The sequence below is a fragment of the Celeribacter sp. genome (genome assembly GCF_048261515.1).
Classification (GTDB): Bacteria; Pseudomonadota; Alphaproteobacteria; order Rhodobacterales; family Rhodobacteraceae; genus Celeribacter.
Window position 1 is genome coordinate 112,958 of sequence record NZ_JBLXFZ010000004.1, and the last position, 53,847, is coordinate 166,804.

The 53,847-nt window shown below is 60.7% G+C and carries 58 protein-coding genes (2 of these 58 only partly in view); 32 read left to right on the forward strand and 26 right to left on the reverse strand.

All coding sequences use genetic code 11. From position 1 onward, the window contains the following. Window positions 1-1,681 carry the 3' portion of an ATP-dependent helicase HrpB gene (hrpB, locus tag ACN0SC_RS09080; protein ID WP_417249354.1) on the forward strand. The gene continues 728 nt to the left of window position 1, outside the view, so only the last 1,681 of its 2,409 coding nucleotides appear in the window; its start codon lies off the left edge, out of view; it ends in the stop codon at window positions 1,679-1,681. Window positions 1,682-1,789: 108 nt separating this feature from the next. Here hrpB and gndA read toward each other — a convergent pair whose 3' ends face one another. After that, window positions 1,790-3,226 (reverse strand): NADP-dependent phosphogluconate dehydrogenase, encoded by a 1,437-nt coding sequence (gene gndA / locus ACN0SC_RS09085; RefSeq protein WP_417249355.1) that lies wholly within the window; start codon window positions 3,224-3,226, stop codon window positions 1,790-1,792. 260 nt (window positions 3,227-3,486) lie between these two features. Here gndA and ACN0SC_RS09090 point away from each other — a divergent pair, with 260 nt between their 5' ends. Together ACN0SC_RS09090 and ACN0SC_RS09095 are read left to right on the forward strand one after the other, a co-directional pair. Further along, window positions 3,487-3,954 carry an NUDIX hydrolase gene (locus ACN0SC_RS09090; RefSeq protein WP_417249356.1) on the forward strand — a complete coding sequence of 156 codons (468 nt, stop codon included), beginning with the start codon at window positions 3,487-3,489 and terminating at the stop codon, window positions 3,952-3,954. Window positions 3,955-4,201: 247 nt separating this feature from the next. Further along, entirely contained in the window at window positions 4,202-5,677 is a 1,476-nt protein-coding gene (locus ACN0SC_RS09095) for an inorganic phosphate transporter (protein ID WP_417249357.1), read from the forward strand. A gap of 86 nt (window positions 5,678-5,763) precedes the next feature. On the opposite strand, the gene argF is transcribed toward ACN0SC_RS09095, so the two are convergent. From argF to ACN0SC_RS09115, 4 genes are all read right to left on the reverse strand, one after another. Beyond that, window positions 5,764-6,690, reverse strand: coding sequence for an ornithine carbamoyltransferase (argF, locus tag ACN0SC_RS09100; RefSeq protein ID WP_417249358.1), 927 nt, complete (start codon window positions 6,688-6,690; stop codon window positions 5,764-5,766). A gap of 72 nt (window positions 6,691-6,762) precedes the next feature. After that, the gene (locus ACN0SC_RS09105) at window positions 6,763-7,944 is read right to left on the reverse strand and encodes an aspartate aminotransferase family protein (protein WP_417249359.1); all 1,182 of its coding nucleotides are present in this window, start codon (window positions 7,942-7,944) and stop codon (window positions 6,763-6,765) included. Between the two features lie 339 nt (window positions 7,945-8,283). Continuing rightward, window positions 8,284-9,153 (reverse strand): trypsin-like serine peptidase, encoded by an 870-nt coding sequence (locus ACN0SC_RS09110; protein WP_417249360.1) that lies wholly within the window; start codon window positions 9,151-9,153, stop codon window positions 8,284-8,286. 69 nt (window positions 9,154-9,222) lie between these two features. After that, the gene (locus ACN0SC_RS09115) at window positions 9,223-10,035 is read right to left on the reverse strand and encodes an ABC transporter permease (RefSeq protein WP_417249361.1); all 813 of its coding nucleotides are present in this window, start codon (window positions 10,033-10,035) and stop codon (window positions 9,223-9,225) included. Window positions 10,036-10,218: 183 nt separating this feature from the next. Here ACN0SC_RS09115 and ACN0SC_RS09120 point away from each other — a divergent pair, with 183 nt between their 5' ends. The 3 genes from ACN0SC_RS09120 (at window position 10,219) to ACN0SC_RS09130 (ending at window position 12,725) form a co-directional block, all read left to right on the forward strand. Then, entirely contained in the window at window positions 10,219-10,812 is a 594-nt protein-coding gene (locus ACN0SC_RS09120) for a GcrA family cell cycle regulator (RefSeq protein WP_417249362.1), read from the forward strand. Window positions 10,813-11,019: 207 nt separating this feature from the next. After that, window positions 11,020-11,967, forward strand: coding sequence for an ABC transporter ATP-binding protein (locus ACN0SC_RS09125; protein WP_417249363.1), 948 nt, complete (start codon window positions 11,020-11,022; stop codon window positions 11,965-11,967). Beyond that, window positions 11,964-12,725 (forward strand): ABC transporter permease, encoded by a 762-nt coding sequence (locus ACN0SC_RS09130; RefSeq protein ID WP_417249364.1) that lies wholly within the window; start codon window positions 11,964-11,966, stop codon window positions 12,723-12,725. The genes ACN0SC_RS09125 and ACN0SC_RS09130 overlap by 4 nt, the downstream gene beginning before the upstream one ends. 31 nt (window positions 12,726-12,756) lie before the next feature. Here ACN0SC_RS09130 and ACN0SC_RS09135 read toward each other — a convergent pair whose 3' ends face one another. Continuing rightward, window positions 12,757-12,954, reverse strand: coding sequence for a hypothetical protein (locus tag ACN0SC_RS09135; protein WP_417249365.1), 198 nt, complete (start codon window positions 12,952-12,954; stop codon window positions 12,757-12,759). On the opposite strand from ACN0SC_RS09135, the gene rimO reads away from it, so the two are divergent. Both rimO and ACN0SC_RS09145 read left to right on the forward strand, forming a co-directional pair. After that, complete coding sequence (gene rimO, locus ACN0SC_RS09140) at window positions 12,955-14,337, forward strand: 30S ribosomal protein S12 methylthiotransferase RimO (protein WP_417249366.1); 1,383 nt, start codon at window positions 12,955-12,957, stop codon at window positions 14,335-14,337. Between the two features lie 1,030 nt (window positions 14,338-15,367). Continuing rightward, window positions 15,368-15,760, forward strand: coding sequence for a rhodanese-like domain-containing protein (locus tag ACN0SC_RS09145; protein WP_417249367.1), 393 nt, complete (start codon window positions 15,368-15,370; stop codon window positions 15,758-15,760). Here the strand turns inward: ACN0SC_RS09145 and ACN0SC_RS09150 are convergent. The 3 genes from ACN0SC_RS09150 to ACN0SC_RS09160 form a co-directional block, all read right to left on the reverse strand. Next, on the reverse strand, window positions 15,757-16,119 hold the full coding sequence (locus ACN0SC_RS09150) for a diacylglycerol kinase (protein WP_417249368.1): 363 nt from the start codon (window positions 16,117-16,119) through the stop codon (window positions 15,757-15,759). The genes ACN0SC_RS09145 and ACN0SC_RS09150 overlap by 4 nt on opposite strands. A gap of 96 nt (window positions 16,120-16,215) precedes the next feature. Then, window positions 16,216-16,512, reverse strand: coding sequence for a DUF6455 family protein (locus ACN0SC_RS09155; RefSeq protein ID WP_417249369.1), 297 nt, complete (start codon window positions 16,510-16,512; stop codon window positions 16,216-16,218). A gap of 102 nt (window positions 16,513-16,614) precedes the next feature. After that, the gene (locus tag ACN0SC_RS09160) at window positions 16,615-17,319 is read right to left on the reverse strand and encodes a M48 family metalloprotease (RefSeq protein ID WP_417249370.1); all 705 of its coding nucleotides are present in this window, start codon (window positions 17,317-17,319) and stop codon (window positions 16,615-16,617) included. Between the two features lie 117 nt (window positions 17,320-17,436). Between ACN0SC_RS09160 and ACN0SC_RS09165 the strand changes: the two genes are divergently transcribed. Continuing rightward, on the forward strand, window positions 17,437-17,679 hold the full coding sequence (locus tag ACN0SC_RS09165) for a hypothetical protein (protein WP_417249526.1): 243 nt from the start codon (window positions 17,437-17,439) through the stop codon (window positions 17,677-17,679). 37 nt (window positions 17,680-17,716) lie between these two features. Here the strand turns inward: ACN0SC_RS09165 and ACN0SC_RS09170 are convergent, their stop codons facing one another. Next, window positions 17,717-17,998: a DUF167 domain-containing protein gene (locus ACN0SC_RS09170; RefSeq protein WP_417249371.1), complete on the reverse strand. Its 282-nt coding sequence runs from the start codon at window positions 17,996-17,998 to the stop codon at window positions 17,717-17,719. A gap of 132 nt (window positions 17,999-18,130) precedes the next feature. Between ACN0SC_RS09170 and ACN0SC_RS09175 the strand changes: the two genes are divergently transcribed. Together ACN0SC_RS09175 and ACN0SC_RS09180 are read left to right on the forward strand one after the other, a co-directional pair. Further along, window positions 18,131-18,709, forward strand: coding sequence for a nitroreductase (locus ACN0SC_RS09175; RefSeq protein WP_417249372.1), 579 nt, complete (start codon window positions 18,131-18,133; stop codon window positions 18,707-18,709). Next, the gene (locus tag ACN0SC_RS09180; RefSeq protein ID WP_417249527.1) at window positions 18,709-19,404 is read left to right on the forward strand and encodes an EI24 domain-containing protein; all 696 of its coding nucleotides are present in this window, start codon (window positions 18,709-18,711) and stop codon (window positions 19,402-19,404) included. Before ACN0SC_RS09175 ends, ACN0SC_RS09180 begins: the two co-directional genes overlap by 1 nt. A gap of 38 nt (window positions 19,405-19,442) precedes the next feature. On the opposite strand, the gene ACN0SC_RS09185 is transcribed toward ACN0SC_RS09180, so the two are convergent. Beyond that, a complete protein-coding gene (locus tag ACN0SC_RS09185) occupies window positions 19,443-19,724 on the reverse strand; it encodes a DUF1467 family protein (protein ID WP_417249373.1) in 282 nt (93 codons plus the stop codon). After that, window positions 19,725-20,129, reverse strand: a complete 405-nt coding sequence (mce, locus tag ACN0SC_RS09190) for a methylmalonyl-CoA epimerase (protein ID WP_417249374.1) — start codon at window positions 20,127-20,129, stop codon at window positions 19,725-19,727. Between the two features lie 243 nt (window positions 20,130-20,372). On the opposite strand from mce, the gene ACN0SC_RS09195 reads away from it, so the two are divergent. Together ACN0SC_RS09195 and ACN0SC_RS09200 are read left to right on the forward strand one after the other, a co-directional pair. Then, window positions 20,373-21,098, forward strand: coding sequence for a response regulator (locus ACN0SC_RS09195; RefSeq protein WP_417249375.1), 726 nt, complete (start codon window positions 20,373-20,375; stop codon window positions 21,096-21,098). Window positions 21,099-21,197: 99 nt separating this feature from the next. Further along, window positions 21,198-21,734 (forward strand): GFA family protein, encoded by a 537-nt coding sequence (locus ACN0SC_RS09200; protein WP_417249376.1) that lies wholly within the window; start codon window positions 21,198-21,200, stop codon window positions 21,732-21,734. 81 nt (window positions 21,735-21,815) lie between these two features. Here the strand turns inward: ACN0SC_RS09200 and aspS are convergent, their stop codons facing one another. Beyond that, window positions 21,816-23,606, reverse strand: a complete 1,791-nt coding sequence (gene aspS / locus ACN0SC_RS09205) for an aspartate--tRNA ligase (protein WP_417249377.1) — start codon at window positions 23,604-23,606, stop codon at window positions 21,816-21,818. Between the two features lie 198 nt (window positions 23,607-23,804). On the opposite strand from aspS, the gene ACN0SC_RS09210 reads away from it, so the two are divergent. After that, on the forward strand, window positions 23,805-25,082 hold the full coding sequence (locus ACN0SC_RS09210) for a glycosyltransferase family 87 protein (protein WP_417249378.1): 1,278 nt from the start codon (window positions 23,805-23,807) through the stop codon (window positions 25,080-25,082). A 41-nt stretch (window positions 25,083-25,123) separates the two neighbouring features. Here ACN0SC_RS09210 and ACN0SC_RS09215 read toward each other — a convergent pair whose 3' ends face one another. After that, window positions 25,124-26,239, reverse strand: a complete 1,116-nt coding sequence (locus ACN0SC_RS09215) for a phosphatase PAP2 family protein (protein WP_417249379.1) — start codon at window positions 26,237-26,239, stop codon at window positions 25,124-25,126. 275 nt (window positions 26,240-26,514) lie between these two features. On the opposite strand from ACN0SC_RS09215, the gene carB reads away from it, so the two are divergent. From carB to ACN0SC_RS09230, 3 genes are all read left to right on the forward strand, one after another. Continuing rightward, a complete protein-coding gene (carB, locus tag ACN0SC_RS09220; RefSeq protein WP_417249380.1) occupies window positions 26,515-29,787 on the forward strand; it encodes a carbamoyl-phosphate synthase large subunit in 3,273 nt (1,090 codons plus the stop codon). Window positions 29,788-30,127: 340 nt separating this feature from the next. Further along, window positions 30,128-31,444 carry a DEAD/DEAH box helicase gene (locus ACN0SC_RS09225; RefSeq protein ID WP_417249381.1) on the forward strand — a complete coding sequence of 439 codons (1,317 nt, stop codon included), beginning with the start codon at window positions 30,128-30,130 and terminating at the stop codon, window positions 31,442-31,444. Between the two features lie 129 nt (window positions 31,445-31,573). Then, the gene (locus ACN0SC_RS09230; protein ID WP_417249382.1) at window positions 31,574-32,161 is read left to right on the forward strand and encodes a thymidine kinase; all 588 of its coding nucleotides are present in this window, start codon (window positions 31,574-31,576) and stop codon (window positions 32,159-32,161) included. Window positions 32,162-32,173: 12 nt separating this feature from the next. Here the strand turns inward: ACN0SC_RS09230 and ACN0SC_RS09235 are convergent, their stop codons facing one another. From ACN0SC_RS09235 to ACN0SC_RS09250, 4 genes are all read right to left on the reverse strand, one after another. Continuing rightward, a complete protein-coding gene (locus ACN0SC_RS09235) occupies window positions 32,174-32,515 on the reverse strand; it encodes a tRNA-binding protein (RefSeq protein WP_417249383.1) in 342 nt (113 codons plus the stop codon). Further along, a complete protein-coding gene (proC, locus tag ACN0SC_RS09240) occupies window positions 32,512-33,318 on the reverse strand; it encodes a pyrroline-5-carboxylate reductase (RefSeq protein WP_417249384.1) in 807 nt (268 codons plus the stop codon). The genes ACN0SC_RS09235 and proC overlap by 4 nt, the downstream gene beginning before the upstream one ends. Before the next feature lie 99 nt (window positions 33,319-33,417). Continuing rightward, entirely contained in the window at window positions 33,418-33,918 is a 501-nt protein-coding gene (locus ACN0SC_RS09245) for a YbjN domain-containing protein (RefSeq protein WP_417249385.1), read from the reverse strand. Window positions 33,919-34,277: 359 nt separating this feature from the next. Further along, window positions 34,278-34,517: an accessory factor UbiK family protein gene (locus tag ACN0SC_RS09250; protein WP_417249386.1), complete on the reverse strand. Its 240-nt coding sequence runs from the start codon at window positions 34,515-34,517 to the stop codon at window positions 34,278-34,280. Between the two features lie 152 nt (window positions 34,518-34,669). Between ACN0SC_RS09250 and lgt the strand changes: the two genes are divergently transcribed. The 5 genes from lgt to ACN0SC_RS09275 all read left to right on the forward strand — a co-directional run bounded on the left by lgt (window position 34,670) and on the right by ACN0SC_RS09275 (window position 38,858). Beyond that, a complete protein-coding gene (lgt, locus tag ACN0SC_RS09255; protein WP_417249528.1) occupies window positions 34,670-35,539 on the forward strand; it encodes a prolipoprotein diacylglyceryl transferase in 870 nt (289 codons plus the stop codon). Beyond that, window positions 35,536-36,612, forward strand: coding sequence for a class I SAM-dependent methyltransferase (locus tag ACN0SC_RS09260; protein ID WP_417249387.1), 1,077 nt, complete (start codon window positions 35,536-35,538; stop codon window positions 36,610-36,612). Before lgt ends, ACN0SC_RS09260 begins: the two co-directional genes overlap by 4 nt. A gap of 17 nt (window positions 36,613-36,629) precedes the next feature. Continuing rightward, entirely contained in the window at window positions 36,630-37,388 is a 759-nt protein-coding gene (pgeF, locus tag ACN0SC_RS09265; RefSeq protein WP_417249388.1) for a peptidoglycan editing factor PgeF, read from the forward strand. 271 nt (window positions 37,389-37,659) lie between these two features. Further along, on the forward strand, window positions 37,660-37,809 hold the full coding sequence (locus tag ACN0SC_RS09270; protein WP_417249389.1) for a hypothetical protein: 150 nt from the start codon (window positions 37,660-37,662) through the stop codon (window positions 37,807-37,809). A gap of 206 nt (window positions 37,810-38,015) precedes the next feature. Then, window positions 38,016-38,858: a Hint domain-containing protein gene (locus tag ACN0SC_RS09275; protein WP_417249390.1), complete on the forward strand. Its 843-nt coding sequence runs from the start codon at window positions 38,016-38,018 to the stop codon at window positions 38,856-38,858. A 32-nt stretch (window positions 38,859-38,890) separates the two neighbouring features. Here the strand turns inward: ACN0SC_RS09275 and ACN0SC_RS09280 are convergent, their stop codons facing one another. Continuing rightward, window positions 38,891-39,391: an Lrp/AsnC family transcriptional regulator gene (locus ACN0SC_RS09280; RefSeq protein ID WP_417249391.1), complete on the reverse strand. Its 501-nt coding sequence runs from the start codon at window positions 39,389-39,391 to the stop codon at window positions 38,891-38,893. Window positions 39,392-39,744: 353 nt separating this feature from the next. On the opposite strand from ACN0SC_RS09280, the gene trxB reads away from it, so the two are divergent. Together trxB and ACN0SC_RS09290 are read left to right on the forward strand one after the other, a co-directional pair. Beyond that, on the forward strand, window positions 39,745-40,686 hold the full coding sequence (gene trxB, locus ACN0SC_RS09285; protein ID WP_417249392.1) for a thioredoxin-disulfide reductase: 942 nt from the start codon (window positions 39,745-39,747) through the stop codon (window positions 40,684-40,686). Window positions 40,687-40,931: 245 nt separating this feature from the next. Then, on the forward strand, window positions 40,932-42,644 hold the full coding sequence (locus ACN0SC_RS09290) for a bifunctional sulfate adenylyltransferase/adenylylsulfate kinase (protein ID WP_417249393.1): 1,713 nt from the start codon (window positions 40,932-40,934) through the stop codon (window positions 42,642-42,644). A gap of 105 nt (window positions 42,645-42,749) precedes the next feature. On the opposite strand, the gene ACN0SC_RS09295 is transcribed toward ACN0SC_RS09290, so the two are convergent. Both ACN0SC_RS09295 and ACN0SC_RS09300 read right to left on the reverse strand, forming a co-directional pair. After that, on the reverse strand, window positions 42,750-42,977 hold the full coding sequence (locus ACN0SC_RS09295; RefSeq protein WP_417249394.1) for a DUF1150 family protein: 228 nt from the start codon (window positions 42,975-42,977) through the stop codon (window positions 42,750-42,752). Between the two features lie 3 nt (window positions 42,978-42,980). Beyond that, entirely contained in the window at window positions 42,981-43,394 is a 414-nt protein-coding gene (locus ACN0SC_RS09300) for an Hsp20 family protein (RefSeq protein ID WP_417249395.1), read from the reverse strand. Window positions 43,395-43,572: 178 nt separating this feature from the next. Here ACN0SC_RS09300 and ACN0SC_RS09305 point away from each other — a divergent pair, with 178 nt between their 5' ends. The 3 genes from ACN0SC_RS09305 (at window position 43,573) to ACN0SC_RS09315 (ending at window position 45,417) form a co-directional block, all read left to right on the forward strand. Further along, a complete protein-coding gene (locus ACN0SC_RS09305; RefSeq protein ID WP_417249396.1) occupies window positions 43,573-43,791 on the forward strand; it encodes a YdcH family protein in 219 nt (72 codons plus the stop codon). Window positions 43,792-43,853: 62 nt separating this feature from the next. After that, a complete protein-coding gene (gene purE, locus ACN0SC_RS09310; protein WP_417249397.1) occupies window positions 43,854-44,339 on the forward strand; it encodes a 5-(carboxyamino)imidazole ribonucleotide mutase in 486 nt (161 codons plus the stop codon). Next, on the forward strand, window positions 44,332-45,417 hold the full coding sequence (locus ACN0SC_RS09315) for a 5-(carboxyamino)imidazole ribonucleotide synthase (RefSeq protein ID WP_417249398.1): 1,086 nt from the start codon (window positions 44,332-44,334) through the stop codon (window positions 45,415-45,417). Before purE ends, ACN0SC_RS09315 begins: the two co-directional genes overlap by 8 nt. 6 nt (window positions 45,418-45,423) lie before the next feature. Here ACN0SC_RS09315 and ACN0SC_RS09320 read toward each other — a convergent pair whose 3' ends face one another. Continuing rightward, window positions 45,424-46,191 carry an esterase/lipase family protein gene (locus ACN0SC_RS09320; protein WP_417249399.1) on the reverse strand — a complete coding sequence of 256 codons (768 nt, stop codon included), beginning with the start codon at window positions 46,189-46,191 and terminating at the stop codon, window positions 45,424-45,426. Window positions 46,192-46,255: 64 nt separating this feature from the next. Here ACN0SC_RS09320 and ACN0SC_RS09325 point away from each other — a divergent pair, with 64 nt between their 5' ends. Further along, window positions 46,256-46,729 (forward strand): NUDIX domain-containing protein, encoded by a 474-nt coding sequence (locus tag ACN0SC_RS09325; protein ID WP_417249400.1) that lies wholly within the window; start codon window positions 46,256-46,258, stop codon window positions 46,727-46,729. A 58-nt stretch (window positions 46,730-46,787) separates the two neighbouring features. Here the strand turns inward: ACN0SC_RS09325 and ACN0SC_RS09330 are convergent, their stop codons facing one another. The 4 genes from ACN0SC_RS09330 to ACN0SC_RS09345 all read right to left on the reverse strand — a co-directional run bounded on the left by ACN0SC_RS09330 (window position 46,788) and on the right by ACN0SC_RS09345 (window position 51,070). Continuing rightward, window positions 46,788-47,927, reverse strand: a complete 1,140-nt coding sequence (locus ACN0SC_RS09330) for a hypothetical protein (protein ID WP_417249401.1) — start codon at window positions 47,925-47,927, stop codon at window positions 46,788-46,790. 230 nt (window positions 47,928-48,157) lie between these two features. Then, window positions 48,158-49,804, reverse strand: a complete 1,647-nt coding sequence (gene groL, locus ACN0SC_RS09335; protein WP_417249402.1) for a chaperonin GroEL — start codon at window positions 49,802-49,804, stop codon at window positions 48,158-48,160. 45 nt (window positions 49,805-49,849) lie between these two features. Beyond that, window positions 49,850-50,137: a co-chaperone GroES gene (groES, locus tag ACN0SC_RS09340; protein ID WP_417249403.1), complete on the reverse strand. Its 288-nt coding sequence runs from the start codon at window positions 50,135-50,137 to the stop codon at window positions 49,850-49,852. Between the two features lie 237 nt (window positions 50,138-50,374). Continuing rightward, window positions 50,375-51,070: a DUF2161 domain-containing phosphodiesterase gene (locus ACN0SC_RS09345; protein ID WP_417249404.1), complete on the reverse strand. Its 696-nt coding sequence runs from the start codon at window positions 51,068-51,070 to the stop codon at window positions 50,375-50,377. 141 nt (window positions 51,071-51,211) lie between these two features. Between ACN0SC_RS09345 and ACN0SC_RS09350 the strand changes: the two genes are divergently transcribed. The 4 genes from ACN0SC_RS09350 to ACN0SC_RS09365 form a co-directional block, all read left to right on the forward strand. Beyond that, window positions 51,212-52,132: a manganese-dependent inorganic pyrophosphatase gene (locus ACN0SC_RS09350; protein WP_417249405.1), complete on the forward strand. Its 921-nt coding sequence runs from the start codon at window positions 51,212-51,214 to the stop codon at window positions 52,130-52,132. Window positions 52,133-52,222: 90 nt separating this feature from the next. Beyond that, entirely contained in the window at window positions 52,223-52,693 is a 471-nt protein-coding gene (locus ACN0SC_RS09355; protein WP_417249406.1) for a GNAT family N-acetyltransferase, read from the forward strand. 69 nt (window positions 52,694-52,762) lie between these two features. Continuing rightward, window positions 52,763-53,641 (forward strand): TIGR01459 family HAD-type hydrolase, encoded by an 879-nt coding sequence (locus ACN0SC_RS09360; protein WP_417249407.1) that lies wholly within the window; start codon window positions 52,763-52,765, stop codon window positions 53,639-53,641. Between the two features lie 128 nt (window positions 53,642-53,769). Further along, on the forward strand, window positions 53,770-53,847 hold the 5' end (the start) of the coding sequence (locus tag ACN0SC_RS09365) for a MaoC family dehydratase (RefSeq protein WP_417249408.1). It continues 366 nt past the right edge of the window; 78 of the gene's 444 nt are visible here — the first part of the coding sequence; the start codon lies at window positions 53,770-53,772; its stop codon lies off the right edge, out of view.

Below are 53,847 nucleotides of genomic sequence, written 5' to 3' on the forward strand. Positions count from 1 at the left end.
CCCGCTCTTCGGCGCGATGAAATTTGCCGACCAACGCGCGGCGATTGCGCCCTGCGAGACGGGGCGCAAGGTGGTGCTGGCCACCTCCATTGCCGAGACCTCTCTGACCATCGAAGATGTGCGGATCGTGGTGGACGCGGGCCGTGCGCGGCGGGCGCGGTTTGATCCCGGATCGGGCATGTCGCGGCTCGTCACCGAGCGCGTCTCCAAGGCCGAAGCCGAGCAGCGACGCGGGCGCGCAGGTCGCGTGGCCGAGGGGGTGTGCTACCGCATGTGGACGCGCGGCGAGGAAGGGGCGCTGGCCGCCTTCGCTCCCGCCGAGATCGAAACAGCGGACCTGTCGGGACTGGCGCTGGAACTGGCGATGTGGGGGGCGCAAGAGAGCGATCTGGCCTTTCTCACCCCGCCGCCCGAGGGGCCACTGGCGGAGGCGCGTGCGCTCTTGCGAGCGCTCGACGCACTCGACGCGGACAACCACATCACCGCCCACGGTCGCGCCATCGCCGCGCAACCGCTCCACCCGCGACTTGCACATATGCTGCAAAAAGCGGGCAAACAGGCCGCGCCACTGGCCGCATTGTTGAACGAACGCGACCCGATGCGCGGGGCGGGGTGCGATCTGGCGCTGCGGTTGAAGGCGCTGGAACGCGGCGACCCGCGTGCAGACCGCGCCGCTCTCGCACGGATCAAAGACGAAGCCAAACGTCTCGCCCGCGATGTCCCTGACGGGGCACCAATGTCGGCGGGAGCCATGGCCGCGCTGGCCTATCCCGACCGCGTGGGACTGCGCCGCAAGGGCGATCAGGCGCGCTTCATCCTGTCGGGCGGAAAGGGCGCGGTGATGGATGACGGAGACGCGCTCGCTGGTGCGCGGCTCATCGTTGTGACCGACACCGACGGCGCACCGCGTGAGGCGAAAATCCGCCAGGCCGCACAAATCAGCGAGGCCGAATTGCGGGACCTTTTCCCCGATCACATCGACTGGCACGAGGTCTGCGCGTGGGACAAACGCAGCCGCTGCGTGGAAGCCCGCAGACGTGAGATGTTCGGCGCGCTTGTGCTGAACGACCAACAATGGCGTGACGCGCCCAATGAGGCGATTGCCAAAGGCGCACTCGACGGGCTACGCCAGATCGGCCTGCCGTGGAGCAAAAAGGCGCGACTGTTTCAGGCGCGGGTGCTGCTTATGGGGGACTACCCTGACATGTCCGACGAGGCACTGATGGCGACGCTGGGGGACTGGCTCCTGCCCCACCTCAATGGAGAGAGAACGGAGGCGCAGCTCAAGGCGCTCGACATCACCGAGGCGCTGCGGGCGATGCTCGACTGGGACCAGATGAGCCGCCTGGACCGAGAAGTACCCGCCGCCTTCACCTCCCCCTTGGGCCGCAAGATCCCGATTGACTACAGTGGCGAACACCCCGCCATTACCGCGCGATTGCAGGAGATGTTCGGCACCACACGCCATCCGACCGTGGGTGCTCGGCGCGTGCCTTTGCGGGTGACTCTCACCTCCCCCGCACACCGCCCCGTGCAGGTGACGATGGACCTACCGAACTTCTGGACCACGTCCTATGCGGATGTGCGCAAGGACATGCGGGGCCGCTATCCGCGCCACCCGTGGCCCGAAGACCCGACGCAGGCCGACCCAACCTTGCGCGCGAAAAAACGCGGCACGTGAGGGGGCGCGGGGACTTCTCGTCTTCATCGCTGTAGAAATACTCAAAGAAAACGGCGCGGAATGTGCAATTCCGCGCCGTTTCCGTTCGATTGGTGCAAGTGGCTTGCGTCAGTCGGTCAGAGCCGCCGAATGCGCCACATCGCCCGCCCACGGGCCGTGATGTCCCTTGCCGCCGTCAACACGCTCGAAGCTGTGCGCGCCGAAGAAGTCGCGCTGCCCCTGGATCAGATCGGTGGTGCCACGCGCCATCCGCATTGTGTCGAAATAGGCCAGTGCGTTGGAGAAGGCAGGCGTGGGCAGACCGCGCAGCGCAGCAGATGCCACCACACGACGCAGCGCCGATGCGCCCTCGCGAATGAGTTGCGCAAAGCGCGGCGCGAAGATCAGTTGCGTATGCGGCAGACCCTCACGGATCGCGCTGGCCATGTCGTCGAGCAGCGCCGAACGGATGATGCACCCAGCCCGCCAGACCTCGGCGCAGGACGCCAGATCGAGATCCCAGTCGTATTCCTCGGAGGCTGCGGCAAGGAGTTTGAACCCTTGATCATAGGCGATCATCTTCGCCGCGAGCAGCGCCTTTTCGAGATCGGCGTCGGAGAGCATTTCCGCCCCCGCCTCGCCCGTCACATCGGCGAAAATCTCCGCTCCCGCCTCGCGGGTTTCCTTCTCGGACGACCACGAACGCGCGGCCACGGCGGCTTCGATGGTGGAGGGCGATTGGCCAAGCGAAAGCGCCTCGATCGCGGTCCAGCGGCCTGTGCCCTTCTGACCCGCCTTATCGACGATCATATCGACGAGGGGCTTGCCCGATTTGTCGTCCACGGTTTGCAGAACCTTGCCCGAAATCTCGATCAGGTAGGAGTTGAGCGGCCCCTTGTCCCATGCCTCGAACAGCGCACCGATCTCGGCGGTCGAGCGGCTGTCGCCGTCGCGCAGAAGCCCGTAAACCTCCGCAATCATTTGCATATCGGCGTATTCGATGCCGTTGTGAACCGTCTTGACGAAATGGCCCGCACCATCAGGACCGAAGTGGTCGGCGCAGGCGGTGCCGTTGTGTTTGGCCGAGATCGCCTCAAGGATGTCGCGGATCACCTCGAAGGACGCCTTGTCGCCGCCCGCCATGATGGATGGGCCGAAACGCGCGCCCTCTTCGCCGCCCGACACCCCCATACCGATGAAGTTCAGACCCGCCTGTTTCAGTGCGGCTTCGCGGCGGCGGGTGTCGTGGAAATTGGCGTTGCCCGCGTCGATGATCATGTCGCCTGCTTCAAGGTGCGGCTTCAACTCCTCGATCACCGCGTCCACGGCACCGGCGGCCACCATGATGATCACGGCACGCGGCTTGGTGAGCGACGCGGCCAGTGCATCAAGCGTCTTGGCTGGAACGAGCCTGTCCGTGAGTTCGCCTGCGGAGGCGACGAAGTCATCGGTTACGGCACCGGTGCGGTTGTAGACCGCAATTGGAAATCCGTTCTCGGCAATGTTGAGCGAAAGGTTGGCGCCCATAACGCCGAGGCCAATGAGGCCGATGCGAGCCTGTGTCATCTGTCGTCCTTTTTCATTTCCGGGTCGGGGCCTGCTGCCCCGCCGTCATGCGGGTTTGCGTCCACGGTTCTGATTAAACGCTCGGCGATGTTAGCGCCACAGGCCCGCGCCGAAAAGCAGGTATACAGCGGGATACAAAATCACAATGACCCCACATCGCACCATTTACGCGCGCGAAGTCACGGGATTCCTTGATTATTTACAAAGTATTCACTATCTAATGGAATGATAAGAAAAATAAACGAGCACGGTTAGTCCTCATGGTTGATTTCCTAAAGAACGCTTGGTCGGGCGTCATTGACCCGTTATTGCGTCGCCCCGCGCGGGTTCAGACGGCTGCGCTGTGCTATCGCACAGGCAAACGCGGCAAGGAAATCCTTTTGATCTCCTCGCGCGGCACCGGACGCTGGATCCTGCCCAAAGGCTGGCCCATCGACGGGCTTGACGGCGCAGGTGCGGCGGCACAAGAGGCTTGGGAAGAAGCGGGGGTAAAGCCCTCGAAAGTCACTCGCAAGCCCATCGGCACCTACTTCTACGACAAACAATTCGACAACGGCGCAACCGCCCCTGTCGAGGCGAATGTCTACCCGATCAAAGTCGACGAGCTGCTTGAAGACTTTCCCGAAGCGGGCCAGCGCAAACGCAATTGGGTCGCCCCCGAACGCGCCGCCGAAATGGTCGAAGAGCCCGAGTTGAAATCCATCCTGCGCAACTTCAGCAGGAAATAAGCCCGTCCGCGCGGGTGCCGCAAACGCGTTTGGCACGCGCGAATACAACCATCGTCGCGCCTACTGGCACACCTCCTCCCCACTGACCCCGAGGCCACGTTTGCCGCGCGTCTTTGCGCGTGACGTTGGTTTGCCTTGATCGACGCGCCCAACCGCGTTAGCGCTGCGCCGAGTGTATCAGAATCGTGACAGTTGCATGACAGGGCGTCGCGATCGGCCAAGCAGCCACAACGGGAGACCGGCGACCATGAGCGACAAGGGCAAATCGTGGACCACGCTCGATAAGGACCTCAACCGCATCAGCAACGTCGAATACGCGATGCAAAGCGTAAGCCGCCCGATGGTCGGCTTGGGGATCGCGCTGGCCTTCATGATTATCGCTGGCATCGCCGCCGCCGCAATTTTCGGTGCGGGATCTGGCAGCGCGCTGGTCATCGCTGCGGCCGTCTTGGGCGCCTATATGGCGATCAACATCGGCGCCAACGATGTGGCCAACAACATGGGGCCCGCCGTGGGGGCGAAAGCCCTGACCATGGGTGGGGCCATTGTCATCGCGGCCCTGTGCGAGAGCGCAGGCGCGCTTTTGGCAGGCGGCGATGTGGTCTCGACCATCTCCAAGGGGATCATTGACCCCAACGCCGTCGCGGATACGCGCATCTTCATCTGGGCGATGATGGCCGCGCTTTTGTCCTCGGCGCTCTGGGTCAACCTCGCAACATGGATCGGCGCACCCGTTTCCACCTCGCACTCGGGCGTGGGGGGCGTCATGGGCGCAGGGATCGCGGCGGCAGGCTTCGGAGCGGTCAACTGGGTCTCCATGGGCCAGATCGCCGCCTCATGGGTCATCTCGCCCGTCCTCGGCGGCGTCATCGCCGCGGCCTTCCTCGCCTTCATCAAGGCCAATATCATTTACAAAGAAGACAAGATCGCCGCCGCGCGCCAATGGGTGCCTGTTCTCGTCGGCATCATGATGGGCGTGTTCTCGACCTATCTCGCGGTTAAGGGCCTCAAAAAGATCGTCTCTATCGACCTGCCCACATCGCTGATAATCGGCGCCGCGATCGGCGCGATTTCCTATGCCATATCCGCGCCGCTCATCCGCCGCCAGTCGGATGGCATGGAGAACCGCAACAAGTCGCTCAAGGCACTCTTCGGCCTGCCGCTGGTCATCTCGGCGGCGCTCCTGTCGTTTGCACATGGGGCCAATGACGTGGCCAATGCCGTTGGCCCGCTTGCCGCTATCGTTCACGCCACGGAGTTCGGCGAGTTCGCGGGCAAGGTCACGATCCCGCAATGGGTCATGGTCATCGGCGCCTTCGGCATTTCCTTCGGCCTTCTGCTCTTTGGTCCGAAACTGATCAAGATGGTGGGCAGCCAAATCACCAAGCTCAACCCGATGCGCGCCTATTGCGTCGCGCTTTCGGCGGCAATCACGGTGATCGTGGCAAGCTGGCTCGGCCTGCCCGTGTCCTCCACCCATATCGCCGTGGGCGGTGTCTTTGGCGTCGGGTTCTTCCGCGAATGGCACCACTCGCGCCAGCAGGAAAAACACGCCGCCGCGCGTCCGCCCGAATTGCGCATCGCCAAAGAAGAGCGCCGCCGCCGCAAGCTCGTGCGCCGCTCGCACTTCATGACCATCGTGGCTGCATGGGTGATCACGGTGCCCGCCGCAGCACTTCTGTCGGGACTGGTCTTCGTGCTGCTCACAGCGCTCTTCACCTAAAGCCGCCACCACCGCATGAATGAAAAAACGGGCGCCGCCTCACTTGCCGCGCCCGTCTTCTTCACTGATCAAATGCTCTACGGCGTTTACTCGCCAACGCACCAGCGCATGACCGCCTTTTGCGCGTGCAGACGGTTTTCTGCCTCATCGAAGATCACCGACTGCGGCCCGTCCATCACGTTGTTCGTCACCTCGTCGCCGCGATGCGCGGGCAGGCAGTGCATGAACAGCGCGTCGGGATTGGCCTTTCCCATCAGGGCGCGATTCACCCTGTAGGGGCGGAGCTGGTTGTGACGGCGCTCACGTGCGGATGCGGGATCATGCATCGACACCCATGTGTCCGTCACCACCAGATCGGCCCCTGAAACGGCCTTGTCCGCGTCCCGTTCAATCTCGATGGTCGCTCCCTTGGCGCGCGCCTCCTCGATGAAGCCCGCCTCGGGATCAAGCGGTTGCGGCCCTGCAAAGGTCAGATCAAAACCGAACTGGCCAGCGGCGTGGATGAAGGACGCGCAAACATTGTTGCCATCGCCAAGCCACACGACCTTCTTGCCTTTGATCGGGCCGTTATGCTCCTCGAAAGTGAGAATATCGGCCATGATCTGACAGGGGTGGGTGCGGTTGGTCAGGCCGTTGATCACGGGCACGGTGGCATATTCGGCCATCTCCAGAAGCGTCTGCTCCTCGAATGTGCGGATCATGATCATATCGACATAGCGCGACAGAACGCGGGCGGTGTCGGCGATGGTCTCACCATGGCCAAGCTGCATGTCATTGCCCGACAGCACCATCGTCTGACCGCCCATCTGGCGCACGCCCACATCAAAGGAAACGCGGGTTCGCGTGGAGGGCTTTTCGAAGATCAGCGCAACCATCTTGTCCTTGAGCGGCAACTCGGCGTCAGGTGCGGCCTTCGGCTTGCCAGCGCGCGCGTTCTTCGTGGCTTTGGCTGTCTCGATGATCCGATGCAACTCCTGCGCGTCGGTCTTGTTGATGTCGAGGAAATGTCTCATGTTTCTGTCTTTCTCATACAGGCGCAACAAGGCGCCGCTCTCAATCTCTATCTCATATCGGTTCGCGGGGCGTTACTCTTTCGCCTGTGACACCGCCTGTGCGGCTGCGTCGAGGCGTTTAAGCGCCTCCGCGATGTCCTCGTCGGGGATGTTGAGCGCGGGCAGAAGGCGCACCACATTATCAGCCGCTGGCACGGTCAGGATGCCCGCGTCATACCCCGCCGCGACGATCTCCGCGGGCGCGACCTTGCATTTGATCCCGAGCATCAGCCCCGTGCCGCGCACGGTCTCGAACAAGTCAGGATAAACTGCGACCAGCCCTTCGAGCCCTTGGCTGAAAAGCGATGCCTTGCGATTGACCTCGGCGAGAAATGCGGTGTCGGAGGTGATTTCCATGACCTTCAGCCCGATTGCACAGCCCAGAGGGTTGCCGCCATAGGTGGAACCGTGGGTGCCCGCGACCATGCCGCTGGCGGCCTCTTCCGTGGCCAGAACTGCACCGAGCGGGAAGCCCCCGCCAATGCCCTTGGCCACCATCATGATGTCGGGCGTGATACCCGCATATTCATGGGCGAAGAGCTTACCTGAGCGCGCCACACCACATTGCACCTCGTCGAGGATGAGCAGGGTTCCAGTCTCGTCGCAAATCTCGCGCAGCCCTTTCAGCGTGGCGTCAGGCAGAGGACGGATACCGCCCTCCCCTTGGATCGGCTCGATCATGATCGCGGCGGTGGCATCGCCCACGGCGGCACGCACTGCGTCGAGATCGTCGAAGGGGAGATGCACGAAGCCCTCCAGAACGGGACCGAAGCCCTTGACCATCTTCTCCGACCCGCTTGCGGCGATCGCCGCCGAGGAGCGCCCGTGGAAACAGCCGTCGAAGGTGATGATCTCGATCCGCTCGGGCTGGCCCTTATCGAACCAGTACTTCCGCGCCATTTTGATCGCCAGTTCAGCGGCCTCGGTGCCCGAGTTGGTGAAGAAGCAGGTGTCGGCAAAGGTCTCCTCCACCAGCTTGTCGGCGAGCGCCTGTTGCGCGGGGATGGTGTAGAGGTTGGAGACATGCCACAGCGTATCGGCCTGCGCTTTGAGCACGGCGGCCAGATCGGGGTTGGCGTGTCCCAAGGTGTTCACCGCGATGCCTGCGCCGAGGTCGAGAAAACGTCGCCCATCCGCCTCCACAAGCCACGAGCCTTCCCCTTTGACGAAGGAAAGCGGTGCACGGTTGTAGGTCGGAAGAACGGACGAAATCATCGCAAGTGGTCCTTGTATTATTGAGAGGCTTTTCGTTGCGCGTAGGCGCTGGCCTGTCAACGTTTGAGTTGGGATTTTACGGGGTTTGCGCCTGTTTGGCGCGGTTTGTGCCGCTTGCGTCACGGGTCATGCAGCACGGATAATGACACGCGAAAGCGCGCTGACGGCCTTAACGGCGTCGGCGTCGGGTCTCGGAAATATGCGAAACATATGCGGTCATGGCGCGGCTCTTACGCCTGCACAGGGGGTGCTGTCAAAGAAAATCGACGGCGACCGTCAGGCGCGGCGGCTTCCTGTCGGATATGTGTCGGCTACCTGTCGGGCAAATTGTCGGGCATTTCACTTCGAGGAAACGAACTTCGCGCCGCCAACCTTGCGGGCGCTGCCTGTCGCGTCCGACGAGGGCCTCATGCGCTTGACCACTACGGGACGGGTGGCGACCTGCGGCGCACCAAGAGCTATTTCGCGCTTCAACACCTCCACGACATCGCGCACCTCGACACCAAGACCATAGCGCTTCCCCTCCTTGGTGGCGGTGGCCGAGACCACCGAGATGATCGCGGGACGCACCCCGTCGATGGAAAAGACGGGCGCACCCGACGAGCCGTAGGTGATGTCGCAGTCGAACCCCATGATCCCCGCTCCCGCGTCGAGGATGTGACATTCGCGCTGGATCGACAGGGTGTCGTTGCGGCCCTGCCCGTAGGAGGCCACCATCAATTCGCCCCGCGAGCGGGACGTGCGATGGATGGGAAAGGGCTGCGCCAGCGCGCGGGCGACGGGGGTTGCGAGTTTGACGAGCGCCACATCGTGACGGATCTGTGCCATCGTCGCCGCGGACCCTGCACTTCCCTCGTAGTCGGGCGCCACGGCCACGGCCAGACCGCGCGAGGCCGCGATATAGTCGCCATTGCGAAGGCCCGCGCGAAAGAGGATGTCGGTCGGGGCAAATTTCTCGCCCGCATCATTCACCACGCAATGCGCCGCCGTCAACACCAGATCGGGTTCGATCAGCGCACCCGAACAGGTGCCCTGCCCGCGCATATCGAGACGCCCCACGGCCTCCCACCCGATCAACTCGGCGCGACGATCCACGCGGTCCAACTCGGACGGCAGGCTGTCGCCCGCGCGCACAGGCGCGGAGACCACCATTGCGACCAGCACGGCAAAAATCACCATCGCAGTTGTGAAACGAATTTTGACAAGCATAGGCAAACACCGACGAAACTGACTTTGCGCCAGTCTCGCCGATGATTGGGGCGATAGTTTGGCCGCCTGTTACGACTTGAGCCGCGTACCGCGTTTGAACATGCTCCAGACGGTGAGAAGCACCACCACATTGACGGCCACCAGAACGCTGAAGCCCAAGAGTGGCGCACTGTCCGAACGGCCAATAATCCCGTAGCGCACCCCGTCGATGAGGTAGAACACGGGATTGAGGTGGGTCAGCGTGCGGAACCACTGCGGCAGGGTTTCCACCGAATAGAAGGTGCCCGACAGGAAGGACAACGGCGTGATGATGAAATTGGTGATCGCGGCCATCTGGTCGAATTTCTGACTGATGATGCCCGCGATGATGCCCATACCGCCGAGAAAAACCGCGCCGAGCGTGACGAAACCGATCGCGGCCAGCGGATGCGCCAGACCGAGGCCGACGAAAAGCGCCATCGCTGCCCAAATCGCAAAGGCCACGATCATGCCGCGCACCACCCCGCCCGCGATATAACCGAAAGTCAGTTCCAGCGGCGAGAGCGGCGGCATGAGTGTGTCAACAATATTGCCCTGCACCTTCGAGATCATGATCGACGACGAGGTGTTGGCGAAGGCGTTCTGGATCACCGTCATGGTCAGGATACCAGGCGCGAGGAAGTGAACGAAGGGCACACCCATCACCTCACCGCGCGAGGGACCGATGGCCAGCGTGAAGATCGTCAGGAAGAGACCCGCCGTCACCAGCGGTGCCATAAGCGTCTGTGTCCAGACCGCGATGAAGCGTCGGATTTCTCGGTGCATCAGCGTTCCCAGCCCCAGCCAGTTCACCGCGCCGAAGCGGCGCACCCCCATGGCAATCTCGTTTGCACCTGTTTCCATTGGCCCCGTCCTCTGATATTGCTTCACATTGTTCCGCTTTCAGCGCTTGTAACCGCCTGCGCGAAGAATAAAATAGGGGGAACGGAGAATTCTACCAACGATGCGATCCGCGCAGGTGCTGTGCGGTGTCGCCAAGACGCGGACCCTTTGCGCCCGCGTGTCACGCAAGGAAAGCCACTGCCGATGTCCTGGACCGATGAGCGCGTTGAAGTTTTGAAGAAAATGTGGGGCGAGGGTCAATCCGCCTCCCAGATCGCCAAGGAGCTTGGCGGTGTGACGCGCAATGCCGTGATCGGCAAAGTGCATCGCCTCGGCCTGTCCAACCGCGCGGGATCGGGCGGCAATGCAAAAGCCGCCGCTCCTGCTGCGAAAGCCAAGGCGAAGGCAAAACCCGCCGCGCCAGCAGCCGCCAAACCCAAGGCCAAGGCGAAACCCGCCGAGCCCAAGGTTGAGGCTGCTCCCGAGGCAACACCCAAACCCGCCATGTCGCCCGCCCGTCGTGCGATCATCCCTGCGGGTCAGCCTCTGCCGCCGCAACCCTCGACCAACGAGATCCCTGCCGAAGCCCTCGCCAAGGTTTCCGAAGTCGAGAAGAAGGCAAAGAAACTCACGGTGATGCAACTCACCGAAAAAACCTGCAAATGGCCCGTGGGCGATCCTGCGACGGACGACTTCTGGTTCTGCGGTCTGCCCAGCCAGCCTGGCAAACCCTATTGCGAAGCGCATGTCGGCGTGGCGTTCCAGCCAATGTCCTCGCGCCGCGATCGCCGCCGCTAAGGGCCAAAAACACAAACACGAGAAAGCAGCGCCGTCAGGCGCTGTTTTTCATTTGCCGCGGCGATTGAGCGATCCGCCGCGCCCTGCCCCGTTCATCCACCTTGGTCCTCGGACGCGGGAAAAGTTTGCTTCCACATCACCGCGCGGTTCAAATTGGCCGCGACGCTCCCTATCTCCAAACGACGCACACAACCGAAGGGACCGCCCATGGCACCCGTTATTTCCATCAAGAACCTTACAAAAACCTATGCCTCAGGCACACATGCTCTTGAGGACGCATCGCTCGATATCGAGGATGGCGAGATCATTGCGCTGCTCGGCCCCAATGGTGCGGGCAAGACCACGCTGATCGGCGCGGTCTGCGGTCTGGTCTCGATCACCTCGGGATCGGTTACGATCTGCGGCCACGACAATGTCACCGACGCCCGCGCGGCGCGCAAAATGGTCGGTCTCGTCCCGCAGGAAATCGCGCTCGATATTTTCGAGACCGTCTGGAACTCGGTCAGGTTCACCCGTGGCCTGTTCGGCTGCAAACCCGATGACGCCTATCTCGAAGAGGTGCTGCGCTCCCTGTCACTATGGGACAAGCGCAACAGCAAGAACGTGGAGCTTTCGGGCGGAATGAAGCGCCGCGTGATGATCGCCAAGGCGCTCTCCCACAAGCCGCGCGTGCTTTTCCTCGACGAGCCGACCGCAGGCGTCGATGTGGCGCTGCGCCGTGATATGTGGGAGGTCGTGCGCGGCCTGCGCGATCAGGGCGTGACCGTGATCCTGACCACCCATTACATCGAAGAGGCCGAAGAAATGGCCGACCGTATCGCGGTGATCAACAAGGGCAAAATCCTCCTCGTGGAAGAAAAAGACACGTTGATGCAGAGGTTTGGCAGGAAGCACCTCGTTCTGGATCTCGTCGATTCGCTCGACACCCTGCCGCCCGCGCTGGCGGGTTACGACCTGTCGCTAAGCGAGGACGGCACGCAGATCACCTACGAATACGACACCAACGCCGAGCGCACGGGCCTGACCCGCATGATCGCCGATCTCGCCGAAAACGGCATCTCCGTGCGTGACCTCTCCAGCCATGAGAACAGCCTTGAGGAAGTATTCCTCACCCTCGTGGAAGAGACACCCGCCCCCGTGGAGGAAACCGCATGAACTGGCTGGCCGTAAAATCCATCTACAGGTTCGAAATGAGCCGTTTTTTCCGCACGCTCAGCCAGTCGATCCTGTCGCCTGTGCTTTCCACCGTGCTCTATTTCGTCGTCTTCGGCGCGGCCATTGGCGGGCGCATACAGGAAGTCGAGGGCATCGCCTATGGTGCCTTTATCGTGCCAGGTCTGGTGATGCTGACGGTGCTGCAAAACTCGCTGTCGAACGCCTCCTTCGGCATCTATTTCCCGAAGTTTTCGGGCACGATATTCGAGCTTTTCTCCGCGCCGATCACCTTCATGGAAATCCTTCTGGGCTATGTCGGCGCGGCGGCGACCAAGTCGCTTTTCGTGGCCACGATCATCCTGGTCACGGCGACCTTCTTCGTGGATTTGCAGATCGCGCACCCCGTCTGGGCGCTCGCGTTTCTGGTCATGACGGCGGTGACGTTTTCGCTCATGGGCTTCATCATCGGCATCTGGGCGAGCAATTTCGAACAGTTGCAGATCATCCCCATGCTCGTCATCACGCCGCTGGTCTTCCTCGGTGGGGCCTTCTACTCGGCCTCCATGCTGCCAGGCGTCTGGCAGATCGTGGTGAAGTTCAACCCCGTGCTCTACCTCATCTCGGGCTTCCGCTGGTCGTTCTTTGACGTGGCGGATGTGCCCGTGCCTGTCTCTCTCGGCGCGGTTGCGCTCTTCTTCGTGATCTGTGTGAGCGTTGTGGGATGGATTTTCAAAACGGGGTGGCGTTTGAAAGCGTAAGGCCGCTGGATATTTGTGAACAGATGAAGGGTCACGCACTGCTCCGCGCCACCTCGGCAGCGACGGGCAGTGCGCCTTCACCTGTTGCGGCCATCGGCGTCCCCGCCTGTTCCGCGCCCTCAAAGTAGCGCCACGACATTAAGAGACCGTTACCGCCTCCTTCACCTGTTGCGAAAATATCCCCGCCGGAGGCATTCCCGAAACCCGCCACCTCGCGTAAAAGCAGCATATGAGCACAAACCCACCGAATCTCCGCCCCGACCTCGCGCCACGCGCGCATTTCGACGCCAAGCCGCGTGACGGCCAGCCAACCATCGGCATGGTCTCACTGGGCTGCCCCAAGGCATTGGTGGACAGCGAACGCATCCTCACGCGCCTGCGCGCGGAAGGCTATGCGATCAGCCCCGACTATTCGGGCGCGAGCGCGGTGATCGTGAACACCTGCGGCTTTCTCGACAGTGCGAAGGCCGAAAGCCTTGAGGCCATCGGCGAGGCGCTGCGCGAGAATGGCAAGGTGATCGTGACGGGGTGTCTGGGCGCGGAGCCCGACTATATCACGGGCGTGCATCCCAAGGTGCTCGCCGTCACAGGCCCGCATCAATACGAACAGGTGCTTGACGCGGTGCATGGTGCCGTGCCGCCCGCGCCCGATCCCTTCGTGGACCTTCTGCCCGCAACGGGGGTGAGCCTCACGCCGCGGCACTTCAGCTATCTCAAGATTTCCGAGGGCTGCAACCACGCCTGCAAATTCTGCATCATCCCCGACATGCGCGGCAGGCTCACCTCCCGCCCGCAAGCGGCGGTCCTCCGCGAGGCGGAGAAGCTGGTCGAGGCGGGTGTGAAGGAATTGCTGGTCATCTCGCAGGACACCTCCGCCTATGGCACCGACTGGAAGGACCGCGAAGAGAAAGCGCCGATCCTCTCGCTCACCCGCGCGCTTGGCGAGTTGGGCGCGGCGGATGATCTGTGGGTGCGGCTGCACTACGTCTACCCCTACCCCCATGTGCGCGAATTGATCCCGCTCATGGCCGATAGCGGCAGCGCGGTTCTGCCTTACCTCGACATTCCCTTCCAACACGGCCACCCCGATGTGCTCAAACGCATGGCGCGCCCTGCGGCCTCGGCCAAGGTGCTCGACGAGATCGCGGCGTGGCGGGCCGACTGCCCCGACATCACCCTGCGCTCGACCTTCATCGTCGGCTATCCAGGTGAGACGGAGGCGGAATTCCAGTATCTGCTCGACTGGATGGACGAGGCGCAACTGGATCGTGTGGGCTGCTTCAAATACGAAAACGTGGACGGGGCGCGCTCCAATGCGCTCGACGGTCACGTGGACGAAGAGGTGAAACAAGACCGCTGGAACCGCTTCATGGAGAAGGCGCAGGCGATCTCGGAGGCGAAACTTGCCGCCAAAGTCGGCACGGTGCAGCAGGTGATCGTGGACGACATCGACGAGGACGGGATTGCGACCTGTCGCACCAAGGCGGATGCGCCCGAGATCGACGGGAACCTGTTTATCGACGAGGGGACCGAAGGGCTGTCCGTTGGGGATTTGGTGACGGTGGAAGTGGATGAGGCTGGGGAGTATGATTTGTGGGGGTTGCGGCGTTAAAAATCAGTCTGGGGGACTGATTTTAGCCACAACGCGCGGAAGCGTCGGAGACGACTATTCAACGAAGAATCGTCTAGGGCCGGCATGTCAGAAAATCTTGAATGCGGTCATTGCTCCTGCACCACTCCTCTGTAACTCGGCATCGACAACCAATTAGGAAATATGCACTCGCAATTTCCTCCTCTAGCTTTTCCCTAGTGAAAATCGGCTCATGGTGCGCGATACGATTTCTAAGTTCTCTTACCTCCGTAACGGCATCCATGATTTCTTGACGTTCGTCATTCGTGGACATTCTGAGCGGAGCATATGGAAACGAGATTCTAAAATGCTTGACCCAAATTCGATCATTTTGGCTGGCATTCATTAGCTTGCACCACAAAGCGAATTTACTGTCCGCGATGAGTTTACCCACTTGATCCGACGTATTGAATTTGCGCGATAGACTCTCAACGTCTCTTCGAGGGTTCCAGCCGCGTTTAGGATTTGGTAGCGACACTTGAAAAGCTTTCACACTAGGCCAATTCTCGCCGTATTGAGCCTCAAGAGCATCAGAAACCGCATTGCGGAATGTCACTTCGCAGACATGAAGGAGTTTAAGGCACTCCGCAGACACCTCAATATTCCACCTGTAAAGCTCAAGTGCTCGCGACATATCGCCATCACAATTGGTTAAATATCTCTCAAAACGCTGCCTTGATAGAGCGTTAGAAATTCTCTTGATTTTGTCTGTGTTCCACGAGCTCATTTATTTGAGATTCTACTGAATTAAATTGACAAATGCCTTCAAGAAAGATACTAAGAGGGCATAGTTGATGTGGACGTTGCCATTCGGCTCCCCCTTCGACAAACAGATTTAGGCTCACCCTAGGGGTGAGCCTTTTTTCTGTCAAATAGCAGCTAAGCCCTCCCATTGGGGGAGGATCGAGCGCTGCACCCACTTTGTGATCGCCAAAGGTCTACAGGGACTCCTAAAGCCCCATTGCTCTCCCCCGCGCCTGCGGGTTAACTCTCCGCCAAGAGGAGAGACACCATGCGCAAGAATTACAAAGACCTGCTCGCCGCCGCCCATGAGGTGATCGAGACCATTCCCACCGACACCGCAATCGCGCGGTTGGGGGACGATGATGTGGTCTTTGTCGATCTGCGCGACCGTCGCGAGTTGGAGCGGGAGGGGAAAATCCCCAATGCCTTCCACTGTCCGCGCGGGATGCTGGAATTCTGGATCGACCCCGAAAGCCCCTATCACAAGCCGATCTTCGCGGAGGGGAAAACCTACATCTTCTACTGCGCCTCTGCGTGGCGGTCGGCCTTGGCGACCAAGACCTGCATCGAGATGGGGTTTGAGAAGGTGGCCCATGTGGGTGGCGGCTTCTCGGCGTGGAAGATGGCGGGCGGTCCCGTCGAGGCTGTGGAAGCGCGTTAACCGATCAGGATGGCGAGCCACGCGACGCCAGTGGCGATGGCGGTGATGGCGACGGCGGCGGAGCCTGCATCCTTGGCGCGTTTGGCCAGCGGGTTCTCCTCGGTCGAGATATAGTCCACGGCGTCCTCAATCGCGGTGTTGAACAGTTCGGCGGCCAACACCAGAAGCCCAAGCGCGAGGATCAACCCACGCTCTCCCCCGCTTAGCGGCAGCGCGAAGGCAAGCGCGGCAGAGGCGAGATTGGCCCAGACCCACGAACGGAAGGAATGCTCCCCGCGCCATGTCGCGCACACTCCCTGCCAACTCCAGATGGTGCGCTTGATCAAGCGGTTCCACGTGTAGGCTGCTCTGGAAATCATCGGTTCCCCCGTCCTTCGGCCCGCGCATAGCGCGTAAGGCACATATTCGCCACGCATCAGGGGCAAGACAACACAAAAAACGGACGGGCGGGTGTCTCAGCTCTCAGGCGTCAACGGGCGCTGCATCGCGCGGACGTATTGGAGTTCCTGCGTGTTGAGGCAGAAGGCGGGCGGCGCGTCTTGCGGGCCTTGGTGGTCCATGAGCCACAGGATGCAGTCATCGTGTCGTGTGCATTGGCCGCAGCGTGTGACCAGATCGCCGACCTCTTCGCGGGACAAGTCGCCCGCACGCGCGGCGGCGGCGACATCCGCGCCGAGGCGTTCGGCCATGCCATCCATCAAACATCCCGTGCCGTGGCGCGGTGTGTCGTTGATCACGTCATTCATCACCATGTCCATCTCCATGCATCTGTAGCGCGAGCCAAGCACGCAGACGCGTGCGCCACCATGATCCATCTCAAAGCGGCGTGGGAAAACGGCGGGGTGCCGTGGGGCCTAGAGCTGCGCCATGGTCCGTTTGACAGTCTCGATCCGCTGCGCATTGGGCGGGTGTGAACCGAGGAACTGATCACCTGGATCGGGGAGGCGTTCGAAGAACTGCGCGCCGCGCACTGGGTTGAAGCCCGCCTTGGCGGTGATGATCGTGCCGAGTTGGTCAGCCTCCAACTCGTAGGCTTTTGAGTAGGTCCGCGCGCCGACCGTGGCGCCGACATTCTGCAAGGTATCGATGGCTGTGGCATCACCGCCCAGCGCGACACCGAGCAGCCCACCCAGCACCCCGCCCATGACGGCGGTGGATTGTGTGCGCTCCAGATGGCCTGCGATATGGTGCGCCGCCTCATGGCCCATGACGAAGGCCAACTCGTCGCGGTTGGCCAGATCGGCAATCAGCGCGATGGTGAAGGTGATGGTCGGATCGCCATCGTCGTTCACCGATTGATAGGCATTGGCGGGCTGCGAAGTGCGGCGGTCGACCTGTATCTTGTAATCGCAACGAGCCTGAGGCGCGCGGGCGCGGCATTCGGCTTCGGCCACGGGTTCCATGCGGGCGACCACTTCGGCGAAGTCAGCAACGCTGATGCCACCGCGCGTGACCTCCTGTCCTTGCGGAGCGGATTGCGGCGGCACGGGTTCGACACAGGCGGAGAGCAATGCAATGGCGGTAGCAAGCGCGGGCAAGCGAAGGGAGCAGGCAAGCATGTTGGTTTCACCTTGGATCGGTTCGCGTCGGGTTGAATTTAGGCGTGGTGTCGCGGCAAGGCCAGTGAGAACTCCGTGATCCTTGCAATCGTGCCGCACCAGCGTAGCATGGGGGGTATGTTTACAATCGAACACGATTTTGACGCCACTGTCGTCACCCTCGTCGACGAGGGCCCCGCGCCCCTCCTCGAAGATGTCGCCGTCCATGCCTTTGCCGAATGTGTGACCCTTGAGCAGCTCGAACCGCAGACGGATCGTGTGCAGAGGATCACCCTGTCGATGCAACAGGTGCAGGATCTCGCCGCCGCCCTTGATCTGCCCGAAGGGGCGTACCGGCTGCGCAGGGCGGGCGAGGATTAGGCAGGGGTGAGAAAGGGGCGCGTTGCCCCCTCGCCTTCTACCCGTCGACCGCGAAAACCTTGTCGCGAGCGGTCGCACCGCGCACCAGCGTAAAGCTCGATTTCGCGCGTCCCATGGCTTTCGACAGAAGTTTGACCACATCGCGCGTGGCCTTACCGTCCTCGGGCACTGTGGTTACATAGACCCGCACGCTGCCATCTTCGGCAACCTCAACGGCATTTCGCGACGCTTTGGGCGTGACCCGAACCGACAGCGTCCCGCCCGTGCAGGCCGCCTCCAGCGCCGCCCTGAGCGCCTCTTTCCCTACCGCCTTGGCCATCGCGGCGCATCCTTTCCGTTTCCTGCGTGACGGAGATTGTCCCCTCACGGCTTGAATTTGCCAAGAAAAACGCCGACATGAAACCGAGATTTAGAACAACAAGCCGCAGCAGGCGCACTCAAAGGACCGCACATGCCACAACCGAACCCCGCCGCCCTCGACTTCCTGCTCTCCCGTCGCTCGCGCCCCGCGAAAACTCTGACCGCTCCCGCGCCCGAGCGCGCCGAACTGGAGGTCATCCTGACCGCCGCCGCACGCACGCCCGATCATGGCAAGCTGGAGCCGTGGCGGTTCATCGTGTTGGAGACCCCTGCGCTCAAACGGCTCGGGGCCTTGGTTGCGGAAATCGGCGCAGTGCGCGGATATGAGCAGGCCGTGATCGACAAGGCGCGTTCGGCCTATGACGACAGTGCGCTCGCCGTGGTCGTTGTTTCCTCCCCTGTGGAAAGCGAGAAGGTGCCGCAGGTCGAGCAGATTTATTCGGCGGGCGCGGTGTGCCTGTCGCTTCTGAACGCGGCGCTGGCCAGCGGTTGGGGCGCAAACTGGCTGTCAGGCTGGGCCAGCCACACACGCAGCTTCTGCGAAGAGGGGCTGGGCCTGTCCGAAAGCGAGAGCATCGCGGGCATCATCCATATCGGCACGGAAACCTGTGCCCCGCCCGAACGTCCGCGCCCCGATCTCGCCGCCAAGACCGAATGGGTCGCAAAGTGATGTTCTCCGATTTTGCCAAGGCGCTCGGCCAGCTGGGCGACCCGCGATTCCGCGCGGTTCTGGGCAAAGGGATCGGCCTGACCTTCGCCCTGTTGATCGCAATCTACATTGCCTTCGTTTGGGTGCTCGGCCTGTTCCTGCCCGACGCGGTGACGATTCCGTGGATCGGGGAAGTGAGCCTGTCGCTCGCGCTCTCCATCGGCTCGTTCCTTGTCATGATCGTGCTGTCGGTTTTCCTGATGGTGCCCGTGGCCTCGGCGTTTACGGGGCTGTTCCTTGAGGATGTGGCCGAAGCGGTCGAGGCGAAGCACTACCCCCACCTGCCCCCCGCTCCCGCCCTGTCACTGGGCGACATGATCCGCGACAGCCTCGGCTTTCTCGGCGTGCTGATCGTGGCGAACCTTCTGGCGCTGGTGCTCTACATCGCGCTCAACATCGCGGCTCCCGTGATCTTCTGGGGGCTCAACGGCTTCCTTCTGGGACGTGAATACTTCCAGATGGCCGCCATGCGCCGCCTTGGTCGCGAAGGTGCGAAGGCCGCGCGCAAACGGCATATGGGGGAGATATGGGTTGCGGGGGCGCTGATGGCAGTGCCGCTCAGTGTCCCGCTTGTGAACCTGCTCATCCCTGTGTTGGGGGCGGCAACCTTCACCCATATGTTCATGCGTCTGGAAGGCGACGCTCGCAGCCTTTGAGTCTTCGAACAGCGAAGAAGACGGGCGCGTGGCGCGGGTCAGCTATCGGCCACCGACGGCAGGCGCGTGGTCCAGTCGAAATCGTGCCACGTGAAAATCCCCGAGAGGATCACAGCCACAACCAAGGCCCAGATCACGGTCGTGACCAGCGTAACGACAATCGCCTTCCGGCGCGGATTGTAATTGGCGGGTGCACCGTCATGGGTGCCCTCAACCTTCTCGCCCATGTCGCCTTGGGTCTTCAGCCCGATGGGCAGCGCGATGAGCATGGTCATGAACCAGATCACGGCGTAGAGGACGATCGCGGATGTAATGGCCATTCAAACCTGCTCCAGTTCGATGAGGCAGCCATTGAAGTCCTTGGGATGCAGGAACAGCACGGGCTTGCCATGGGCGCCGATCTTCGGCTCGCCATCGCCAAGGACGCGCGCGCCATCGGCCTTGAGCTTGTCCCGTGCGGCGATGATGTCCTCAACCTCGTAGCACATATGGTGGATGCCGCCTGCGGGGTTCTTTTCAAGGAAGCCCGCAATGGGAGACCCCTCACCCAGAGGGTAGAGCAATTCGATCTTGGTATTGGGCAGTTCGATGAAGACCACGGTGACGCCGTGATCGGGTTCGTCTTGCGGCGGGTTCACCTTCGCGCCCAACGTGTTGGCATATTGCGCGGATGCGGCCTCAAGATCGGGCACGGCAATGGCGACATGGTTAAGACGGCCAATCATCACTTTTCTCCTCGGCTTGCCCATATGGGATCGCGCGGAAGTATCGCGCGTGCGCGGTGCAGTCACAAGCGCAATCGGGTGCGCGAGGTCGGGCATTCGGTCGCGGTTGCACGCGGCAATTGCGCAATGACCTTAACGGCAGGTGAGGGAAACTGACGGTGGATTAACGGCTCGTTCACCACTTATGGCGTTAGATCGGGACATGACCTGATCAAACCCCAACCTTTTGCGAGTGGTGCTGCCATGCCCGTTTCCCTTGATCTCGATATGATGCCATCCCTCCCCGCCCCCACGCCCGAGCGCCCCTTGCTCGGCCTGACGGTTCTTGTCGTCGAAGACAGCCGCTTTGCCTCCGAGGCGCTGCGTCTTTTGTGCTTGCGATCAGGTGCCCGTATCCGACGTGCGGACAGCCTTGCGGCGGCGCAAAAGCATCTGAGGGTTTACCGTCCGAATGTGACGCTCGTCGATCTCGGCCTGCCTGACGGATCGGGGGCCAGCCTGATCGACGAATTGTCCCGCGCCCAACCGCGCGTCGAGGTGATCCTCGGCATGTCGGGCGATGCAGGTGCGGAGCCAATGGCGCTTGCCGCGGGCGCGGACGGGTTCATCGAGAAACCGATTGCGGGGCTGGCGGCATTTCAGGAGACAATTCTGGCCAAGCTGCCCGAGGATGCGCGGCGTTTCGGCCTGCGAAGCGTGAGCAATGAAACCGTCGCGCCCGACGCGGGTTCCTTGTTGGAGGACTTTTCCTACGCGGCCGACATCCTCACTGCGCATAATGGCGACGACATGCTCGACTATATTGCGCAATTTCTTGCGGGCGTGGCGCGTGACGCGGGAGATGCAGAAGTTGTGGATGCCGCCGAGACTCTTGCCAAACACCGCCAGACGGGCGCGCCCTATCGCTCCGATGTGGCGCGGATCGCGGGTCTGGTGCAGGAACGGCTCACCGAACAGCGGGCCGTATAGAAGCGCAATCCGCACCCACGACGACCGATCTCGCCAATTTGATTGACAGACACGCCTCCCCTGCCTGAGCCTGTTGCGAGCAAAAGAGGGGTTTTGATCATGCGTTTCACCTGTCGTTGTGGCGATTGCATCCTTGTCGCCGAAGGTGCGCCAATCATAGCCGCTGACTGTTGCTGCAAGTCGTGCCGCACGGCGGCTGCCAGAATGGAAGCGCTTGAAGCTGCGCCGCGCGTCACCGATGTGCATGGTGCGACACCCTTCGTAGCGTGCCGAAAGGATCGCGTGCGGCTTCTGGCGGGCGAGGAAAACCTCGCGCAGATGTGGCTAAAGGACGGGGCCAGCACACGGCGAGTGATCGCAACCTGCTGCAACACGCCGATGTTTCTGGAATTTGAAAAGGGGCACTGGCTGTCGCTCTACAAAGACCGCCTTCCTGAAGCCGACCAGCCCCCCGCAGCGCTGCGCACGATGACCAAGGATCTGGATGATCCGAGCGCCCTGCCCGACGACGTTCCCAATGCCAAGAGCCATACCGTGGGCTTTATGTGGCGGCTGCTTACTGCATGGGCACGAATGGGATTTAAGGCACCCAGAAATGACTGGGGACGCCGCCCGCTCCCATCAGAAGCAGCCTGACACCCCCGAGAACAAAAAACGCCGCGCTCGATGCGCGGCGTTTCATTTTGTGACGAGCACCCGTTCGGGCGCTAACCCGCCTCACTCTTGCGGGATAACACGCAGGTTCAATTCGCGCAGTTGTTCGTTCGAGGGCTCCGAAGGTGCGTTCATCATCAGGTCTTCGGCACGTTGGTTCATCGGGAACATGATGACTTCGCGGATGTTGTCCTCGTCCGCAAGCAACATCACAGCGCGGTCGATACCGAGGGCACAGCCACCGTGCGGCGGGGCGCCGTATTGGAAGGCGTTGACCAGAGCGCCGAAACGCTTGCGCACCTCGTCTTCGCCGTAGCCCGCGAGCTCAAAGGCTTTGAACATGATTTCGGGGCGGTGGTTACGGATCGCGCCCGACACCAACTCATAGCCGTTGCAAGCGAGGTCGTATTGGTAGCCAAGCACCTCAAGCGGATCGCCCTCAAGCGCCTCCATCCCACCCTGCGGCATGGAGAAGGGGTTGTGCTCGAAGTCGATCTCGCCCGTTTCCTCGTCTTTTTCGTAGATCGGGAAATCGACGATCCACGCGAACTGGAAGCTGTCGCGCCAGTTTTCGTCCTCGGGGGCTTTGGGCGTTTCTTCCCAGATCACGTTGCGCGCCTTGCCCGCAACACGCTCGAAAGCTTTCGGCTTGCCACCGAGGAAGAAGGCCGCATCGCCAACCTCCAACCCGAGTTGCTGACGGATGGCTTCTGTGCGCTCGGGGCCGATGTTTTTGGCCAGCGGACCTGCGGCTTCCATGCCTTCGCCCTGATCGCGCCAGAAGATGTAGCCCATCCCTGGCAAGCCCTCTTGCTGGGCGAATTTGTTCATACGGTCGCAGAACTTGCGCGAGCCGCCTTTGGGTGCGGGGATCGCGCGGACCTCGTTGCCCTCTTGCTCCAGAAGCTTGGCGAAGATGGCAAAGCCGGAACCACGGAAATGCTCGGAAACGTCCTGCATCTTGATCGGGTTGCGCAGGTCGGGTTTGTCGGTGCCATACCAAAGTGCGGCGTCCTTGTAGCTGATCTGCGGCCAGTTTCGGTTGGCTTTGCGCCCGTTGCCGAAGGTGTCGAACATATCGGCAATGACCGGCTCCATCGTGTCGAAGATGTCCTGCTGCGTGGCAAAGGACATTTCCATGTCGAGCTGGTAGAAGTCAGTGGGCGAACGGTCGGCACGCGGGTCTTCGTCGCGGAAGCACGGTGCGACCTGAAAATACTTGTCGAAGCCCGACACCATGATCAGCTGTTTGAACTGCTGCGGGGCCTGCGGGAGGGCGTAGAATTTACCTGGGTGCAGACGCGAGGGCACGAGGAAGTCACGTGCGCCTTCAGGGCTGGACGCGGTAATGATCGGCGTCTGGAATTCGTTGAACCCCTGCGCCCACATGCGCTGGCGCAGATCGGCCACGACCTTGGAGCGCAGCACCATGTTCTTCTGCATCGCTTCGCGGCGTAGGTCGAGGTAGCGGTATTTGAGGCGTGTTTCCTCGGGGTATTCCTGATCGCCAAAGACGATGAGCGGCAATTCTTCGGCAGCGCCCAGAATTTCGAGATCGCGCACGAAGACCTCGACCTCGCCCGTAGGCAACTTGTCGTTGACCAGTTCGGGGTCGCGGGCTTTTACATTGCCATCGATACGGATGCACCATTCCGAGCGCACCTTTTCCATTTCGGAGAAGACGGGGCTGTCGGGATCACAGAGCACCTGCGTGACACCATAGTGGTCGCGCAGGTCAATGAAGAGAATGCCGCCGTGGTCGCGGATGCGGTGCACCCAACCAGACAGACGGACGGTGTCGCCCACATTGGATTTGTTCAACTCGGCGCAGGTGTGGCTGCGATATACGTGCATAGGAAAGTCCTCGGGCTTGGCGTGGCGCAAGATTTGACGATCCGTAGACCGCGCACGCCAAAAGAAGTCAAGGGCGCGCGGCATGTAAAGGGGCCCACGCCCCTTGCGGTGGCAGATTTTCTACGGCTAAAACTGAACTCACAGGCAAAAACAGGCAATCAGGCGGGCGCACGGTCCACGCCACAGGCAAGGGCAGACATGAAGGTTTCAACGCAGAAGTGGTATGCGCGGGCAGATTACGCGGGCACGGCGATTATCCTCGCTTTTGTCTACATGGTCTATTACGCGTGGCTCCTACGGACCACTTTCGCCAACGACCTGAGCGCAATTTATGCGGCGGGGTTGGCAGTGGCGGCGGGCATACCCGATGCCATGTATGACGCGGGGCCTTACGTGCTGGGGACAGGAACGCCCGAACGTGTCGCCGCGCTGCTAGATGCTGCGGGTATCAAGTCGAACCTGACACCGCCCTATCTCTATCCGCCAATCTGGGCCTACCTGATGGCCCCCGCCACCCGCGTGATGGAGATACAGACCTTTTTCAACATCATGCTCGCGATACAGGCGTTCATGCTCGGCCTTATGCCGTGGATGGGCTATCGGATCGTGCGCCCTAAACGCCTTCCTGCGCCAGCATGGCTGGCCATAGCCTTCGCCCTTCTGATCACTTCAACCCCGACGCTCACCGCGATCATTCAAAACCAGCTGCAGATGACGGTGACATTCGTGACGATCCTGTCGCTCCTCGCCTTTGCCCGCGGTAAGAGCGTGACAGCGGGGATCATTCTTGGCCTTGCCGCCGCGCTGAAGATCTCACCGACCTTTTTCGTGCTGCTCTTCATCATCAAGCGCGACATGCGCGCTACGCTCGCCATGGTGATTTCCAGCCTGTCGCTTCTCGCCCTGTCCATCGCGCTCGGCGGAGTGCAACTGCATCTGACCATGCTTGAACGACTGGGAACGCTCGACGAGGTGGTGTTGATCTCCAAGGTCAACTTCTCGCCCGAAGCCGCCGCCTACGAATTGCGACGCCTCATACTGGACATTCCCGCCGAGGCCTCACGCCTGTTCACCTTCCCTGTTCTCGACGCGCCCGCGTGGGTCTCTGCCATTCCGAAGGTCGGCCTTCTGCTCACCTTGGGCACTCTTATCGTCACCCAGATCCGACGCCCGCAGCCCTTCGGGTTCCAGATCCTGTATCTCGGTCTTGCCGTGGCGCTCTTCGGGCCACTGTCGTGGAGTCACTACTTCATCCTGCCGATGATGTTCTTCCCTGTTCTTTTCGACGACTTTCGGACGCGCACCGCGATGCTCTGGGTGGGGGTCTTCGCCATTATCCACCTCAGCGACGTGTTCTTTATCATCAACAGCGTCAGTACCGAGTACATCTGGTCGCAAATGCCATCGACCGCCTATTTCCTCCTGCTGCTGGGCACTCTCTTGGTGGTCGCGGTAAAACGTGCGCGCGAGGCGTAAAAGAATCCCCCAAAATGCGCGCTTAAACGCAACGATGGCAATCACACAGCGCAATTCTGCCCGTAGCCTGGAATTGAATCCTGTGAGCGTCTTTGCATTGCCCAATACAGACCGACGATGATCCCGAAAGACGCATAGCCATCCAGAGCATAGTGCCAACCCAGATAGACCGAGAGCGCAAAATAGGTGAGAATATAGAGGGCTGCCGAGATCAAGGCGACAGCACGAAGTGCGCGCGCAAGATGCGGCTTAGACGACAAACGACGAGCAACATCATACCCGATGCGAATAACATAAAGGCCAATCACCGTCGCCATACCTACATGCACTGACGGGAACGCGGAAATTCCCGTACCGACCCTTGGATTACCGCTGGTGTAAGCACTCCAGAGAAGGACTTTAATTTCTCGCAACATGTGCGCATCCTCGCGATCCAGTAGAGCAAGTGCACCGGAATGGGCCTCCGCAACCCCTTGGCCAAAAAGATCAGAGAAGATCGGACCGTAAGACAGAAAGAACACTGCGACTACATTGCCAAGCACGACCCACGCAGCCATCCACAACACGATGAACTGCATACGGCGCTTCGAATCTGGATCACAGGCAATCAAAATAGCAGGGAAGAAGGTGGCCAAAACCACCCAAGAGTTGATATAGAAACGTGCGAGCGCGGAGGTGTCGTAGCCCGCCAGCCAAAAGAAGAAATCATGAGGGTCGCGCCCAAAGTGGAGCATTTGATCCAGTCGCGAAAATGCAGCATCCGCCCAAAATGGCGTTACAACGTGCATGCTGTTTTTGACGACAGAAAACATACTCACGAAGAGTGTGCAATATACCACGGCGACGAAGAAAGGCACCAAACGCGCCAACAGACTACGGTTTGAAAGACTGATCGCAACAAAAGCCACGACGCCGAGCGCAATCATCCAATAAGGCGCTATCACAGAGACAATCTGTCCGCCCAAAATGAATGCGTCATCCAACGCTTCTAATAAAAACAAGGGACTTGAACCCGTTGCCAACAAAAACAGGCTCCCTAAAATCAGATAGCTTAATACCCCGACCGTGAGAACATTCTCTGTCGGGTTTAATTGGCGCCAGAATGCGCCAAGAGATGAAATAGCCGAAGCTGGCGTGCGCGCTTCCGAATAGTACACGAGCTACCGTCCCTTTTTGCGTATCGTGGAAACAATCTGTCGCGCGAATACGGCCTAATTCGGGCAGCAACGAGGATATACCGAGGATATACGCGGACAAGGTTTCGCTTCGAAACCAGCCTCCCACGGCATAGGCCACCACCATTTTTGCCGATGACGCCTCAAACAATAGCATGAGCCCTTGCACCCGCGCCCGTCATAGCTATAACCCACGACAATTTGCGCCCACCCGTTCAGGGTGCGCGACAAGCTGCTCGAACATTGTGGGGTCCGCTATGCCAAAGAGAACCGATATCCAGTCGATCATGATCATTGGGGCGGGGCCGATCATTATCGGGCAGGCCTGCGAATTCGACTACTCGGGCGCACAAGCCTGTAAGGCGCTGCGCGAAGAAGGCTATCGTGTCATCCTTGTCAACTCCAACCCCGCGACGATCATGACCGATCCGGGGCTGGCCGATGCAACCTACATCGAGCCGATCACCCCCGAAGCCGTGGCCAAGATCATCGAAAAGGAACGCCCCGACGCGCTCCTGCCGACGATGGGTGGCCAGACAGGACTGAACACCGCGCTTGCTCTTGATGACCAAGGGGTGCTGGAAAAATTCAACGTCGAACTGATCGGGGCGAAGCGCGAGGCCATTGAGATGGCCGAGGACCGCAAACTCTTCCGTGAGGCGATGGACCGTCTTGGCATCGAAAACCCCAAGGCCACCATCGTCGCCGCCCCCAAACGTGCCGATGGCAGCTACGATATCAACGCTGGTCTCAACGAAGCCATGGAAGCGCTCGAAGATATCGGTCTGCCCGCCATTATCCGCCCCGCCTTCACGCTTGGCGGCACGGGCGGTGGCGTGGCCTATAACCGCGACGACTACGAACACTATTGCCGCTCGGGCATGGAAGCCTCTCCGATGGCCCAGATCCTCGTCGACGAGTCGCTTCTCGGCTGGAAAGAATACGAGATGGAAGTGGTGCGCGACACTGCCGACAACGCCATCATCGTCTGCTCTATTGAAAACGTCGATCCGATGGGCGTGCACACCGGCGACTCGGTCACTGTGGCCCCTGCGCTCACGCTCACCGATAAAGAATACCAGTTGATGCGGACCCACTCGATCAACGTGCTGCGCGAGATCGGCGTCGAGACGGGCGGCTCCAACGTGCAATGGGCGGTGAACCCCGCCGATGGCCGTATGGTTGTGATCGAAATGAACCCGCGCGTGTCGCGCTCCTCGGCGCTGGCGTCCAAGGCCACGGGCTTCCCGATTGCGAAAATCGCTGCGAAACTGGCTGTGGGCTATACGCTCGACGAACTGGACAACGACATCACCAAGGTGACGCCCGCTTCCTTCGAGCCGACCATCGACTATGTCGTTACCAAGATCCCGAAATTCGCTTTCGAGAAATTCCCTGGCTCCGAGCCGAACCTGACCACCGCGATGAAATCCGTGGGCGAGGCCATGTCTATCGGCCGCACCATCCACGAGTCGCTCCAGAAGGCACTGGCCTCGATGGAATCGGGCCTTACGGGCTTTAACGAGATCGAGATTGAGGGCGCGCCCGAGAAATCCGCGGTCATCAAAGCTCTCTCGAAAGCCACGCCCGACCGTCTCCGCGTCATTGCGCAGGCCATGCGCCACGGCCTCACCGACGACGAGATTCAAGCGGCCAACAGCTATGACCCGTGGTTCCTCGCCCGCATCCGCGAGATCGTGGAAATGGAAGCCGAAATCCGCAAGAACGGCCTGCCCGTGACCGAAGATGGCCTGCGCCGCGTCAAGATGATGGGCTTTACCGACGCCCGCCTTGCGCAGCTCACAGGCCGCGACGAAGCCAACGTCCGCCGCGCCCGCCGCAACCTCGGCATCAACGCGGTGTTCAAACGCATCGACACCTGTGCCGCAGAGTTCGAGGCACAAACGCCTTATATGTATTCCACCTATGAGGCCCCGATGATGGGCGAAGTGGAATGCGAGGCGCGGCCCTCGGATCGCAAGAAAGTCGTCATTCTGGGCGGTGGCCCGAACCGTATCGGGCAAGGCATTGAGTTCGACTACTGCTGCTGCCACGCCTGTTTCTCGCTCACCGAGCAGGGTTACGAGACCATCATGGTCAACTGTAACCCCGAAACCGTGTCCACCGACTACGACACCTCCGACCGTCTCTATTTCGAGCCGTTGACCTTTGAACACGTCATGGAAATCCTGCGTGTTGAACAGGAAAACGGCACGCTTCACGGTGTCATCGTCCAGTTCGGCGGTCAGACGCCGCTGAAACTCGCCAATGCGCTGGAGGCCGAAGGTATCCCGATCCTTGGCACCTCGCCCGACGCGATTGACCTTGCCGAGGACCGCGAGCGTTTCCAAGACCTCGTCAACCGCCTCGACCTCAAGCAGCCCGAAAACGGCATCGCCTCGACAGACGCCGAGGCCATCGAGATCGCGGCGAAAATCGGCTTCCCGCTGGTCATCCGCCCGTCTTATGTTCTGGGTGGTCGCGCGATGGAAATCGTGCGCGACATGGAAAGCCTCAAACGCTACATCAGCAACGCCGTGGTGGTCTCTGGCGACAGCCCCGTGCTGCTCGACAGCTACCTCGCGGGCGCGACCGAGATCGACGTTGACGCTCTTTGCGATGGCGAGAAGGTCCACGTCGCGGGCATCATGCAGCATATTGAGGAAGCGGGCGTCCACTCGGGCGACAGTGCCTGCTCCCTGCCGCCCTACTCGCTCAAGCCCGAAATCATCGAACAGCTCAAAGAGCAGACTGTCGCGTTGGCGCTGGCGCTCAATGTGGTGGGACTGATGAACGTGCAATTCGCGGTGAAAGACGATGTGATCTACCTCATCGAGGTCAACCCCCGCGCCTCGCGTACCGTGCCCTTTGTGGCCAAGGCGGTGAACAGCCCGATTGCTTCCATCGCCGCACGCCTCATGGCAGGTGAGAAGCTCGACGCCTTCGATCTGGTCGATCCGAGCAAGACGGGCCGCTTTGCGGTGAAAGAGGCGGTTCTGCCCTTTGCCCGATTCCCCGGTGTCGACACGATCCTCGGGCCGGAAATGCGCTCGACAGGTGAGGTCATGGGGCAAGACACAACTTTCGCCCGCGCCTTCCTCAAGGCACAACTGGGCGCCTCGACCGATCTGCCGACCGGCGGCAAGGTCTTTGTCTCGGTCAAGGATTACGACAAGAAGCCGAAAATGGTCGAGGCGGTCAAAACCCTCGTCGAGCTTGGTTTCGAAATCGTCGCAACCCGCGGCACCGCCGCCTATTTCGACGAGCACGGCATTTCCACCACGCTGGTCAACAAGGTCTACGAGGGTCGCCCGAACATTGTCGATCTGATGAAAAACGGCGAGATCGCGCTGGTTCTGAACACGACCGAAGGCTACCAAGCCGTTGAGGATTCAAAAGAAATCCGCAAGGTCGCGCTCTACGACAAGATCCCCTACTTCACCACCGCCGCCGCCTCCCACGCCGCCGCCATGGCGATCAAGAGCCGCGTAGACGGGGAGATGGACGTGATGAGCTTGCAAGAGCTGTAAGCCAGACGACATTGCGAAACCGATTAAACGCCCCGCCATTTGGACGGGGCGTTTTCTTTGCATACGCAGCATTCCCTTGACTTCTCCCGCTCACTCCCCCATTTAGCACCTATCGACACCCCATGCTGCCGCGTGAGCAGCCGCGCGAGATGCCTAAGATTGGCCGCGCCGCAGGTGTCACAAGTCGGGCCATATCGCCCGAAGGTTCCCAAATCACGCAGGGGTCCAGCGGAAAGACGGGACGGGCAGTCGGCCTGTTTCGGTGACCTTTTCTGCGACCAAACCAGCGCCCCATTCGGGGCGCGTTTCGCGTGTGGGATTTCCCACCAGAAAGAGACATATGACCGATTTTACCATGCTCGGCCTCCAGCCGCGCCTGCTCAAGCAATTGCAAGAACAAGGGCTCGATACCCCTACCCCCATTCAGGCCCGCGCCATCCCGGAAGTGATGCAGGGCAAGGACGTGATGGGGCTTGCACAGACGGGCACTGGCAAGACGCTGGCCTTTGGCCTGCCGCTTTTGCACGCCGCCCTTTCGGAAGGCTCCAAGCCCTCACCCAAAACAACCCGCGCACTGATCCTCGCACCGACCCGTGAGTTGGTGAACCAGATCGCCGACGGGCTGTTCCCCTTCATCAAGGGCACACACCTCAAGCTCAACCGCGTCGTTGGCGGCACCTCGATCAACAACCAGATCAAGCGCCTTGACCGCGGCACCGACATTCTCGTCGCCACCCCCGGTCGTCTGATCGACCTGATCGACCGTAAAGCCGTGTCGCTTGGCGAAACGACTTTCCTCGTTCTCGACGAGGCCGACCAGATGCTCGACATGGGCTTCATCCATGCGCTGCGCCAACTGGTGCCGATGCTCGCGAAAGAGCGTCAGACCATGCTGTTCTCGGCCACGATGAACAAACAGATGAACGAGATCGCGCAAAGCTATCTCAACAACCCGATCCGCATCGAGGTCTCCCCTCCGGGCAAAGCCGCCGACAAGGTGGACCAAGAGGTTCACTTCGTGCCTGCGGGCGAGAAACTGGACCTGCTCAAAAAGATGCTTGCGGGACACCGCGGCGATCTGGCGCTCGTCTTTGCACGCACCAAACACGGCGCCGAACGCATGTCGAAACAGCTGCAAAAAGCGGGTTTCGAAGCGGGTTCCATCCACGGCAACAAGTCGCAAAACCAGCGCGAGCGCACGCTCAAGATGGCTCGTGACGGCAAGCTCGAAGTGCTCGTCGCCACCGATGTGGCCGCACGCGGCATCGACATTCCGCTGGTGCGCCACGTCTACAACTACGAATTGCCCAACGTCCCCGAAAACTACGTCCACCGCATCGGCCGAACGGCGCGTGCGGGACGCGAAGGGAAGGCCGTGGCCTTCTGTGCTCCGACCGAATTGGGCGAATTCCGCGACATCGAGAAGGTGATGAAAATCTCCATTCCCATTGCAACCACTGCCTCATGGGCCAATGACGCACCCGCTGCGAAGCCGAAGCCCCAAGGGCGCGGTGGTCGTGGTCGCGGACGCGGCGGAAACGGTGGCGGAGGCAGCAAGTCTTTCGGTGGCAAGCAAGGCGCTCCGAAAAACGGAAGCGGTCGCCCCAATCGCAGTCGCCGTCGCAGCGGCGGTGGTGGCAATCACGCCTCGGCATAAGTCACGATCCACATTTACAGAAAGGCGCGGGGGCTTCCTCCGCGCCTTTTTTCATGCACGCGCGCGCAAGCGCTCCCCTGCCCCCTATTGCGACTTGATCACCGCGCGGGCTTGGGGCAAACCCTGTTCATGGCAAAGCTCTACTTCCAATACTCGACCATGAACGCAGGCAAATCGACCCTGCTGTTGCAAGCCTCGCACAACTACCACGAGCGCGGCATGGACACCTATCTGATGACTGCGCAATTCGACAATCGCGCGGGCGAAGGGCGTATCGGCAGCCGCATAGGTATCGGCGCTGATGCGGATACGTTCGGGGAAGGCGAAGATCTCTTTGCCAAGATCAAGGCGCGTCTCTCTGTTGGCCCAGTGGCCTGCATCTTCATCGACGAGGCACAATTTCTGAGCCACGAACAGGTCTGGCAACTGGCGCGCGCGGTGGATGATCTGAACGTGCCGATCATGGCTTATGGGCTGCGCGTTGATTTTCAGGGGCACCTGTTTCCTGGATCAGCCGCCCTTCTGGCATTGGCCGACGAAATGCGCGAGGTGCGCACGATTTGTCACTGCGGGAAGAAAGCCACGATGGTCGTGCGCACCAATGAGGCGGGCGATGTTCTCACCGAGGGCGCGCAGGTCGAGATCGGCGGGAACGAGCGCTATGTCTCGCTTTGCCGCAAGCACTGGCGCGAAGCAGTTGGTGATGACGCGCCCTAAAGGTGAGCCCGCCTAGTGCAGCCGCCCGCCCTTCGGCACGGCCATGTCAGGCCGCGCGAGGACAACTTCGCCGTTTTCGTCAGGGAAACCGAGCACGAGCACTTCGGACATGAACTTCCCGATCTGGCGCGGCGGGAAGTTGACGACGGCCATAACCTGCGTCCCCACCAGCGTTTCGGGCGTGTAATGCACGGTGATCTGGGCGGAGGATTTCTTCTCGCCGATCTCCTCGCCAAAATCGATCCAGAGCTTGATCGCAGGTTTGCGGGCCTCGGGATAGGGTTCAGCGCGGGTTACGATGCCCACGCGTACGTCTACTTTCAAAAAGTCGTCAAAACTAATTTCGTCACTCATTTCGACAATTCCTCATCCCGTTTCATCGCGGCCTCAACCGCGCGTTCCATCAGTGGCGGGAAGCCGTTTTCGGGGTCCATCAACACCCGCAGCGCCTCAGCCGTGACACCATTGGGCGAGGTCACGTTGATGCGCAATTGTTCGGGCGTTTCCTCGGAATTCTCCGCCAGATGCCCCGCCCCCGCCACGGTCGCCCGCGCCAGCTGCAACGCCAGGTCCCGATCAAGACCCGCCTTTTCACCCGCCGCAGCCATCGTCTCGATCAGGTGAAAAACATAGGCAGGGCCGCATCCCGAAATGGCGGTAAGCGCGCGTAATTGTTCCTCGTCACGGGTGCGTACGACTTGACCCACGGCGCGCAGAAGCGCATCCGCCAGATCAAGCTGCGCCGCGCTCGCGCTGGCATTGCCAACGATCCCCGTGATCCCACGATTGACCGCGGCAGGCGTGTTAGGCATGGCGCGCACGATGGGAGTGTCTGCGCCCAGAATTTCCTCGTAGGTCGCAATGGTGATGCCCGCCGCGACAGACAGGAACACGGTATCGCCGTTTCCGAGCGCTTTGAGAGGCTCGATCGCCTCCTCCATCTTTTGCGGTTTGACCGCGAGAAGCACGACGGCGGGGTTCTCGGGCAGTTCGGCGTTGATCCGCACCCCCGTTGATTGCAGCCACGGCGACGGATGGGGTGTCAGCACGGTCACGGAGGCGGGCGGCAGACCGTCGTCGAGCCAGCCCTTGAGCATGGCCGACCCCATTTTGCCGCATCCCAACAGCACCATTCCGCGTGTCTTGACCTCGTCCATCCTGCGTATCCTTTCAATCTCTTGGCAGGCGATCAAAAAGAAACCCCCTGCGGACAGGGGGTCACTCTAGCGTCTGTTCTGACGAGTGCAACGGGCGGATCAGGCGCGCCCGTAGGCCTCGTTTATCGCCACATCCATGGCCTCTTTGGGTGATTGATCCGACCATGCGACAAGCTGGAAAGCAGGGTAGAAACGCTCGGCATTGCCAACCGCCGATCCGATCAGGCGGTCGATCTGTTCGGGGCTGGCGATCTGCCCACCCGAAAGCGGCAGGCCGTAGCGGTAGACCATCATCTTCTGCTCGTCCCAATAGGAGAACGCACCCGTCCAGCATTGGTCATTGGCGTGATTGAGCAGCTCGTAAATTTCAGCCAGCTTGTTTTGCGGCGGCTCCATCTCGAAGGTGCAGATCAGGCGCAGGGTCTCATCATAATCCGACCACGCCAGCGTGATCGAATAGGTGCGCCATTGTCCGACCACCGCCATGGCGATCTGGTCATCGCCAACGCGGTCGAATTCCCAGTCGTTATGCTCGGCAAGATGCTCGACAAGGTCGATCGGGTGGATTGTCTCGGAAAAAGAACTCTCGATCAGCGACATGCGCGGCCTCATGTGTTTATCGCCCAATGTGGCAGTGCGCTTTGTCCCCCACAGCGCCACAAAGGCTTGGTGCCTGCTCAAGGACAAGAGGTTATTCCCCATGTCCTTACTAGATATGGTGGTCCGAAAGGCGCGGGCCTGTAAAGCAATATTTTCGTGTTATCCCCAGCAAACTGCCTCCATCCACAGTTTGCCCATCTTTTCCACAGGCTCGGGGGACAAACCCGCCTGTGCCATGCCAGCCACCCGAGAACGCAAAAACGGCCCCGAATGGAGCCGTCTTTTCAATCATTCGACCAGCAAATGGCAAACTCGCGCGTCTATTTCTTGGTGCGCGAGTACTTTGCCCTGACTGAGGCTTACTTGCCCTCAAGAGCCTCAAGACGTTTCTTGAGTTCTTCATTCTCTTCGCGCGCCTTGACGGCCATGGCACGCACGGCGTCGAATTCCTCGCGGGTGACGAAATCACGGTCGGCCAGCCAACGGTCCATCATTCCTTTGACCGCAGTTTCAGCCTCGTCCTTGGCACCTTGCGCCACACCCATGGCATTGGTCATGAGTTGCGAGATGTCGTCGAGGATCTTGTTACGGGTCTGCATAGGGCACTCCTTGGGACCGTGAGAGCGGTTCGTCTTGGCTGACCTCTATATGGGGCGCGCGGGCGCAAATCACAAGGTTGAGTTCACAGTGTTAAGCTCACGGTGTTGACTTCACCGCCCCGCTGGCGACAGATGCGGCCATGATGAGCCTTATGCCCGCCGTTCTGGCCTTTCCCGATATCTCGCCCGTGATCTTCTCGATTGATCTGGGACCGATCCACTTTGCGCTGCACTGGTATGCCGTGGCCTATATCCTGGGCTTCGTTATCGCATGGGCGTTGATCCGCGCCGCCATTTCGAGACCCGCGCTTTGGCCCGATGACACCGCGCCGATGACCCGCGCGCAGCTTGAAGACCTCGTGACGTGGTTGATACTCGGCGTGATCGTGGGCGGACGGCTCGGTTATGTGCTGTTCTATCGTCCCGACCACTTCCTCGCCAACCCGATCGAAATTCCGATGGTGTGGTTAGGCGGCATGGCGTTTCACGGCGGTTTCCTCGGCACGGTTGTGGCCGCATGGCTCTGGGCGGGCCGCAACGCGGTCAACCGCCTGACGCTCGCCGACACTTTGGCCTATGCCACACCTGTGGGGCTTCTGCTCGGTCGGATTGCGAATTTCGTGAATGCCGAACTTTGGGGCCGCCCCTCGGACGTGCCTTGGGCCGTGGTCTTCCCTGGAGATGCCGCACAATCCTGCGCCACGGCCACGCAGGCCTGTGCCCGCCACCCCTCGCAACTCTATGAAGCAGGATTGGAAGGGCTTTTGCTCGGCACGCTCCTGATCGCACTTGTCTGGGGTGCGAAGGCGTTCAAGCGACGCGGCATGGTGGCAGGGTTGTTCTTCGCGGGTTACGGGCTGTCGCGGTTCATCGTCGAATTCTACCGTCAGGCCGATGCGCAGTTTATCACCCCCGACAACCCGATGGGCAATGTGGCCCTCGGCCTGTCGATGGGACAACTGTTGTCGCTGCCGATGATCGCTGTCGGGCTGTATTTCGCACTGCGAGCCAAGCGCACATGACGACCCCGCTGGCCGATATCATCACGCGCAGGATTGCGCAGACGGGACCGATCACGCTGGCCGATTACATGGCCGAATGCCTGCTGCATCCGACCCACGGCTATTACACAACCCGCGATCCTTTGGGCGCGCGGGGGGATTTCACCACCGCGCCCGAGGTAAGCCAGATGTTTGGCGAACTCATTGGGCTGGCGCTGGCGGAAGCGTGGCTGGCCCAAGGCGCGCCCTCCCCCGTGACGTTCGCCGAACTGGGACCGGGGCGCGGGACACTCATGGCCGATGCCCTGCGCGCGACTAAAGGCGTGGCTGGGTTCCACGAAGCGATCCGCCTACATCTGGTCGAGGCCTCTCCCACATTGCGCGCGCGCCAACGCGCTGCATTGGAGAGCTATGATGTGACATGGTGCGACAGGATCGAGGAGCTTCCCGACGCCCCCCTCCTTTTGGTGGCCAACGAGTTTTTCGACGCGCTGCCGATCCGCCAGTTCACCCGCGATGCGAAAGGCTGGCGTGAGACACAAGTGGGGCTCAAGGACGGCGCGCTGACACTGGGCCTGAGCCAGCCCGCGCCAATTGCCGCCCTCGACCATCGTCTTTCCGACACCCGCGCGGGCGATATCGTCGAAACCTGCCCCGCGAGCCTGCCGATCATGAGCGATATCTCCCGCCGCATCACAGCGCATGGGGGCACGGCGCTGATCATCGACTATGGCGGATGGCATTCTCTGGGCGACACCTTTCAGGCGCTGGAGGCGCACGAAATGGTCGATCCCCTCGCCCGCCCTGGTGCTGCCGATCTCACTGCGCATGTCGATTTCGAGGCCCTCGCGCAGGTGGCAAAAGGCATGGGCGCGGCCACGGGCTACATGGAGCAACGCGAGATGCTGTGGCACTTCGGCATCGAGCAACGCGCCTCCTCTTTGGCCACGGGTAAGGACGACGCCGAAGCCGCAGTCATCGAGGCTGCATTTCTACGGTTGACCTCGGAGACCGAAATGGGAACCTTGTTCAAAGCACTCGCCATTTCTGCAACGCCGCAAACACTGCCGCTCGGTTTCCGTCCGACCTCATAGAGATACGCCAAGACACCATGACACTCGACGTCCTCCGCTCCCCTCTTCTCGACGGCACGACCCACGGCTTTTTCACGCGAAAAGGCGGGGCCTCTTCAGGTGTCTTTGCGGGGCTGAATTGCGGGGTCGGCTCGTCGGATCAGATTGACATCGTCACCATCAACCGCGCCCGCGCGGCCGCCGAATTGGGCGTTGCGCCCGAGGCGCTCTGCTCGGTCCATCAGGTCCACTCGGCGGATGTCGTCACAGTGACCGAGCCGCAAACGGGAGAGGCGCCGAAGGCTGATGCCTTGGTTACGAACACGCCCGATCTGGCGCTTGTTATCCTGACAGCCGATTGCCAGCCCGTGCTCTTCGCCGACCGCGAGGCGGGCGTGATTGGTGCAGCACATGCGGGCTGGCGCGGCGCGATTGACGGCATATTGGAGAACACCGTCGATGCGATGGTCGCACTTGGCGCAACCTGTTCAAACATCCGTGCCGTGATCGGGCCATGTATCTCGCAACGCGCCTATGAGGTCGGGCCAGAATTTCTCGACGACTTCCTCGGCGCAGACCCCGACAACGTGCGGTTCTTTGGCAATGGCGAAGGGGATCGCTACCTTTTCGATCTTCCGAGCTACGGTCTGCACCGTCTGCGCGAGGCGGGCGTGGGTGAGGCCGAATGGACGCGGCATTGCACCTACTACGATCCCGACCGCTTCTATTCCTACCGCCGTTCAGTGCATCGCAAGGAAGCAGACTACGGGCGGCTTCTGTCCGCGATTCGCCTCTAAACACTCGCGAGGCATGACGGGAAGCCTACAATCCGTTGCGTAACCAGTTCGGCTTGCCGCATTTTTGCCCGAAACAATCCCCGCATTACACAGTATATTGTTTACTGAATCACAAGAAAATTAACCTTAACAATACTTTGTGCCGAATTTACCGCTCTGCATTACGCGTCGCGACTTTCCGTCTCAACGGACAAATTCTGGCCCAAACTCAGGGACATACTCCCCGTATTAAGAAAGGGCCGTCATCGGCCCGACAAGGAAAGAGGTCAAAATGAGCAATCGCAAAGAGCAACCGCGTTGGATGAAATCCGTGATCGCAGAAGCGAAGAAATCGGACATCACCCTGCCGTGGCATCGCCAGCTCCGCGCACAGCGTCGCAGCGCCACCACCTCCCAAGCGCTGCGCACCAGCCACGCCTGAGGGCGCGACCTCTTGGCTCTTAGGGGCCACCGATTCGGGCGAATTCCTCCCGTTCGCCCCCGAATTGGAAACAATGCCTGGGCGGCCACCTTCATTGGCTCCGCCCAGGCGTGTAATCCACCACAGTTTTTGACAGTTGGCCTGTAATCCTGCCAATGTTCACCCATCGCATCGGTGGGGGCCGAATGTGAGTGCAGGAGTGCCCCATGCCGCAGCAGACCCTGAGGCCCGACCCGTTTCGCGACACCACGTCGCTTGATATGCGTGGGGACACACCCCGACCGAAATCCACCCATCCTATCGCCAATGCAACCGCAGCCCCCGCGTGGACTGTGCGCCGCCGACAGACCGCCGCTGCCGAGATCGCGCGACGCAGCTATGAAATCCTGTGGCAGGCTTCCAATGGCGACATCATGGATGCGCGCACAACAGCCCCTGCCCTGCCCGAGTTCGAAGCGGCCTTCAACGCCTTCGCGCGCGGGGCGATTTTCACAACCGACAACGGCCCCGTGGCAATCGAAGACCTCCTGCCTGGCGACCGCGTGGAAACCGTCACGGGCGAGATGCAGACCGTGCTCTGGATCGGCTCGATGGAGCTACGCCGCAATGACAGCCCCGATGGCACGCCAGAACCGCTCGTGCGCCTGACGCCAGATGCGCTCGGCTTCGGGCAGCCTTCACCAGATCTCCTGTTGGGGTCTGGCGCGCGGTATTTGCTGCGATCGGAGGCGTTAAAGTCCTACCTCGGCACGTCCCATGCGCTGGCGTCCGTGACCGCGTTGATCGACGGGGTATCGACCTTTGAAGTGACGCCGCCCAGCCGCGTGCGCACCTATCACATCTGCCTTGAGCGCCACAGCGTCGTTCGGGTGAACGGGGTCGAATGCGAGACCTTCCACCCCGGCCTGACGGCCAACACACGTTTGAGCGGCGGGTTGCGGGACGCCTTCATGGACCTCTTCCCGCACCTCAACGATCTGGGCGGTTTCGGCGCAATGGCACATCCCCGCCTGACACCGACGGATCTTATCCAGTTGGAATTGGTTTAGGCGTCCCCTACGAGGGACTGAGGCGCGAGGGATCAGGCCTGCTTGGCCAGTCGCGCCTCAAGCACGTCGAAGGGCACACCAGGCTCGTCTTTCGCCCCGCGGATCACCAGCGATGTCTTGACGCTGGCCACATTCGGTGTGGACAAAAGCTCGCCCGTCAGAAAGCTCTGAAATGTCGACAGATCAGGCGCGATGCATTTAAGGATAAAATCGACCTCGCCGTTGAGCATGTGGCACTCGCGCACCAAGGGCCAGCCGCGACACTTCTCCTCGAAGCGAGACAGGTCGACCTCGGCCTGACTTTGCAGCCCGACCATCGCAAAGACCTGCACCTCGAAATCAAGGGCGCGGGCGTTGACAACGGCATGGTATCCCTTGATGTAGCCGCTCTCCTCCAGCGTCCGCACACGACGCAGACATGGGGGCGCGGAAATTCCCACCCGTTTGGCCAGTTCGACATTGGTCATCCGACCGTCCGCCTGTAGTTCGGCGAGAATCTTGCGGTCGATATCGTCAAGTTTATGCGTAGGCATAGGGGTCTCCGTGGTGGGCGGCTCGCGTCGGCCACCCGTGGCGAATATGTCAAATTACCGAAACAGGCGCATATAGGATGCAATGCGCAACATTCTTTCGCACTTACGCAAGATCATTTCAAGGACAAAGCGCAACTCGCAACCCGACACGCTCGGCGACGCACCAACCTCGCCGCAAAACTGTGCCAAGACGCGCGCCCCATGCGACATCAATGCACGTGATCGGCGGGTAGGATTTGCGCATGATGATCCCCATGTCTATATCTCCCGCAACCACCCGCGCCAGCGCGCCCCGCAAAAGACGGCCACGGACGCGGCATCAGATACATATTTAGAGAGACGAGAGGCCCATCATGGCTGACACAAAACACACCAAGGTCCTGATCATCGGTTCCGGCCCTGCGGGCTATACGGCGGGGATTTATGCCTCGCGCGCCATGCTGTCGCCGATCCTTGTGCAAGGGATCGAGCCGGGTGGCCAGTTGACCACCACAACGGAGGTCGAGAACTATCCAGGCTTCACCGAAGTGCAAGGCCCCGACCTCATGGTCAAAATGCAAGAGCACGCAACAGCCATGGGCTGCGAGATTATCGGGGATATCATCACCGATCTTGATACCGACGCGCGCCCCTTCGTCGCCAAGGGTGACAGTGGCACGACCTACACTGCCGATGCGGTAATCCTTTGCACGGGTGCGCGGGCGAAGTGGCTTGGCCTTGAGTCCGAAGAAGCCTTCAAAGGATTCGGCGTCTCTGCCTGTGCGACCTGCGACGGGTTCTTCTATCGCGGCATGGAGATCGTCGTGGTTGGCGGCGGCAACACCGCCGTGGAAGAGGCGCTCTTCCTGACCAACTTCGCGTCCAAGGTCACGCTGATCCACCGCCGAGACGAATTGCGTGCGGAGAAAATCCTGATCGATCGCCTGATGAAAAACGAGAAGATCGAACCGCTGTGGAACCACGAGCTGGTCGAGGTCTTCGGCGACGACATGCCCAAGGGCGTCAACGGTGTGCGCGCCAAACACGTCGAGACGGGCGAGATCACAGAAATCCCCGCCAAGGGCGTCTTCATCGCCATCGGCCACGCGCCCGCCAACGAGTTGGTCAAGGACAAGCTCGAACTGCACAACGGCGGCTATGTGAAAGTCAAACCCGGCTCCACCGAGACGACGATCCCTGGTATTTTCGCCGCGGGCGACCTCACCGATCACAAGTATCGTCAGGCCGTCACATCTGCGGGCATGGGCTGCATGGCAGCGCTGGATGCCGAACGCTGGTTGGCCGAGCAAGAATAGGCTGCGCGCCCCCACTTCAACGCGCAACAATTACAGGAAAGGGCGGGCATTGGTCCCGCCCTTTCACCATTGGGCGCACCTTTGTTCCTCAATCGGCACGCAAAGTTAGAAAAACCGCCCCAATCGTTTTTTCTGCAAGTGCGATATATTGATTTCGATCCCCGCCCTAAGGTAAGGCAGCGCGACCCCGCCGCACCGCGCGGTGCCGTATACCGTCATGCATACCTGTCAAAAAGGCCGATCCTATGTCAGAAACCCTTGCGCCCATCCCCGAGCTGTTCGTTTCCTACGAGAGCGCTCAAAAGCTCAAAGTCGAGGCTGGTGAGCTGGCAAGCTGGGATCTGACCCCGCGCCAGATCTGCGATCTTGAACTCTTGATGAACGGCGGCTTCAACCCGCTGAAAGGGTTCCTGTCGAAAGCGGACTACGAAGGCGTTGTAGAGAACATGCGTCTGGCCGACGGTACACTCTGGCCGATGCCGATCACGCTTGATGTCTCCGAGGAATTCGCCTCCTCTCTCAAAGAAGGTCAGGACATCGCTCTGCGCGACCAAGAAGGCGTGATCCTTGGCACCATGACCGTCACCGACAAATGGGAACCGAACAAGTCGCGCGAGGCCGAAAAGGTTTTCGGCGCCGATGACGACAAACACCCTGCGGTGAACTACCTGCACAACACTGCGGGCAAAATTTACCTCGGTGGCCCCGTAACGGGCATCCAGCAACCTGTCCACTACGACTTCCGCGCCCGCCGCGACACGCCCAACGAATTGCGCGCGTTCTTCCGCAAGATGGGCTGGCGTCGCGTTGTGGCGTTCCAGACCCGCAACCCGCTGCACCGCGCGCATCAGGAACTTACCTTCCGCGCCGCGCGCGAGGCGCAGGCGAACTTGCTAATCCATCCCGTAGTGGGCCTGACCAAACCCGGTGACGTGGACCACTTCACCCGCGTGCGCTGCTATGAGGCGGTGCTCGACAAATACCCCGCCTCGACCACTACGATGAGCCTCCTGCCGCTGGCCATGCGGATGGCTGGCCCGCGCGAAGCTGTCTGGCACGGTCTGATCCGCAAGAACTACGGCTGTAGCCACTTCATCGTCGGGCGCGACCACGCAGGCCCAGGTAAAAACAGCAAGGGCGAAGATTTTTACGGCCCCTACGACGCACAAGACCTCTTCCGCGAGCATCAGGAAGAAATGGGCATCGAGATGGTGGACTTCAAACACATGGTTTGGGTTCAGGAGCGTGCGCAATACGAAGCCATCGACGAGATCAAGGATAAGGACGAGATCACCATCCTCAACATCTCGGGCACCGAGTTGCGCCGCCGTCTGGCCGAGGGTCTGGAAATTCCCGAATGGTTCTCCTTCCCTGAGGTTGTCAAAGAGTTGCGCCGCACCAAGCCGCCGCGCTCCCAACAGGGCTTCACCGTGTTCTTCACGGGTTACTCCGGATCGGGCAAATCCACCATTGCGAATGCTCTGATGGTCAAGCTGATGGAGATGGGCGGGCGTCCCGTGACCCTGCTCGACGGCGATATCGTTCGCAAAAACCTCAGTTCCGAGCTGGGCTTCTCAAAAGAGCATCGCGACCTGAACATCCGCCGCATCGGCTATGTGGCCTCCGAGATCACCAAGAACGGCGGCATCGCCATCTGTGCGCCTATCGCGCCCTATGCAACAACCCGTCGCGCGGTGCGTGAGGATGTCGAGAACTTCGGCGCCTTCGTGGAAGTGCACGTCGCCACCTCCATCGAGGAATGCGAACGCCGCGACCGCAAGGGCCTCTACAAGCTCGCGCGTGAAGGCAAGATCAAGGAATTCACGGGTATCTCCGATCCCTACGACATTCCCGAAAACCCGGAACTTCGCGTCGAGACGGAAGGCGCGGACGTAGACAACTGCGCCCATCAGGTGATCCTGAAGCTCGAAAGCATGGGCCTGATCGCGTCGAACTGATCGCGTATTTCTTCCAAAAACACCAAAGCCCCGACGGTTTCGTCGGGGCTTTTTCATGTCATCCGCTTAGGCTGGCGCAGCTAAACGCCACACCAAGAAAACGGGTCAGTGGACACTCACTGGCGCATAGTCATTGTCGCGCGCCAACTCAAAGGCCAGTCGCTTATTGGCGACGAGCGCGAGGCGCTGCCCGTTGGCGTCATGGACCGAGTAGAGCACATCATGCCCCACGGCCTGATCGCGCACCTCTTGTGGAAGTTCACTGACCTCGACGGCGCGCACATACACTGTCTTGTCCCCGCCATTAGGCAGATTCGGATACGGTATATTCATAGCTCACCCCTTCTTGATCTGGATCGTTTGCACAACTGTTTCAGGTTCGGCACGTCGCAGGTCGATATGCAGAAGGCCGTTTTCCATCTGCGCCCCCGTCACATCGACGCCATCGGCCAGAACGAAAGAGCGCTGGAACTGGCGCGCCGCGATACCGCGATGCAGGAACACACGCGCCTCGTCAGGTTCGCTTTGGCGTCCACGCACGACCAATTGCCTGTCTTCGATGGTGATCGAAAGATCGCTTTCGGCAAATCCGGCCACCGCCAGCGTGATCCGAAACGAATGATCGGAGGACTGTTCGATATTATATGGCGGATAACCACCCGTATCCGCCTTCGCCGTTCGTTCGACGAGGCGTTCAAGCTGGTCGAAGCCGAGCAGGAACGGATGGGTGGCAAAGGTCACTTTTGTCATCGACACGCCCTTTCATGAAGCGACTGTGCTGGATGCGGCCCCGATTGCGGCGACCGCGCTCAATAAAGATATGGGAATTGCGCGCCGCGCTTCAAGTGATGCCGCGTTATGCTTGGTGATTTCCACAAAGCGGCGTAATATGCCTTTAACCATGCATGACCTGCCGGAAGACCCAAAAATGAATATGTCCTCCAAGATGGACCACCTCGAAGTGCTTCGCGTCGAGGTCGAGGTTCTCAAGCGCGAGCACCGCGATCTCGATGAGGCCATCACAGCGATGCAGGAACAGGGTCATTACGATGCCCTGCGCATGCAGCGTCTCAAGAAGCGCAAACTGGCGCTGAAGGATCGCATCACCGTCCTCGAAGACGAGCTGAACCCCGATATCATTGCCTGACATTGCATAGGCCCCGTGCATCGCTATAGTGCGCGCTCAACTGGCAGCGAGGGACAGGAAAAGTGAGCGTCAAAGTCGGCATCATCATGGGCAGTCAGTCGGACTGGTCCACCATGAAAAACGCAAGCGACATCCTTGATGAGCTTGGCATTTCCTACGAGACCAAGATTGTCTCCGCCCACCGCACACCCGACCGCCTCTGGTCCTACGGCAAAGAGGCCGCAGGTCGCGGGCTCAAGGCGATCATCGCCGGCGCGGGCGGTGCCGCCCACCTGCCTGGTATGATGGCGTCCAAAACCCGCGTGCCCGTGATCGGCGTGCCCGTGCAGACCCGCGCGCTTTCGGGCGTCGACAGCCTCTATTCCATCGTGCAAATGCCCAAAGGCTTCCCTGTCGCCACCATGGCAATCGGCGCGGCAGGTGCAGCAAACGCGGGCCTCATGGCCGCAGCGATCCTTGCCAACGAAGACCCCGATCTCGCCGAACGTCTCGACGCATGGCGCGAGGCCCTCTCCGCGTCCATTCCTGACGAGCCGACAGATGACTGATCCTCGCCCTGCCCCGCTCGAAAGTGGCGCGACCATCGGCATTTTGGGCGGTGGTCAACTTGGTCGAATGCTTTCCGTCGCCGCCGCGCGGCTGGGGTTTAAAACATGCATCTTCGAACCTGGCGCAGCTTGCCCCGCAAGCCACGTCTCCGACCGCCATATTCAGGCCCCATACGAGGACGAGGCCGCGCTCAAGGAGTTCGCCGCCGCCGTGGACGTGGTGACTTACGAGTTCGAGAATGTCCCCACTTCGGCGCTCGACTTGATCGAAAGCCTCGTGCCCATTCGCCCGAACCGCCGCGCTCTGGCCGTGTCTCAGGACCGTCTGACGGAGAAGGCTTTCCTCTCCGACCTAGGCCTGACGGTTGCACCTTTCGCCGCCGTTGATGACACGGATGATCTGAGCGAGGCACTCGCAGAGATCGGCACCCCCGCCATTTTGAAAACCCGCCGCTTCGGCTACGATGGCAAAGGGCAGGCCCGCATCATGTCGCCCGCCGACGCCGAAGGCGCACTTGCCGACATGGCAGGTGCGGAAGCGATCCTTGAAGGGTTTGTCGAGTTCACCCACGAAGTCTCCGTTATCGCCGCGCGCGGTCAGGCGGGGGATATTTCCTGCTTTGATCCAGGTGAGAACGTCCACCGCGATGGCATTCTGCACACCACAACCGTCCCCGCCCGCCTCACACCCGCGCTGCGCACGGATGCGGTTCTTCTAGCCGCGAAAATCCTGAATGCGCTTGATTATGTCGGGGTGATGGGGGTGGAACTCTTCGTCACCAAAGGCGGGCTGGTCGTCAACGAGATCGCCCCGCGCGTGCATAATTCGGGACACTGGACGCAAAACGGCTGCACCATCGACCAGTTCGAGCAACACATCCGCGCGGTGGTGGGCTGGCCCTTGGGTGACGGCAAGCGGCATTCCAACGTGGAGATGCTCAACCTGATCGGCGAGGATGTGAACCGCATTCCCGAACTGGCGAAAGACGGCTCGGTGGGCATCCATCTCTACGGCAAGTCGGAAGTCAAAGCGGGCCGCAAAATGGGCCATGTGAACACGATCACAGGCCCCGCATAGCGACAGCTACTCGGCGAGGCGTTCGACTGCATCGGCCATCGTCATCCCCACCTCGAACGCCCCTGTCTCCAGAAAGAGGATCGTCTGCGCGATCACGCGCGGGTTGTTCATCATGAAGGTATGAGTCACGGGCAGCGTCAGGTGCGCCGCCATTCCCTCAACCTTGGTGCTCTCCACCGAGACCTTGCCATCGTTATCACCCTCCACAGAGGCCGAGGTGATCGGGTTGACCGACTGGTTTCCCGCGATGATCCCCGCTTCGAAAGGCAAAGGCGGCAAGTCTGAGGGCACCCCGTCCGTGCCAAGTTGCAGACCCGCAGGGCCGTTGAGCCGCTGAAACACTTCGATGTCCTCATAGGCGTCAATGATCCCTGACCCTTGGTTCGGCGGTCCGAGCATCACGACACGATCCCATTCGGCTTCAGGATGCGCCTCAGCATATACACGCAAGAGAATTCCCCCCATCGAATGGGTCACAACGGCAGGAGCAGGATCAGAGGCACAGCCCGCACGTGCGGTTGTGAAAGCCTCTTCTGCCAATGGGCCGAGGGGCGCACTGCGCGAAGGGTAATTGTGGTTAACCACCTCATAGCCTTGCGCACGCAAAGCCGACGCCATCACCCACATCGACGCCTTCGAGCGCGCCAACCCATGCATCAGGATCACGCAACCCTTACCGCCCTCCTGTGTCGATTGAGCCACGGCAGGCAGTGCGGTGGAGACTGCGACAAGCGTCGCGAAGAGATGTGTGATGAAACGGGAAGCATAAATCATACCCCGAACTTGCGGCAGGCCACGCGTGCTTGCAAGCGTCAGATCTGCGCGGCATTGTCGCCCAATGACTTCGCCTCTCCCCGCCCCGCACCCGCACCGCCCGCGCCTCGCCGTTCGCGCGTTGATTGTTGAGGAGGACCGCCTCCTTCTGGTGAACGCCTATCCCGATCTGCATCTTGATCTTTGGTGCGCGCCTGGTGGCGGTGTTGAGCCGCATCAATCGCTCCCCGAAAACCTCGCGCGGGAATTGTTCGAGGAAACGGGCCTGACCATTGAGGTCGGGTCGCTCGCCTTGGTGAATGAATTCCACGATCCCGACAGTGGCTTCCATCAGGTCGAGATGTTCTTTCGATGCAAGGTGATTGACGGAACCGTAACCGACGACTGGATCGACACGGAGACCGTTGTGACCAAACGCGGCTGGTTCACGCGCGATGATGTGGAGGCCATGCATGTGCTGCCCGAGAGCCTCGCGCGCGTGGCCTTTGAACCAACGGAGGCGGCGGAATACGATCCGTTAACCATTCTGGTCAAATAGAAGCCCGCCCGCGAACCATCGCGGACGGGGTGTCATTTTACGTTTTGCGCATAGCGCGTCAGGCGGCCTCAGGCGCATCCGCGCCGAACCAACCGAGCACCAAGGCCCCCGCGCCGATCCATGCGGTGATCACAACAACCAGCCAACCGAGATAGGGCACCAATCCAATCGCGCCCAGCACGACGGCACCTGCAAAGGCCGCCTTGGCACGCGTCCCCGTCGAGTGGGGAATATCACCGCCCGCCGTGCCGACGATCCAGACGCCGATACCATAGACACCCAGCACATAGCCAAGCGCGAAGAGCAGCACCGCGCCGATCAGGGTGAAGGGGATCAGGATCGCGCCGAAGCCCGTCATGAGGAGCGTCACGACAGAGCCGATGAGCGCCGACAGGCCGAGAAAGCCAAACCACACCGCACGCGCGGGATCGGCGAGCGCACGGGCGCGCTGCGTAGCGACCCAATGCGGCGCGATGGCGGCCAGAACCGTTGCAATCAACCCGACCACAACAACCCCCGTGACAAAGGAGGCAATGCGGTCGCCGAAGCTGACTTTTCTGTAGTCCGCGATACCTTCCCCACCCTGTTCGGCGTGGTGTTCCCATTCGGATGCGTCATGAAAGGTGACTGCGGAGGCAGATGCCACCCAGTCAGGAACGAGAACCTCGTCAGGCGAATAGGTGTAAATATCGAGCGCGCCATGAACCTTTGCGCCTTCGTCCCAGTCGATATAGTCCGCTTTGATTGACAGATCGCCAGAGATCACATTGCCGATCTCGACAGTCTCACCACCAAGCAGGGCCGACCCCGCAACAGGCGCGGCGATCTCGACACGTCTGCCTGCGGCACGCAGGTTGCCCGAAACCGCCTCGGCGACCGTCACTTCGTAGCCCGAGAGCGACACATCGCCCGCCACCGGCGCACGCAGATCAACGTCCATTCCGAAGCCGTAGAGATTCTCGCCAATGCGCCCGTCGATGGACACATTGCGGCCCGCGACATGGGCGCTTCCGGAAATATCGGCGTTCAAGGTGACGGTTTCACCCGCCGCGAAAACGGAGCGGTCGGCATCGTCGATGTCGACGATACGACCCGCCTCATAAATATCTCCGCCGAAGGAGAAACGCGTATCCTCGTCGGCGGCCAATGCGGGCACAGCCGCAAGCGTCGTCAATAGTGCCAGAACTGTCAGGCGCATGGGGATCCCTCTTTCATCAATGTTACTGTCTTTAACATAGGTGAAGTAACAAGGCTGTGAAGGGGCACGGTGAGAAATTTCCGTGGCGCGCAATTTAAGGCGCGCATGGAAACCGCCCACAAAACGCGAAAAGGGCCGCCCGTGGGCGACCCTTTGATTTTGTGTAATGAGCGTTGCGACAGGGCACATTGCCCCCTATCGCGTGTCGCACATCGCCTACGGCAATGTGCTTACATCATGCCGCCCATGCCGCCCATGCCGCCCATGTCGGGCATGCCGCCGCCTGCAGCACCGTCTTTGGACGGCTTGTCAGCGACCATTGCTTCCGTGGTGATCAGCAGACCTGCGATGGAAGCAGCGTCTTCCAGAGCGGTGCGGGTCACTTTGGCAGGGTCGATCACGCCGAAGGAGAACATGTCGCCATATTCTTCGGTCTGAGCGTTGAAGCCGAAGGCAGTATCGTCGCTTTCGCGAACCTTGCCAGCAACAACTGCACCGTCGACACCTGCGTTTTCCGCGATCTGGCGCAGCGGCGCTTCGATTGCGCGGCGCACGATGGCGATACCAGCGTCTTGGTCGGCGTTGGCACCTTTGAGGTCGCCGAGGCCTTTGCCAGCCTGAACCAGAGCAACACCACCACCCACGACGATGCCCTCTTGGACAGCAGCACGGGTTGCGTTGAGCGCGTCATCAACGCGGTCCTTGCGCTCTTTCACTTCAACTTCGGTCATGCCGCCAACGCGGATAACTGCAACACCGCCAGCGAGTTTCGCAACACGCTCTTGGAGTTTTTCGCGGTCGTAGTCAGAGGTGGTTTCTTCGATCTGGGTGCGGATCTGAGCCACGCGTGCTTCGATCTCGGCCTTGTCGCCAGCACCTTCGACGATGGTGGTTTCGTCTTTGGAGATGGTGATTTTCTTGGCCGAACCGAGCATGTCCATGGTGACATTTTCGAGTTTCATGCCGAGATCTTCGGAGATGACCTGACCGCCAGTGAGGATCGCGATGTCTTGCAGCATGGCTTTACGACGATCGCCGAAGCCCGGTGCTTTGACAGCTGCGATTTTCAGGCCGCCGCGCAGTTTGTTGACCACGAGGGTTGCCAGTGCTTCGCCTTCAACATCTTCAGCGATGATGAGAAGCGGCTTTTGCGACTGGATGACCTGTTCGAGAAGCGGAACCATCGGCTGAAGCGAGGAGAGCTTTTTCTCGTGCAGAAGCACGATGCAGTCTTCAAGCTCGGCGAGCATCTTGTCGGGGTTGGTCACGAAGTAGGGCGACAGGAAGCCACGGTCGAACTGCATGCCTTCGACCACGGTGGTCTCGGTTTCCATGCCTTTGTTCTCTTCGACGGTGATCACGCCGTCGTTGCCGACTTTCTGCATCGCGTCTGCGATCTGACGACCGATTTCAGCTTCGCCGTTGGCGGAGATGGTGCCGACCTGAGCCACTTCAGCGGAGTCGTTCACCGGGCGGGACGCGGATTTGATCGCTTCAACAACGTTTGCAGTTGCGAGGTCGATGCCGCGCTTGAGGTCCATCGGGTTCAGACCAGCAGCAACCTGCTTGAGGCCTTCTTTGATGATGGACTGAGCGAGAACGGTTGCGGTGGTGGTGCCGTCGCCAGCTTCGTCATTGGTGCGCGAAGCAACTTCTTTCACCATCTGCGCGCCCATGTTCTCGAACTTATCTTCGAGATCGATCTCTTTGGCCACGGACACACCGTCTTTGGTGATGCGCGGAGCGCCGAAGGATTTTTCAAGGACCACGTTGCGGCCTTTGGGGCCCAGCGTCACTTTAACGGCATCTGCGAGGATGTTGACGCCTTTGAGCATACGATTGCGGGCGTCGGTATCGAACTTGACTTCTTTAGCCATGGTTCACTCCTGAATTCAGGTTGGATTGAAGGGGACGTGTCGGGATCAGGAAATGATGCCGAGGATGTCCGATTCTTTCATGATGAGCAGCTCTTTGCCGTCCACGGTCACTTCTGTGCCGGACCACTTGCCGAAGAGCACGACATCGCCCTCTTTGACGGACGGTGCGATCAGCTCGCCGCTGTCTTTGCGGGCGCCTTCGCCTACGGCAACGATTTTGCCTTCGGCGGGTTTTTCTTTTGCGCTGTCAGGGATAATCAGACCACCAGAGGTCTTTTCGTCGCTCTCAACACGTTCGACCAGTACGCGGTCGTGCAGCGGTTTAAATGCCATCTTCGAGGCTCCTTGCTCAAAGTTTCGTTTCTGTCCCGCCCTGTTGGTACGGGGAAATTGCGTTGTTAGCACTCATCTAGATCGAGTGATAACGAGGCATAGTTAGGGAACGTGCTACAGTGAGTCAACAGGTGCGGGGCGAGAATTTTTGTCATTCGCGGAGCCGAAGGTCGGGCCCGATCTCGCTCTGGGCGATGGCTGCACCCAGATACCAAAAAACTTTTGTGCTGCAGAAAGTTAGGCCGACTCCGCCGTGACGCTGGAGGCGGCCGCCTGCGTGGGATCGATGTGCTCAGCCACGCTGCCTACGGCAGCATATATTCCTGTATCCACCTTCTCGAACCAGCCATAATAGTTGTCGCGCATGATCGTCGTCGCACGGACAACTCCCGTCTCCCGCGCCACAACAGCGCCCTTGGTCGGGCCGTGCTCTCGCAAATACGCGCGGCACTTTTCCGCTCCCTGACGGTATGCGGTCACGCGTCCGCCCGCCTTCACGCCTCCGATATTGGGGTCACCTTCGCGCGCCTCGAATTCGGCCAGAAGCTTTGCGGCCTTGCGTGCGGATTTACGTGGCACAAAGGGACGCGGGTCGTGATGGACCTGAACGGTGCCCTTGCCGAGATCAACCGAAAGCACCCCAAGACCGAGCCGCTTGCATAGGCCGATGTTACCTTTGAACATCCGCCACGCTGCCTTCCCCTTCCATCGCGGTACGGCGAGGTAGACCTGATCGGTAAGAGCCTGACGCGCGACGCCCTGCTGCAGGAGCGTGAGGGAAAACCCCTTCTTGAGTTCGACAATCACAGGCGGCGCATCAGGCTTTACAGCCATCACATCGGCATCACGTACCTCCGCTTTCACCTCATAACCAAGCCCCTCGAAATGGGCCTTCACAGGGAGATACAGATCGGTTTCGCGGATCGCTGTCATAGCGCCACACTAGCGCGGAGGAACGGGGCGCGAAAGGGTTGCGGCAGGCGCATAGCGGCACGTCTCTGCGGAGGGTGACAAGCAATGCTGCACCGCATATAACGCGGGCGAAATTGACGTTTGATTTATGGGACTCACCACATGACCACCCTCGTATTCGGCCACAAATCCCCCGACACCGACAGCACAGGCTCGCCCATCATCTGGGCATGGTATCTCAACGAGATCAAAGGCGAGAAGGCCGAAGCGGTCTTCCTCGGCGAACCCAACACCGAAGCCGCCTTCGTGCTGGAGAAATGGTCCTGCCCGAAACCGCGCATCGTCACCGAGTTTGACGCGGGCCAGAAAGTTGTCATCGTTGACACCAACAATCCCGCCGAACTTCCCGCCAACGTCAATGACCTCGACATTTCCGAGATCATCGACCACCACAAACTTGTGGGCGGACTTGAGACCGCTGGCCCCATCGATATCACCATCCGCCCGCTCGCCTGCACGGCGACCATCATGTATGACCTGATGGGCGACGCGGTTGAGAAGATGCCCGACTGGGTCAAAGGTTTGGTGCTGTCGTGCATCCTTTCCGACACGCTGGAATTCCGCTCGCCCACCACGACCGACCACGACAAGGCACTGGCCGAGAAACTGGCCGCCGAGCTGAACCTTGATCTGGGTGCCTACGCGTCCGAGATGTTTGAAGCGAAATCCGACATCTCCGCCTTCTCCGACGCCGAGCTGATCCGCATGGACAGCAAGGAATACGCCGTGGGCGACACCAAGTTCCGCGTCTCCGTTCTGGAGACCACCGCGCCGAAGATCGTTCTCGACCGCAAGGACAGCATCATGGCCTCCTTCGCCGACGTCGCCAAAGAGGACGGGGTGGACGAGGTTCTGCTCTTCGTTGTGGATATCCTGAACGAAGAAGCCACACTCTTCATCCCCAACGACCTTATCAAAGGCGTGGCTGAGAAGAGCTTCGACGCAACGGTTGACGGGGACACGGTTGTCCTGCCTGGCGTTATGTCGCGCAAGAAACAGATCATCCCGAACCTCAAGGTCTGATTGCCACACAGGCTCGAATGCGGTTCAAAGGGGTGCGGTTCGCCGCGCCCCTTTTTCATGTCGCGGCTCAGGCCGCTAATCGAGGCGACCATGCTCAACACACCCGAATTCATGCGCGAGATGAAACGCGGCGAAGAGGCGGCGGTCGATGCGTTGCTCGACTCAGCCTATGGCAACGACCGTGCGCGGCGGATGGTGGACGATCTACGCAAATCCCGCCTGATTGCGGGGGAGATGGTTTTGCCGATGCAGGGAGAAGTGATCGGCTATGCGGCGCTGACCACGATTGAGACCCCGAAAGGCTGGCTTGCCCTCGCCCCCGTCGCAATTCTCCCCGACGTTCAGGGACGCGGATATGGGCGCCGATTGGTCGGCATGATCACGGAATGGGCGCGCCTGTCGCAAAGACGCTTGATCAGCATCGGCAACCCCGCTTTTTGTGAAAGCTGCGGCTTCACCTCCCTACCCGACGAGATCGAAGGGAACCGTGGCGATCTGCGAGCAGGAGGCGCGGAGATTGCGGCCAGTGGCGCGCTCACCCTGCCCCGCCCGCTGCGCTGACCCTTTCCTTTCACCACCCACAGCATTACCTAGTCCTACGCCTGCACCCCACGCCATCAGGAGCCCGCCATGACCAAACTCATCCAGTCCCTTTCGGAAATCTCCACCAATTACGATGCGCTTTTCGTCGACCTTTGGGGCTGCGTGCATAATGGCGTTACCGCCTACCCTGATGCGGCCGCCGCGTTGCAAACCTACCGCAAGGGCGGAGGCAAGGTGGTTTTGGTGACAAACTCGCCGCGTCCGTGGCGGTCGGTGGCCGAACAGCTCAAAGGGTTTGGCGTGGCCGATGACGCCTATGACGCGATTGCGACCAGCGGCGACAGCGCCCGCGCGGCGATGTTCCTCGGCGCGGTCGGGTCCAAAGTTTATCACATCGGCACACCTGACGAGCGGGATGTGTTCTTCGCACCGATGGATCTCGTGGGCGACGAGGCCATGGAGATCACACCCGTCCCGCTGACTGAGGCCGAAGGCATCGTCTGCACAGGTCCATTCGATGCAATGGCCGATCCAAGCGTCAACCGCGCCGACTTTCTCTATGCCAAACAAAAGGGCATGAAACTGCTCTGCGCCAACCCCGACATCGTCGTGGACCGTGGCGAGACACGCGAATGGTGTGCAGGCGCACTCGCCGCACTCTATACGGACATGGGCGGCGAGAGCCTCTATTTCGGCAAGCCTCACCCGCCGATCTACGACCTCGCACGCCGCCGTCTGGCAAGGCTCGGCAGCGTGTCTGACGAGTCGATCATCTGTATCGGGGATGGCATCGGAACGGATGTCATGGGCGGTCTGGGCGAAGGCCTCGACACTCTCTTCATCACAGGTGGGTTGGCCGCGAAAGAATTCGGCGATGACCCTGCCAACCCCGATCCCGCACGCCTCTCGACATGGCTGAGCGAGCAGAACCTCGCACCGACGGCGGCAATTTCCTTCCTGCGCTGATGCAGCTCTGCCCGCGCAATAAGTTTACCCCAAAGCCCTTAAGTGGAATATTTTCTTGCGCGCAATATTGTTTCTCTCCTAACTTCACGCTATGCTGCAACGCAACATCGGCAAGGGATTCGGAGATCATGTTGGATAATCTGCCGCGCGGAACGATCTGTATCGAAGATATCGAAATTGGCATGACACGCTCCCTGCGTAAGGTC

Excerpts from the sequence above, each read along its gene's own strand:
- gndA (WP_417249355.1), bottom strand. The coding sequence starts at position 3,226 with ATGACACAGGCTCGCATCGGCCTCATTGGCCTCGGCGTTATGGGCGCC.
- ACN0SC_RS09090 (WP_417249356.1), top strand. The coding sequence starts at position 3,487 with ATGGTTGATTTCCTAAAGAACGCTTGGTCGGGCGTCATTGACCCGTTA.
- ACN0SC_RS09095 (WP_417249357.1), top strand. The coding sequence starts at position 4,202 with ATGAGCGACAAGGGCAAATCGTGGACCACGCTCGATAAGGACCTCAAC.
- argF (WP_417249358.1), bottom strand. The coding sequence starts at position 6,690 with ATGAGACATTTCCTCGACATCAACAAGACCGACGCGCAGGAGTTGCAT.
- ACN0SC_RS09105 (WP_417249359.1), bottom strand. The coding sequence starts at position 7,944 with ATGATTTCGTCCGTTCTTCCGACCTACAACCGTGCACCGCTTTCCTTC.
- ACN0SC_RS09110 (WP_417249360.1), bottom strand. The coding sequence starts at position 9,153 with ATGCTTGTCAAAATTCGTTTCACAACTGCGATGGTGATTTTTGCCGTG.
- ACN0SC_RS09115 (WP_417249361.1), bottom strand. The coding sequence starts at position 10,035 with ATGGAAACAGGTGCAAACGAGATTGCCATGGGGGTGCGCCGCTTCGGC.
- ACN0SC_RS09120 (WP_417249362.1), top strand. The coding sequence starts at position 10,219 with ATGTCCTGGACCGATGAGCGCGTTGAAGTTTTGAAGAAAATGTGGGGC.
- ACN0SC_RS09125 (WP_417249363.1), top strand. The coding sequence starts at position 11,020 with ATGGCACCCGTTATTTCCATCAAGAACCTTACAAAAACCTATGCCTCA.
- ACN0SC_RS09130 (WP_417249364.1), top strand. The coding sequence starts at position 11,964 with ATGAACTGGCTGGCCGTAAAATCCATCTACAGGTTCGAAATGAGCCGT.
- ACN0SC_RS09135 (WP_417249365.1), bottom strand. The coding sequence starts at position 12,954 with ATGCTGCTTTTACGCGAGGTGGCGGGTTTCGGGAATGCCTCCGGCGGG.
- rimO (WP_417249366.1), top strand. The coding sequence starts at position 12,955 with ATGAGCACAAACCCACCGAATCTCCGCCCCGACCTCGCGCCACGCGCG.
- ACN0SC_RS09145 (WP_417249367.1), top strand. The coding sequence starts at position 15,368 with ATGCGCAAGAATTACAAAGACCTGCTCGCCGCCGCCCATGAGGTGATC.
- ACN0SC_RS09150 (WP_417249368.1), bottom strand. The coding sequence starts at position 16,119 with ATGATTTCCAGAGCAGCCTACACGTGGAACCGCTTGATCAAGCGCACC.
- ACN0SC_RS09155 (WP_417249369.1), bottom strand. The coding sequence starts at position 16,512 with ATGGTGATGAATGACGTGATCAACGACACACCGCGCCACGGCACGGGA.
- ACN0SC_RS09160 (WP_417249370.1), bottom strand. The coding sequence starts at position 17,319 with ATGCTTGCCTGCTCCCTTCGCTTGCCCGCGCTTGCTACCGCCATTGCA.
- ACN0SC_RS09165 (WP_417249526.1), top strand. The coding sequence starts at position 17,437 with ATGTTTACAATCGAACACGATTTTGACGCCACTGTCGTCACCCTCGTC.
- ACN0SC_RS09170 (WP_417249371.1), bottom strand. The coding sequence starts at position 17,998 with ATGGCCAAGGCGGTAGGGAAAGAGGCGCTCAGGGCGGCGCTGGAGGCG.
- ACN0SC_RS09175 (WP_417249372.1), top strand. The coding sequence starts at position 18,131 with ATGCCACAACCGAACCCCGCCGCCCTCGACTTCCTGCTCTCCCGTCGC.
- ACN0SC_RS09180 (WP_417249527.1), top strand. The coding sequence starts at position 18,709 with ATGTTCTCCGATTTTGCCAAGGCGCTCGGCCAGCTGGGCGACCCGCGA.
- ACN0SC_RS09185 (WP_417249373.1), bottom strand. The coding sequence starts at position 19,724 with ATGGCCATTACATCCGCGATCGTCCTCTACGCCGTGATCTGGTTCATG.
- mce (WP_417249374.1), bottom strand. The coding sequence starts at position 20,129 with ATGATTGGCCGTCTTAACCATGTCGCCATTGCCGTGCCCGATCTTGAG.
- ACN0SC_RS09195 (WP_417249375.1), top strand. The coding sequence starts at position 20,373 with ATGCCCGTTTCCCTTGATCTCGATATGATGCCATCCCTCCCCGCCCCC.
- ACN0SC_RS09200 (WP_417249376.1), top strand. The coding sequence starts at position 21,198 with ATGCGTTTCACCTGTCGTTGTGGCGATTGCATCCTTGTCGCCGAAGGT.
- aspS (WP_417249377.1), bottom strand. The coding sequence starts at position 23,606 with ATGCACGTATATCGCAGCCACACCTGCGCCGAGTTGAACAAATCCAAT.
- ACN0SC_RS09210 (WP_417249378.1), top strand. The coding sequence starts at position 23,805 with ATGAAGGTTTCAACGCAGAAGTGGTATGCGCGGGCAGATTACGCGGGC.
- carB (WP_417249380.1), top strand. The coding sequence starts at position 26,515 with ATGCCAAAGAGAACCGATATCCAGTCGATCATGATCATTGGGGCGGGG.
- ACN0SC_RS09225 (WP_417249381.1), top strand. The coding sequence starts at position 30,128 with ATGACCGATTTTACCATGCTCGGCCTCCAGCCGCGCCTGCTCAAGCAA.
- ACN0SC_RS09230 (WP_417249382.1), top strand. The coding sequence starts at position 31,574 with ATGGCAAAGCTCTACTTCCAATACTCGACCATGAACGCAGGCAAATCG.
- ACN0SC_RS09235 (WP_417249383.1), bottom strand. The coding sequence starts at position 32,515 with ATGAGTGACGAAATTAGTTTTGACGACTTTTTGAAAGTAGACGTACGC.
- proC (WP_417249384.1), bottom strand. The coding sequence starts at position 33,318 with ATGGACGAGGTCAAGACACGCGGAATGGTGCTGTTGGGATGCGGCAAA.
- ACN0SC_RS09245 (WP_417249385.1), bottom strand. The coding sequence starts at position 33,918 with ATGTCGCTGATCGAGAGTTCTTTTTCCGAGACAATCCACCCGATCGAC.
- ACN0SC_RS09250 (WP_417249386.1), bottom strand. The coding sequence starts at position 34,517 with ATGCAGACCCGTAACAAGATCCTCGACGACATCTCGCAACTCATGACC.
- lgt (WP_417249528.1), top strand. The coding sequence starts at position 34,670 with ATGCCCGCCGTTCTGGCCTTTCCCGATATCTCGCCCGTGATCTTCTCG.
- ACN0SC_RS09260 (WP_417249387.1), top strand. The coding sequence starts at position 35,536 with ATGACGACCCCGCTGGCCGATATCATCACGCGCAGGATTGCGCAGACG.
- pgeF (WP_417249388.1), top strand. The coding sequence starts at position 36,630 with ATGACACTCGACGTCCTCCGCTCCCCTCTTCTCGACGGCACGACCCAC.
- ACN0SC_RS09270 (WP_417249389.1), top strand. The coding sequence starts at position 37,660 with ATGAGCAATCGCAAAGAGCAACCGCGTTGGATGAAATCCGTGATCGCA.
- ACN0SC_RS09275 (WP_417249390.1), top strand. The coding sequence starts at position 38,016 with ATGCCGCAGCAGACCCTGAGGCCCGACCCGTTTCGCGACACCACGTCG.
- ACN0SC_RS09280 (WP_417249391.1), bottom strand. The coding sequence starts at position 39,391 with ATGCCTACGCATAAACTTGACGATATCGACCGCAAGATTCTCGCCGAA.
- trxB (WP_417249392.1), top strand. The coding sequence starts at position 39,745 with ATGGCTGACACAAAACACACCAAGGTCCTGATCATCGGTTCCGGCCCT.
- ACN0SC_RS09290 (WP_417249393.1), top strand. The coding sequence starts at position 40,932 with ATGTCAGAAACCCTTGCGCCCATCCCCGAGCTGTTCGTTTCCTACGAG.
- ACN0SC_RS09295 (WP_417249394.1), bottom strand. The coding sequence starts at position 42,977 with ATGAATATACCGTATCCGAATCTGCCTAATGGCGGGGACAAGACAGTG.
- ACN0SC_RS09300 (WP_417249395.1), bottom strand. The coding sequence starts at position 43,394 with ATGACAAAAGTGACCTTTGCCACCCATCCGTTCCTGCTCGGCTTCGAC.
- ACN0SC_RS09305 (WP_417249396.1), top strand. The coding sequence starts at position 43,573 with ATGAATATGTCCTCCAAGATGGACCACCTCGAAGTGCTTCGCGTCGAG.
- ACN0SC_RS09315 (WP_417249398.1), top strand. The coding sequence starts at position 44,332 with ATGACTGATCCTCGCCCTGCCCCGCTCGAAAGTGGCGCGACCATCGGC.
- ACN0SC_RS09320 (WP_417249399.1), bottom strand. The coding sequence starts at position 46,191 with ATGATTTATGCTTCCCGTTTCATCACACATCTCTTCGCGACGCTTGTC.
- ACN0SC_RS09325 (WP_417249400.1), top strand. The coding sequence starts at position 46,256 with ATGACTTCGCCTCTCCCCGCCCCGCACCCGCACCGCCCGCGCCTCGCC.
- ACN0SC_RS09330 (WP_417249401.1), bottom strand. The coding sequence starts at position 47,927 with ATGCGCCTGACAGTTCTGGCACTATTGACGACGCTTGCGGCTGTGCCC.
- groL (WP_417249402.1), bottom strand. The coding sequence starts at position 49,804 with ATGGCTAAAGAAGTCAAGTTCGATACCGACGCCCGCAATCGTATGCTC.
- groES (WP_417249403.1), bottom strand. The coding sequence starts at position 50,137 with ATGGCATTTAAACCGCTGCACGACCGCGTACTGGTCGAACGTGTTGAG.
- ACN0SC_RS09345 (WP_417249404.1), bottom strand. The coding sequence starts at position 51,070 with ATGACAGCGATCCGCGAAACCGATCTGTATCTCCCTGTGAAGGCCCAT.
- ACN0SC_RS09350 (WP_417249405.1), top strand. The coding sequence starts at position 51,212 with ATGACCACCCTCGTATTCGGCCACAAATCCCCCGACACCGACAGCACA.
- ACN0SC_RS09355 (WP_417249406.1), top strand. The coding sequence starts at position 52,223 with ATGCTCAACACACCCGAATTCATGCGCGAGATGAAACGCGGCGAAGAG.
- ACN0SC_RS09360 (WP_417249407.1), top strand. The coding sequence starts at position 52,763 with ATGACCAAACTCATCCAGTCCCTTTCGGAAATCTCCACCAATTACGAT.